55 protein-coding genes (2 of these 55 cut by a window edge) are annotated in these 55564 nt (G+C 67.7%); 27 read left to right on the forward strand and 28 right to left on the reverse strand.

Translation table 11 applies throughout. From position 1 onward, the window contains the following. Positions 1-16, reverse strand: the start of a protein-coding gene (locus CEK29_RS00565; protein WP_094857061.1) for a LysR family transcriptional regulator. 908 nt of this gene lie to the left of the window's left edge; 16 of the gene's 924 nt are visible here — the first part of the coding sequence; its start codon is at positions 14-16; its stop codon lies beyond the left edge, outside the window. Positions 17-125: 109 nt separating this feature from the next. On the opposite strand from CEK29_RS00565, the gene CEK29_RS00570 reads away from it, so the two are divergent. Next, positions 126-1010, forward strand: coding sequence for an aldo/keto reductase family oxidoreductase (locus CEK29_RS00570; RefSeq protein WP_094857062.1), 885 nt, complete (start codon positions 126-128; stop codon positions 1008-1010). A gap of 69 nt (positions 1011-1079) precedes the next feature. On the opposite strand, the gene CEK29_RS00575 is transcribed toward CEK29_RS00570, so the two are convergent. After that, positions 1080-1580 (reverse strand): hypothetical protein, encoded by a 501-nt coding sequence (locus tag CEK29_RS00575; protein WP_094798282.1) that lies wholly within the window; start codon positions 1578-1580, stop codon positions 1080-1082. 215 nt (positions 1581-1795) lie between these two features. Then, positions 1796-3259, reverse strand: coding sequence for an autotransporter outer membrane beta-barrel domain-containing protein (locus CEK29_RS00580; RefSeq protein ID WP_094857063.1), 1464 nt, complete (start codon positions 3257-3259; stop codon positions 1796-1798). Between the two features lie 8 nt (positions 3260-3267). On the opposite strand from CEK29_RS00580, the gene CEK29_RS00585 reads away from it, so the two are divergent. From CEK29_RS00585 to CEK29_RS00610, 6 genes are all read left to right on the forward strand, one after another. Beyond that, on the forward strand, positions 3268-3561 hold the full coding sequence (locus tag CEK29_RS00585) for a helix-turn-helix transcriptional regulator (protein WP_094857064.1): 294 nt from the start codon (positions 3268-3270) through the stop codon (positions 3559-3561). A gap of 56 nt (positions 3562-3617) precedes the next feature. Next, on the forward strand, positions 3618-3920 hold the full coding sequence (locus CEK29_RS00590; RefSeq protein ID WP_094798712.1) for an ArsR/SmtB family transcription factor: 303 nt from the start codon (positions 3618-3620) through the stop codon (positions 3918-3920). Positions 3921-4007: 87 nt separating this feature from the next. Continuing rightward, positions 4008-4982 (forward strand): zinc-dependent alcohol dehydrogenase family protein, encoded by a 975-nt coding sequence (locus CEK29_RS00595; RefSeq protein WP_094857311.1) that lies wholly within the window; start codon positions 4008-4010, stop codon positions 4980-4982. Between the two features lie 95 nt (positions 4983-5077). Beyond that, on the forward strand, positions 5078-5506 hold the full coding sequence (locus CEK29_RS00600) for a DUF2231 domain-containing protein (protein ID WP_094798285.1): 429 nt from the start codon (positions 5078-5080) through the stop codon (positions 5504-5506). Continuing rightward, positions 5503-6807, forward strand: a complete 1305-nt coding sequence (locus CEK29_RS00605; RefSeq protein ID WP_094857065.1) for a PQQ-dependent sugar dehydrogenase — start codon at positions 5503-5505, stop codon at positions 6805-6807. The genes CEK29_RS00600 and CEK29_RS00605 overlap by 4 nt, the downstream gene beginning before the upstream one ends. 115 nt (positions 6808-6922) lie before the next feature. Beyond that, positions 6923-7819: a LysR family transcriptional regulator gene (locus tag CEK29_RS00610; protein WP_094857066.1), complete on the forward strand. Its 897-nt coding sequence runs from the start codon at positions 6923-6925 to the stop codon at positions 7817-7819. On the opposite strand, the gene CEK29_RS00615 is transcribed toward CEK29_RS00610, so the two are convergent. Both CEK29_RS00615 and CEK29_RS00620 read right to left on the reverse strand, forming a co-directional pair. After that, entirely contained in the window at positions 7804-8844 is a 1041-nt protein-coding gene (locus tag CEK29_RS00615; RefSeq protein WP_094857067.1) for a Kelch repeat-containing protein, read from the reverse strand. The genes CEK29_RS00610 and CEK29_RS00615 overlap by 16 nt on opposite strands. A gap of 218 nt (positions 8845-9062) precedes the next feature. Beyond that, complete coding sequence (locus CEK29_RS00620; protein WP_094798290.1) at positions 9063-10076, reverse strand: alpha/beta hydrolase; 1014 nt, start codon at positions 10074-10076, stop codon at positions 9063-9065. Positions 10077-10177: 101 nt separating this feature from the next. Here CEK29_RS00620 and CEK29_RS00625 point away from each other — a divergent pair, with 101 nt between their 5' ends. Together CEK29_RS00625 and CEK29_RS00630 are read left to right on the forward strand one after the other, a co-directional pair. Then, positions 10178-11023, forward strand: a complete 846-nt coding sequence (locus CEK29_RS00625; RefSeq protein ID WP_094857068.1) for an AraC family transcriptional regulator — start codon at positions 10178-10180, stop codon at positions 11021-11023. 86 nt (positions 11024-11109) lie between these two features. Then, positions 11110-11805, forward strand: a complete 696-nt coding sequence (locus CEK29_RS00630) for a hypothetical protein (RefSeq protein ID WP_094857069.1) — start codon at positions 11110-11112, stop codon at positions 11803-11805. Between the two features lie 97 nt (positions 11806-11902). On the opposite strand, the gene CEK29_RS00635 is transcribed toward CEK29_RS00630, so the two are convergent. Beyond that, positions 11903-12724, reverse strand: a complete 822-nt coding sequence (locus tag CEK29_RS00635; protein ID WP_094857070.1) for a hypothetical protein — start codon at positions 12722-12724, stop codon at positions 11903-11905. Between the two features lie 126 nt (positions 12725-12850). Here CEK29_RS00635 and CEK29_RS00640 point away from each other — a divergent pair, with 126 nt between their 5' ends. Then, a complete protein-coding gene (locus CEK29_RS00640; protein ID WP_094857071.1) occupies positions 12851-13114 on the forward strand; it encodes a hypothetical protein in 264 nt (87 codons plus the stop codon). 5 nt (positions 13115-13119) lie between these two features. Continuing rightward, complete coding sequence (locus tag CEK29_RS00645; protein WP_094798296.1) at positions 13120-13590, forward strand: YaiI/YqxD family protein; 471 nt, start codon at positions 13120-13122, stop codon at positions 13588-13590. A gap of 3 nt (positions 13591-13593) precedes the next feature. Here CEK29_RS00645 and CEK29_RS00650 read toward each other — a convergent pair whose 3' ends face one another. Beyond that, entirely contained in the window at positions 13594-14322 is a 729-nt protein-coding gene (locus CEK29_RS00650; RefSeq protein WP_255176029.1) for a GntR family transcriptional regulator, read from the reverse strand. Between the two features lie 185 nt (positions 14323-14507). On the opposite strand from CEK29_RS00650, the gene CEK29_RS00655 reads away from it, so the two are divergent. Genes CEK29_RS00655 through CEK29_RS00675 form a run of 5 tightly spaced genes read left to right on the forward strand, consistent with a single transcriptional unit; the run spans position 14508 to position 19643 of the window. Further along, entirely contained in the window at positions 14508-15482 is a 975-nt protein-coding gene (locus CEK29_RS00655) for a Bug family tripartite tricarboxylate transporter substrate binding protein (protein ID WP_094798298.1), read from the forward strand. 18 nt (positions 15483-15500) lie between these two features. Beyond that, positions 15501-16643 carry a mandelate racemase/muconate lactonizing enzyme family protein gene (locus CEK29_RS00660; RefSeq protein ID WP_094798299.1) on the forward strand — a complete coding sequence of 381 codons (1143 nt, stop codon included), beginning with the start codon at positions 15501-15503 and terminating at the stop codon, positions 16641-16643. Between the two features lie 4 nt (positions 16644-16647). Then, the gene (locus tag CEK29_RS00665) at positions 16648-17532 is read left to right on the forward strand and encodes a fumarylacetoacetate hydrolase family protein (protein ID WP_094857073.1); all 885 of its coding nucleotides are present in this window, start codon (positions 16648-16650) and stop codon (positions 17530-17532) included. A 3-nt stretch (positions 17533-17535) separates the two neighbouring features. Next, entirely contained in the window at positions 17536-18483 is a 948-nt protein-coding gene (locus tag CEK29_RS00670) for an NAD(P)-dependent oxidoreductase (protein ID WP_094857074.1), read from the forward strand. Positions 18484-18500: 17 nt separating this feature from the next. Next, positions 18501-19643, forward strand: a complete 1143-nt coding sequence (locus CEK29_RS00675) for a mandelate racemase/muconate lactonizing enzyme family protein (RefSeq protein ID WP_094798302.1) — start codon at positions 18501-18503, stop codon at positions 19641-19643. Between the two features lie 78 nt (positions 19644-19721). On the opposite strand, the gene CEK29_RS00680 is transcribed toward CEK29_RS00675, so the two are convergent. The 4 genes from CEK29_RS00680 to CEK29_RS00695 all read right to left on the reverse strand — a co-directional run bounded on the left by CEK29_RS00680 (position 19722) and on the right by CEK29_RS00695 (position 24762). Further along, a complete protein-coding gene (locus CEK29_RS00680; protein WP_094857075.1) occupies positions 19722-20681 on the reverse strand; it encodes a Bug family tripartite tricarboxylate transporter substrate binding protein in 960 nt (319 codons plus the stop codon). Positions 20682-20737: 56 nt separating this feature from the next. Then, the gene (locus CEK29_RS00685; RefSeq protein WP_094798304.1) at positions 20738-21940 is read right to left on the reverse strand and encodes a CaiB/BaiF CoA transferase family protein; all 1203 of its coding nucleotides are present in this window, start codon (positions 21938-21940) and stop codon (positions 20738-20740) included. An 82-nt stretch (positions 21941-22022) separates the two neighbouring features. Then, positions 22023-23168 carry an FAS1-like dehydratase domain-containing protein gene (locus CEK29_RS00690; protein WP_094798305.1) on the reverse strand — a complete coding sequence of 382 codons (1146 nt, stop codon included), beginning with the start codon at positions 23166-23168 and terminating at the stop codon, positions 22023-22025. Between the two features lie 22 nt (positions 23169-23190). After that, complete coding sequence (locus CEK29_RS00695; protein WP_094857076.1) at positions 23191-24762, reverse strand: acyl-CoA synthetase; 1572 nt, start codon at positions 24760-24762, stop codon at positions 23191-23193. A 165-nt stretch (positions 24763-24927) separates the two neighbouring features. Between CEK29_RS00695 and CEK29_RS00700 the strand changes: the two genes are divergently transcribed. Continuing rightward, positions 24928-25722, forward strand: coding sequence for an IclR family transcriptional regulator (locus CEK29_RS00700; protein WP_094798307.1), 795 nt, complete (start codon positions 24928-24930; stop codon positions 25720-25722). Positions 25723-25724: 2 nt separating this feature from the next. Further along, the gene (locus tag CEK29_RS00705) at positions 25725-26180 is read left to right on the forward strand and encodes a PaaI family thioesterase (protein WP_094857077.1); all 456 of its coding nucleotides are present in this window, start codon (positions 25725-25727) and stop codon (positions 26178-26180) included. A 51-nt stretch (positions 26181-26231) separates the two neighbouring features. Here the strand turns inward: CEK29_RS00705 and CEK29_RS00710 are convergent, their stop codons facing one another. The 5 genes from CEK29_RS00710 to CEK29_RS00730 all read right to left on the reverse strand — a co-directional run bounded on the left by CEK29_RS00710 (position 26232) and on the right by CEK29_RS00730 (position 33715). Next, the gene (locus CEK29_RS00710) at positions 26232-26411 is read right to left on the reverse strand and encodes a DUF3606 domain-containing protein (RefSeq protein ID WP_094798309.1); all 180 of its coding nucleotides are present in this window, start codon (positions 26409-26411) and stop codon (positions 26232-26234) included. Positions 26412-26620: 209 nt separating this feature from the next. Then, entirely contained in the window at positions 26621-30370 is a 3750-nt protein-coding gene (gene putA, locus CEK29_RS00715) for a trifunctional transcriptional regulator/proline dehydrogenase/L-glutamate gamma-semialdehyde dehydrogenase (protein WP_255176030.1), read from the reverse strand. Between the two features lie 192 nt (positions 30371-30562). Continuing rightward, on the reverse strand, positions 30563-31102 hold the full coding sequence (locus tag CEK29_RS00720; RefSeq protein ID WP_094857079.1) for a GAF domain-containing protein: 540 nt from the start codon (positions 31100-31102) through the stop codon (positions 30563-30565). After that, positions 31099-32454, reverse strand: coding sequence for an MFS transporter (locus CEK29_RS00725; protein WP_094857080.1), 1356 nt, complete (start codon positions 32452-32454; stop codon positions 31099-31101). The genes CEK29_RS00720 and CEK29_RS00725 overlap by 4 nt, the downstream gene beginning before the upstream one ends. Before the next feature lie 31 nt (positions 32455-32485). Beyond that, positions 32486-33715 carry a metal-dependent hydrolase family protein gene (locus CEK29_RS00730; protein WP_094857081.1) on the reverse strand — a complete coding sequence of 410 codons (1230 nt, stop codon included), beginning with the start codon at positions 33713-33715 and terminating at the stop codon, positions 32486-32488. Positions 33716-33892: 177 nt separating this feature from the next. Between CEK29_RS00730 and CEK29_RS00735 the strand changes: the two genes are divergently transcribed. Further along, the gene (locus CEK29_RS00735; RefSeq protein ID WP_094798714.1) at positions 33893-34876 is read left to right on the forward strand and encodes a LysR substrate-binding domain-containing protein; all 984 of its coding nucleotides are present in this window, start codon (positions 33893-33895) and stop codon (positions 34874-34876) included. A gap of 25 nt (positions 34877-34901) precedes the next feature. Here the strand turns inward: CEK29_RS00735 and CEK29_RS00740 are convergent, their stop codons facing one another. Together CEK29_RS00740 and CEK29_RS00745 are read right to left on the reverse strand one after the other, a co-directional pair. Further along, complete coding sequence (locus tag CEK29_RS00740; protein WP_094798314.1) at positions 34902-35426, reverse strand: ferritin-like domain-containing protein; 525 nt, start codon at positions 35424-35426, stop codon at positions 34902-34904. Between the two features lie 58 nt (positions 35427-35484). Then, positions 35485-36378, reverse strand: coding sequence for a manganese catalase family protein (locus CEK29_RS00745; RefSeq protein ID WP_094798315.1), 894 nt, complete (start codon positions 36376-36378; stop codon positions 35485-35487). 448 nt (positions 36379-36826) lie between these two features. Between CEK29_RS00745 and CEK29_RS00750 the strand changes: the two genes are divergently transcribed. Further along, on the forward strand, positions 36827-37105 hold the full coding sequence (locus CEK29_RS00750) for a hypothetical protein (RefSeq protein ID WP_094857082.1): 279 nt from the start codon (positions 36827-36829) through the stop codon (positions 37103-37105). Here CEK29_RS00750 and CEK29_RS00755 read toward each other — a convergent pair. Continuing rightward, positions 37102-38025, reverse strand: a complete 924-nt coding sequence (locus tag CEK29_RS00755; protein ID WP_094798715.1) for a LysR family transcriptional regulator — start codon at positions 38023-38025, stop codon at positions 37102-37104. The two genes, CEK29_RS00750 and CEK29_RS00755, sit on opposite strands and share 4 nt — an antisense overlap. 115 nt (positions 38026-38140) lie before the next feature. On the opposite strand from CEK29_RS00755, the gene CEK29_RS00760 reads away from it, so the two are divergent. Together CEK29_RS00760 and CEK29_RS00765 are read left to right on the forward strand one after the other, a co-directional pair. Continuing rightward, positions 38141-38617, forward strand: a complete 477-nt coding sequence (locus tag CEK29_RS00760; protein WP_094857083.1) for a (R)-mandelonitrile lyase — start codon at positions 38141-38143, stop codon at positions 38615-38617. 1 nt (position 38618) lies between these two features. Continuing rightward, complete coding sequence (locus CEK29_RS00765) at positions 38619-39377, forward strand: carboxymuconolactone decarboxylase family protein (protein ID WP_255176031.1); 759 nt, start codon at positions 38619-38621, stop codon at positions 39375-39377. 55 nt (positions 39378-39432) lie between these two features. On the opposite strand, the gene CEK29_RS00770 is transcribed toward CEK29_RS00765, so the two are convergent. The 3 genes from CEK29_RS00770 to CEK29_RS00780 form a co-directional block, all read right to left on the reverse strand. Next, positions 39433-40461 carry a 3-hydroxybutyryl-CoA dehydrogenase gene (locus CEK29_RS00770; RefSeq protein ID WP_094798318.1) on the reverse strand — a complete coding sequence of 343 codons (1029 nt, stop codon included), beginning with the start codon at positions 40459-40461 and terminating at the stop codon, positions 39433-39435. Further along, entirely contained in the window at positions 40458-41561 is a 1104-nt protein-coding gene (locus CEK29_RS00775; protein ID WP_094857084.1) for an NAD/NADP octopine/nopaline dehydrogenase family protein, read from the reverse strand. The genes CEK29_RS00770 and CEK29_RS00775 overlap by 4 nt, the downstream gene beginning before the upstream one ends. A gap of 109 nt (positions 41562-41670) precedes the next feature. Continuing rightward, positions 41671-42651, reverse strand: coding sequence for an AraC family transcriptional regulator (locus CEK29_RS00780; protein WP_094857085.1), 981 nt, complete (start codon positions 42649-42651; stop codon positions 41671-41673). Positions 42652-42820: 169 nt separating this feature from the next. On the opposite strand from CEK29_RS00780, the gene CEK29_RS00785 reads away from it, so the two are divergent. Further along, positions 42821-44239 (forward strand): spinster family MFS transporter, encoded by a 1419-nt coding sequence (locus tag CEK29_RS00785; RefSeq protein ID WP_094798321.1) that lies wholly within the window; start codon positions 42821-42823, stop codon positions 44237-44239. On the opposite strand, the gene CEK29_RS00790 is transcribed toward CEK29_RS00785, so the two are convergent. Next, complete coding sequence (locus CEK29_RS00790; RefSeq protein ID WP_094857086.1) at positions 44198-45112, reverse strand: LysR family transcriptional regulator; 915 nt, start codon at positions 45110-45112, stop codon at positions 44198-44200. The two genes, CEK29_RS00785 and CEK29_RS00790, sit on opposite strands and share 42 nt — an antisense overlap. Positions 45113-45255: 143 nt before the next feature. Here CEK29_RS00790 and CEK29_RS00795 point away from each other — a divergent pair, with 143 nt between their 5' ends. After that, positions 45256-46380 carry a mandelate racemase/muconate lactonizing enzyme family protein gene (locus CEK29_RS00795; protein WP_094857087.1) on the forward strand — a complete coding sequence of 375 codons (1125 nt, stop codon included), beginning with the start codon at positions 45256-45258 and terminating at the stop codon, positions 46378-46380. A gap of 50 nt (positions 46381-46430) precedes the next feature. Here CEK29_RS00795 and CEK29_RS00800 read toward each other — a convergent pair whose 3' ends face one another. The 3 genes from CEK29_RS00800 to CEK29_RS00810 all read right to left on the reverse strand — a co-directional run bounded on the left by CEK29_RS00800 (position 46431) and on the right by CEK29_RS00810 (position 49313). Next, positions 46431-46856, reverse strand: coding sequence for a hypothetical protein (locus CEK29_RS00800; RefSeq protein WP_255176032.1), 426 nt, complete (start codon positions 46854-46856; stop codon positions 46431-46433). Between the two features lie 7 nt (positions 46857-46863). After that, positions 46864-48396 (reverse strand): glycine betaine/L-proline transporter ProP, encoded by a 1533-nt coding sequence (proP, locus tag CEK29_RS00805; protein ID WP_094798324.1) that lies wholly within the window; start codon positions 48394-48396, stop codon positions 46864-46866. 152 nt (positions 48397-48548) lie between these two features. Further along, a complete protein-coding gene (locus CEK29_RS00810) occupies positions 48549-49313 on the reverse strand; it encodes a sulfite exporter TauE/SafE family protein (protein WP_176456813.1) in 765 nt (254 codons plus the stop codon). A gap of 128 nt (positions 49314-49441) precedes the next feature. Between CEK29_RS00810 and CEK29_RS00815 the strand changes: the two genes are divergently transcribed. The 3 genes from CEK29_RS00815 to CEK29_RS00825 all read left to right on the forward strand — a co-directional run bounded on the left by CEK29_RS00815 (position 49442) and on the right by CEK29_RS00825 (position 53556). Then, positions 49442-50779, forward strand: a complete 1338-nt coding sequence (locus CEK29_RS00815) for a cytochrome P450 (RefSeq protein WP_094857088.1) — start codon at positions 49442-49444, stop codon at positions 50777-50779. Between the two features lie 189 nt (positions 50780-50968). After that, entirely contained in the window at positions 50969-51616 is a 648-nt protein-coding gene (locus tag CEK29_RS00820) for a fused MFS/spermidine synthase (RefSeq protein ID WP_255176033.1), read from the forward strand. Between the two features lie 323 nt (positions 51617-51939). Then, positions 51940-53556 carry a methyl-accepting chemotaxis protein gene (locus CEK29_RS00825; RefSeq protein ID WP_094857089.1) on the forward strand — a complete coding sequence of 539 codons (1617 nt, stop codon included), beginning with the start codon at positions 51940-51942 and terminating at the stop codon, positions 53554-53556. A gap of 133 nt (positions 53557-53689) precedes the next feature. Here the strand turns inward: CEK29_RS00825 and ttcA are convergent, their stop codons facing one another. Together ttcA and CEK29_RS00835 are read right to left on the reverse strand one after the other, a co-directional pair. After that, positions 53690-54598: a tRNA 2-thiocytidine(32) synthetase TtcA gene (gene ttcA / locus CEK29_RS00830; RefSeq protein WP_094798718.1), complete on the reverse strand. Its 909-nt coding sequence runs from the start codon at positions 54596-54598 to the stop codon at positions 53690-53692. Between the two features lie 117 nt (positions 54599-54715). Continuing rightward, positions 54716-55564 carry the 3' portion of a D-2-hydroxyacid dehydrogenase family protein gene (locus CEK29_RS00835; protein ID WP_094857090.1) on the reverse strand. The gene runs 114 nt beyond the window's last position, so only the last 849 of its 963 coding nucleotides appear in the window; its start codon lies off the right edge, out of view; its stop codon occupies positions 54716-54718.

Consider the following 55564-nt stretch of genomic DNA (forward strand, 5'->3'; position numbering starts at 1 on the left):
TCAGATCGATCTGCATTGTGCGATATCCCGTACACGCTGTGCAGATTGTACGGGCTTATCAACGGCCCCGCCGCAGGTCTATCTTGAGGTCTGTCGAATCCCTTGATCCTCTGACGGAGCCTCTCATGACCTTCTCGCAATCCTCTATCGACGCCAGCGCTGACTGGCAACTCGGTGACCGCCACGTGCGTCGCCTCGGCTACGGCGCCATGCAGCTGGCGGGCCCGGGCGTGTTCGGCCCGCCCAAGGACAAGGAGGCGGCGCTCGCCGTGCTGCGTCTGGCGGTGGAATTCGGCGTGAACCATATCGACACGAGCGATTTTTACGGGCCGCACATCACCAACCAGCTCATTCGAGAGGCGCTGGCGCCCTACCCCGAAGACCTGACGATCGTGACGAAGATCGGCGCGCGCCGCGGCGACGATGCCTCGTGGCTGCCCGCTTACACGCCCGAGGCGCTGACGCAGGCCGTGCACGACAACCTGCGCAACCTGGGCCGCGATGTGCTGGAGGTGGTGAATCTGCGCATCATGTTCGATGTGCACGGCCCGGCCGAAGGTTCGATCGAGGCGCCCCTGACGGCGCTGGCCGAGCTGCAGCGCCAGGGGCTCGTGCGCCACATCGGCCTGAGCAACGTCACGCCGAAGCAGGTGGCTCAGGGCCGGGAGATCGCCGAGATCGTGTGCGTGCAGAACCAGTACAACCTGGCGCACCGCGGCGACGACGCGCTGATCGATGCGCTTGCGCGCGACGGCATCGCCTACGTGCCGTTTTTCCCGCTGGGCGGCTTCAATCCGCTGCAGTCGCAGGCGCTGTCGGCGGTGGCGGACGAGCTCGGCCACACGCCCATGCAGGTGGCACTGGCCTGGCTGCTGCGACGCTCGCCCAACATCCTGTTGATTCCGGGCACGTCGTCGACCAGCCATCTGCGCGAGAACCTGGCGGCGGGCGCACTGGTGCTGCCCGAAGACGCAATGCGTACGCTGGACGGCATCGGTGGCGCGGGCTGACCGGCGCAGGCTGACCGGCGCGGCGGGAGCGCGGCATCGCGGCGGTGTCGCGCAAGCGCGCCCGCGGGGTCAGCCCTGCCGGCCGAAGCCGCCTGCCGCCCAGTCCGAGGCGCGTTGCACGGTGAGCTTGTAGTTGGGCGCCACCGTGATCTCGGCGAGCTGCTCGCCGGATTCGTCGTAGGCGCTGAGCAGGGCGTAGGGCTCGTCTTCGTCGGGCACGATGTCGAGCTTGATGGTCAGGCGGCCGGCGTCGGTGTCGATCTTCACGCTCTTGTGCAGCGTGGCGTGCAACTGCTGCTCGTGACGGCGCAGGACTTCGTTGGCGGTCTTGACCAGCGTAATGAAGGCGGGCGAGTCGAGCGGCTTGGGATTTTTCTTGTCGCGGCCCATGGTCCAGGGGCCGACCAGCGCGGGCTCGGCCTGGCCGTCGAGGGTCATTTCCACGGCCCAGCCGTCGTCGTCTTCGTTCTTGATGATGCGGGCGGTCCAGCCGTCGTCGCGCCAGAGGGTGGGCGTCTGTTCCTTGCGGTCTTCGGACGTATCGGCGTCCGACAGGGAGTCGTCATTCACGGGGGCACTGCTCCTGGATTCGTGCGCGGCACGGCCCGACCGCCGCGGGCGATCGCAGGCCGATGCCTTGGGATGACCGTCATTTTGGCACGTCCGGCCTGCTTCCCTGGCGGGGGTGTGACCAGGAGCGCCCGCCAGGGGAGTGACCGCGAGGCCGCGCCGGTACGCGGCCCGGGCGCCCGGACGCCCGGTGCCCGGCGCAGCGATTCCCGTCGTCAGAACCGCCAGGTGGCCTTGACCGACCCGCCGGAGCTGCGCGCGCGATCGGAGAGCAGGCCGTCGTACTGCAGGCGCAGGTCGAAGCCCGCTTTGCTCGCGAGCTCGACGCCCACGGTCGCGTGCCCGAATACGCGGCCGGTCTCCAGCGTGGTGCGGAAGTCGCCGCTGCCGCCGGGCGCCGCGCCCAGCTGCGCTTTGGTCGTCCAGTTGTCGGTGCTGGCCAGCGATACCCCGACGTTGACGAAGGGCCGTGCGGTGTAGCCGTTTTTCATGTCGAAGCGCGCGCCCACTTCGACGCCGGGTGTCAGCAGCGCGGTGAACTTGTCCGCGCTCTTGACGTCCAGGTTCAGCGGGCCCGCGCCGCGCTCGCTGTACGAAGGCATGCGGGTATAGATCAGATCCAGGTTGGTGTAGGGCTTGATGTAGGCCGTGTCCGTGGCGAGTGCCGCCGGCGCGGCCGACAGGCCGGGCGAAAGATCGCTCAGCGCCGAGGCGTGTCCCGAACGTCCGGCGCTCGCTGCGTGATCCAGTTGCGCGTACAACGATCCCAGTGCTTCGTTGCTGCCGCGGTCCCAGATGTTCTGCAGATGTTCGCTGACCTCGCGCAGGTTGTTGCCCACGCCGTGCAGGTCGGAAACGGCCTGGAAGTTTGCCTGGCCTGCCGACACCGCGGCGGTCTGCCCCGTGTAGCGGGTATTGAAGCTGAACAGCGACGATGCACCGCCGACGCTCGCACCCGAAGTGAGCGTTCCGGCCTGCAGGAACGGCAGTTCGCGGTTCGGCATCAGCGTGACGGCGTCGATCCGGACATGACCGCCGAGCGACGCGGCACCGTCGACGGTCAGGGTGTCCGCGCGCCGGCCGGAGAAGTCGGCGCTGACGTGCAGGGTGCCCGCACCGCGTTGCGTGTAGTCGTTGGTCACCCGCATGCTGTCGATCCGCGCTGCCGATCCGATGAGGACGTTGCCGTCGTTGAAGACCGACCCTCTGACGGTCTGCGCGTTGAGCAGGGTGCCGGTGTTGTTGATGGCGCCCACGGTGGCGGCGCCCTGCGCGGTCAAGAGCAGCGTTCCCGAGACTTGCCCCGCGTTGTTCACCGTGGTGGTGCCGAAGCGGGTCTGCTGCACGGCCGTGGTCGAGAGAATCTTGCCGGTATTACTGACGGTGACCACGTTCGCATAGGAACCGCCATCGAGCCAGAGGCCGACGCCGTTGGGATCGTCGGTGGTGGTCTGGAGCAGACCGCCTATGTTCAGCGAGATGGGAGACGCCATGGCGGTATTGCCGTCGCTCTGGGCGAACACGCCGACCGGGTCGGGGCCGTAGGAGAGGACTCTGCCATCGACGTCCTGGGTAAACGTGATGCTGCCCGCTTTGCCACCTCCGCCCGAGGCGTGGTCGAATACCGACCCCGCGAAGCTGCCTTGCGCCCGCGGCGCCCAAAAGTCTGCGACGCGCACAGGCCTACATGCTCGAGCATCTGGGCGATCGTGTGCCGGTCGCCATGGTGGCAAGTCACTGCGGTCTGTCGGTGCGGCGGCTGCAGGCCTTGTTCCAGGATGAGTGCGGGCAGTCCCCGCTGCAATGGTTGCGGCAGCAACGACTGGAGGCGGTTCGGCGCGCGCTGTCGCAGCCTTACCCCTCCGAGACGATCAGCGCCATCGCCACGCGCTTCGGCTTCAGCCACCTCGGCGAGTTTTCGCGCGCGTATCGCCAGGCCTTCGGCGAAACGCCGCAGGAAACACGCCGCAAGGCGGCATGAAGCAGAAAATCAGTGGGCATATTGACATATCGGGAAATCTCGATATGATGGAAGCCATGGAATTACTCGACATCTTCAAAGCGCTCTCGAATCGCACGCGCCTGGACATCCTCAAGGGCTTGAAAGATCCCGAGAACAGTTTCCCTCCGCAGGACGAGGGTGACGTTCACGAGGTGGGCGTTTGCGTGAGCAGCATCCAGGAAGGCATCGGGCTGTCGCAATCGACAGTGTCCGACTACCTGGCCACGCTGCACCGTGCCGGTCTGGTCGAGGTCCGGCGCATCGGCCCCTGGACGTATTACAAGCGCAACGAAGCCACCCTTCGCGCGCTGGCCGAGGTCATCGGCAAAGAGCTCTAAGCCCCTTTGTTTTATTGCCCGCAGTTTTTTTCATCTGTTGATATCGGAATTTCCCGATATCCCAATATACCGATATAAGGAATGAACATGAAAGCGATCGTACTGACTTCTTTTGGCGGCCCCGATGCCTTTGCGCTGCGCGACGTGCCCAAGCCGGTGCCGCAGGCCGGCGAGGTGCTGGTTCGCGTGCACGCCACCTCCATCAATCCGCTGGATTACCAGATCCGGCGTGGCGACTATCCGGAATCGGTACCCCTGCCCGCGATCACCGGCCATGATGTCTCTGGCGTGGTCGAGGCGGTGGGCCCTGGTGTGACCTCGTTCGTGCCGGGCGACGAGGTCTGGTACACGCCGCAGATCTTCCAGGGGTCCGGCAGCTATGCCGAGTACCACGTCGCATCCGAGACCATCATCGGCAAGAAGCCCGCCGCGCTGAGCCACCTCGAGGCGGCGAGCCTGACGCTCGTGGGTGGCACCGCCTGGGAAGCGCTGGTCGTGCGTGCGGGGCTGCGCGTGGGCGAAAGCATCCTGATCCACGGTGGCGCGGGCGGTGTCGGCCATGTGGCGATTCAGCTCGCCAAGGCCATCGGCGCGCGGGTCCTCACGACCGCACGGGCGTCCAACGCCGAGTTCGTGCGCCGCCTGGGCGCCGACGTGGTGATCGACTACGAACAGGAAGACTACGTGGTGGCGGTGCTGCGTGAAACCGGTGGCCGGGGCGTCGACGTCGTGTTCGACACCATCGGCGGCGACACGCTGTCGCGCAGCGCCGATGTGCTGAACCAATTGGGCCGCGTGGTCTCGATCGTGGACATCGCGAAGCCGCAGAACCTGCTGCAGGCCTGGGGCAAGAACGCCAGCTATCACTTCGTCTTCACCCGCCAGCATCGCGGCAAGCTGGACGAGCTGAGTGCGCTGATCGAACGCGGGCAGCTGCGCCCGCATGTGGGGGCCGTGTATTCGCTGGCTGACATCCCGGCCGCGCATGCCCGGCTGGAGAGCCCCAACAATGGTCTGGTCGGAAAAATCGCCATTGCGGTCGAACCCAGCCTGGCGCCTTGAGGCAGGGACTGCGGGGCGCCCACACCGGCCCGCGGGCACAGGACTTGCGGGCCTTCGCGCCGCAATCCTGTGCCCCCTGTCCAAGAGGCGTCGACGTGAATCAACTCATCGAATACCGGTATTCCCCGACCGTGGGGCCCCTCCACGCGGTACTGCTCGCGGGGGCGCTGCCCCTGTTTCTGGGCGCGGCCCTGTCCGATTGGGCCTACGCCAAGACCTTCGAGATTCAGTGGAACAACTTCGCGTCCTGGCTGCTGGTGGGCGGCCTGATGATCGGCGGCCTCGCGCTGATCTTCGCCATCGTCGATCTGTTCCGGGCGCGCCAACGCGCACGCGGCATCGTGCTTTATGCCGTGGTGCTGCTGGCGGCCTGGGTGGTGGGATTCTTCAACGCGTTGATCCATGCGCGTGATGCCTGGGCCAGCATGCCCACGGGCCTGATCCTGTCTGTCGTGGGAACGCTGTTGATGCTCGTGGCCGTCTGGCTCGGCTTTCGCACGCCCCGTATCCGGAGCGCCGTATGAAAACCCTCAGCCTGCTTGCCCTCATTCCCCTGACCGCGGCGCTGGCCGTCGCCCATGCGCAACAACCGCCCGCTTCGCAGGTCGGCCCGAACCCTGACCTGCCCAAACCCGAACGCGGGCTCTTGCCCGACATGGTGATCGCCAAGCCCGCGCAGTGGGGCGACAAGCTGCCCACGGTGCCCGAGGGCTACACCATCAAGGCGATCGCCACCGATCTGAAGATCCCCCGGCAGACGCTGCTGCTGCCCAACGGCGACATTCTGGTTGCCGAGGGCAGAGGCGGCAACGCAGGCAAGCTCAAGCCCAAGGACGTGATCGCCGGCATCATCAAGGCGCGCGGCACCAGCCCGGTCAAGGGTGGCAATCGCCTGACCTTGCTGCGCGATCCCGAGGGCGACGGCACATACGAAGCATCGGTGTTCGCCGACAACCTCAACGCGCCCTACGGTCTCGCATTGATCGACAACGCGATCTACGTGGCCAACCAGGACGCGCTGGTGCGCTTCACCTATCAACCGGGGCAGACGAAGGCCAGCGGGCCACCCGAGACCGTGACGCTGCTGCCGTCGGAGTTGAATCATCACTGGACCAAGGCCATGACGGCGAGCGCCGATGGCCAGTATCTGTACGTGGGCATCGGCTCCAACAGCAATATCACCGAGCGCGGCATGGCCGTGGAGGCCGATCGCGCCATGATCTGGCGCATCAACGCACAGACCGGCGAGCACAAGCCGTATGCCACGGGGCTGCGCAATCCCACGGCGCTGACCATCCAGCCCGGCACGGATCAGCTGTGGGCGGTCGTGAACGAGCGCGACGAGATCGGCCCGGATCTGGTGCCTGACTACCTGACCTCCGTGAAGGAAGGCGCCTTTTACGGCTGGCCCTATAGCTACTGGGGCCAGCACGTCGATGATCGCGTGCGGCCGCAGGATCCGGCCAAGGTCGCGGCCGCGATCGCGCCGGATTACAGCCTGGGCGCGCACGTCGCCGCGCTCGGTGTGGATTTCTCGACCGACACCATGGGCGCGAAGTTCGCCAACGGCGCGTTCGTCGGCGAGCACGGCAGCTGGAACCGCAAGGATCCGGTGGGCTACAAAGTCGTGTTCGTACCGTTCCAGGATGGCCGGCCGTCGGGCCCGCCGGTCGATTTCGTGAGCGGGTTTCGCGATGACGACGGCACCACGCGCGGCCGTCCGGTCGGCGTGACGGTCGACCCGAAGGGCGCGCTGATCGTTGCCGACGATCTGTCGAACACGATCTGGCGCATCACGCCGACGCAGGCCGCCGCGGCGCGATAGCCATGCGGGCAGGGTCGGGCTGAAGTGTCGTAAATTGAGGGCGACGGGCGGGGCAATTGCCCTCGCCCGGCGTCATGCAGGCCTCCTGCATCGGCCCACCTTCCCTCACTCAGCCATGTCATCCCTGCGTCTGGACAGCCTGGAAATCTTCGAAGATGTCGTACGGCACGGCGGCTTCCGTGCGGCGGCGGTGAAGCGCGGCGTATCGTCGTCGGCCATCAGTCAGTCGATCACCGCGCTCGAGGCCGCGCTGGGCATCCGGCTTCTGCACCGCACGACGCGCAGCGTGTCGCCCACCGAGGCGGGCGAGCGCCTGCTCGGGCGGCTGTCGCCCGCGCTGCTCGACATCCGCACCGCCATCGACGAGCTCAATCAGTTTCGCGAGAACCCCACCGGCACCCTACGCATCAACGCGCCCGGTCCGGCGGTGGACCACGTGCTGTGTCCGCTGGCGTTTCGTTTCATGGAGACCTATCCGGACGTGAAGGTCGAGATCGTGAGCGATGCGGCGATCGTGGACATCGTGGAGCAGGGCTTCGACGCGGGCGTGCGGTTCGGCGCGCAGCTCGCGCAGGACATGGTCGCCATGCCGCTCGGCCCCGCGCTGCGCTACGCGATCGTGGCCTCGCCCGGCTATCTGCAGAAGTATCCGCGCCCCGTGCTGCCCTCCGATCTCGCGGCGCACGACTGCATCCGGCGCCGCTTCCCGGGCGGCACGACCGTCACGTGGAAGTTCGGCAAGGATGGCGAGACCCCCGAAATCGTGCCGCAGGGCCGGCTCACGCTGAGCTCCGCGCAACAGGAGCTGCAGGCCGCGCTGGCCGGCGCGGGCGTGGCGCATCTCTTCGAGGATTACGTGCGCGAGCACATCGAACAGGGCAGTCTCGTGGAGCTGCTGGTCGACTGGAAGCAGACGCTGCCGAGCTGGTGTCTGTATTACCCCAGCCGGCGGCATCCGAGCGCGGCGATGCGCGCGTTCATCGATTACGTGCGCGATTACGACTGGGCCTGAGCGTCCGGCAACACGAGCACTTCATGCACCGCGCTGGCCTGATCGCCACCCACGCGCAGACCACCGCCCACCACATGAATGCGATTGCCGATGACGGCCGCGCCCAGGCCGTGCCGCGGCGTGGGCAGGGGCGGCAGCGCGCTCCAGCGATCGCTCGCGGGCTCGTAGACCCACGCATTGGCGAACACCTTCTGCTCGGGCACCCACTGCTCGCCACCAAACACATACAGGCGTCCGCCATGCGCGGCCGCGGCCAGTCCGCCTTGTGCCTGCGGCATCGGCGCGCGCTGCGACCAGCGATCCGTGCGCGGATCGTAGACCTCGAGCTGCGCCGCATTGACCTGGCGCAGCGAGCCATCGGCCTGCTTGATCGCCTGGCGCCCGCCGACGACGAACAGGCGGCCACCGATCACCGCCGCCGCCGCGCTGTTGCGGGCGGTGGGCGCGTCGGCGATGGCCGACCAGCGCCCATTCGCCGGGTTGAACACCAGGCTGCGCGCGGTGTCGGCGTGATCGTTGAAGTGGCGTGCGTCATCGTGCGCGCGCACCCGCCCGCCCACGAGATAGAGCCGTTCCGCAATCGCGGCGAACACGCCCTCGGCCGTCGGATAGGGAATGGGCGTGCTGTCGCGCCAGCGGTTGGCGCGCGGGTCGTACACATAGGCCGAGGCCTGCGCGCGCCAGTTGGGGAAGCCGCCGCTGAAGCCGCCCACGCCGTAGAGCAGGCCGCCCGTCGCGGCCAGGGCGATGTGATGTCGGGCCTCGGGCAGCGTTGCCAGCCGGGTCCAGGCGTCCGTGGCGGGGTCGTACGACTCGAAATGCGCGGAGTAGCCGGTGTTGGGCGTGAGCAGTCCGCCCGCGACATACAGCCGTCCGTCCAGCACTTCGGGATAGAGTTCCTGGCGGGCCACGGTCGGCGCGGCCGCCGTGGTCCAGCGCGGCGCGGGGGTTTGGGCGAAGGCGGGCCGAATGAAAGGCACGGCGGCCAGGGCAGCGCCCAGGCGCAGAATGTCGCGTCGTTGCATGGTCGGTCTCGTGCGTGGAAGGGTTCGACCATGGTAGGGAGACGCGGCGCGCGACACTAGACGCTCGGGCCTTAGCGGGCTGTTCAGCGTGGGTTAACAATCATGGCGCTCTGGCGCTCTGTGCGGAGATCAGGTCGTGCCGACTCATGCAAACGCCCGCTGCGACGGGCCCACTTCGCGTGGGCCCGTCGCAGCGGGCGTGGCTGCACCTGCCTCGATTACTTCAGACGCGCCTTAAGTTCCTCGGCGGCCTGGTGCAGTGCCGAGCGGGTGGCGGGCACGTCGGACAGCACGTTGAGCAGACCGAAGTCATGGATCATGCCGTTGTAGCGGGTCACGACCACGCTCACGCCGGCGGCGTCGAGCTTGCGGCCGTAGGCTTCGCCCTCGTCGCGCAGCACGTCCTTCTCCGCGGTCTGGATCAGCGTGGGCGGCAGGCCCTTGAGCTGGTCCGGGGTAGCGAGCAGCGGCGAGGCGTGGATGTCCTGGCGTTGCTTGGGATCGGTCGTGTACGCATCCCAGAACCACTTCATCATGTTGCGCGTAAGAAAGTGGCCTTCCGCGAACTCGTCGTACGAGGCGTTTTCGAAGTTGGCGTTGGTGACCGGCCAGAACAGCACCTGCGCGCGCAGTGCGGGCTTGCCCTTCTCCTTGGCCATCTGGGCCACGACCGTGGCCATGTTGCCGCCCACGCTGTTGCCGGCGATGGCGAGACGTTTGCCGTCGACGTTGATCTGCGCGCCGTTCTCGGACACCCACTTCGTGGCCGCGTAGATCTCGTTGATCGCGACCGGATAACGGGCTTCGGGCGACGGCGTGTAGTCGACGAAGATGGCGGCCGCGCCGGAGTCGGCCACGAGATCACGCACGAAGCGTTCGTGCGTGGGGAAGTCGCCCAGGATCCAGCCGCCGCCGTGCACGAAGATGAAGCCGGGCAGCACGCCCTTGGCGCCCGCGGGGCGCACGATGTGCAGCTTGATCTGCTTGCCGTCGACCGTGATGGTCTTTTCGCTGACGTCGGCGGCAGGCAGCTTGGCACCCTGCTGAGCGCCGACCAGCACCTGGCGTGCGGCGGCGGGCGTCAGCGTTTCGAGCGGCTGGCCCCCGCCCTTGGCGAGGGCTTCCAGGAAGGCTTGCGTGTTGTGCTCGACGCCGGCGCTGCCGGCGGCGAAGGTGGTCAGGGGAGCCAGAGCCAGCAGGGAGGCGGCGAGGAGCTTGCGGGGGAAGGCCATGATGTGTTGTTCCGTGTGGGGTTGCGATGGGTGTCACTTTAGGCCCGTTGGCAAAACTAAAAGTCACGTATAGTCTTGAAAACTTGATTAGGAGTATTTTCATGGCGGACGTGTGCTCGGACCGGCTGGACGCCCTGCTGAACCGTTTTCCGGTGCGCGCGCATCTGTTCCACGCCGGAACGCTGTGCGGCATCAACGGCCTGGCCGACTCGGAAGGGGGGCGCGGCCAGCTGCATCTCGTCAAGGCGGGCACGCTGGATGTCGTCCATCCCGGGCGCGACCCGCTGCGCGTCACGGAGCCCAGCCTGCTGATGTATCCGCGCCCCATGCCGAGGCAGTTCCACACCGACCCGGAGCGCGGCGCCGACATGGCCTGTGCCGATCTGGAGTTCGACGGCGGCGCGACCAATCCGCTCGCCGCGGCCCTGCCCGACGTGGTGTGCGTGCCGCTGCGTGAGATCGATGGCGCGGCGCCGATTCTGGGCGTGCTGTTCGACGAGGCCTTCGGTGAGAACTGCGGCCGCTATCCCTTGATCGACCGCCTGTTCGAGGTGGTGCTGATCCAGATGCTGCGCCACTTGATGGAGACGGGCCGCGTGGCGGGCGGCATGCTGGCCGGCATGTCGCATCCGCAGCTGCGCCGCGCGCTGGTCGCCATGCACGAGCAGCCCGCCCACGAATGGACGCTGGCCTCGCTGGCCGACGTCTCGGGCATGTCGCGCAGCGTGTTCGCGGGGGCGTTCCGGGACGCCGTGGGCTGTACGCCCGGGCATTACCTGCAGGGCTGGCGGGTGCGGCTCACGCAGCAGGCGCTGCTTTTGGGCAAGCCACTCAAGTCGATCGCGATGGACGTGGGGTATGGCAGCGAGGCGGCGCTGTCGCGCGCGTTCAAGGCCATCAGCGGGATGACGCCGCGGGAGTGGCGGCAGGGGCAGGAGCGGGCCTGACCGCGCGCACCTCTGAAGGGCAGGCGTGCAAAAAAGGGGCCGCATCTGAGGTACGCTTGCGCCTTTCTCTTATCCCCGGTATCCCCATGAAGTCGATTCCCTTCGCGCTGGCCGCGCTGTTCTTGCCCACCCTCGTGAGCGCGGCCTATACCCCGACGCCGCTCGAAAAGGCGTTGATCGAGCACGAAATCCGCGAAGAGCACAGTGAGTTGCTCAAGGGCGCGCGCCGCGTGATCGCGCAACGCATGGATCTTTCTCATGAGGAAGTGACCGATGTGGCCAAGGCGTATGCCAACGGCCCCTCGGAGCGCTTGCCCGCGGTCATCGAAACGCCGATCCTCTTGCGCGGCAAGGTGGACACCTCCGCCACGCAGGGCACGCGCGTCACGTACGTCACCGAAGCCGGCGCGCCGGTGCGCGCGGAGCTGCCGCAAGCCTTGGCATCGCAGACCGAGCCGGTGGTGCTGTGCGACAAGCTGACGTGGAGCGACGGCGCCGTGCTGTTCACCGGCTGCGCCGACTGGAAGACGGTCGTCGAACAGAAGATCGCGCAGTACCGTGCCGAGATCACTGACTTTTTGCAGGGCAAGCCCGCGCCGGCGGACGTGAAGCGAGTCGTGGTCCAGCTGTTCGTGGTGGCGGACGATATGCCCGGCATGAGCGGCTGCCCGGATGACTACGCCAGGTGCACGGCTGCCATCCGCAACACCGACATGACGCGCGAGGGCTACGCCGCCGTGCGCGCACGCCTGACGAAGGCCGGCGTCCAGGCGGAACGCTGATCGCGGGACAGGAGCCGCCGGGGTGCGGCCGGCCAGGCACGATGATCAGCGGCGCTGAGAAACGCCTGGGATCGTCGCTGCGCTGCCGGTCGCGCCCCTACTCGTTATCCATCGACACCAGCGCGATCGGAATCAGAAACTGGCCGTCTTCGTACGGCAGCGTGTAACGGTGGCGCGTGGTGGCGACGGTGGCTTCGACGCATTCGCCGTTTTTCTCGTCGGCGCGCGTGGTGGTGGCGACTTCGGTAGCCATCAGGTTGCGGCCGCTCATCGCGAGCGTGCGCCGGGTGCGGATGAATTCGCCTTTGCAGCGCGTGTCGTATTCGCCCTGAAGCCGCTCCATCGACACGCCGTCCAGCGCCATGCGCAGCGAGTCGCCCTCGGGCACGAACAGACGCAGACTGGTTTCCTGGAAGGGGTTCGGCTGTGAGCCGTTGGCGCGCGCGATGCGCACACCGAACGCACGCTTGCCGTCGACGCTGTAGCGCGCCGTATCGAGCGTCACGTCGAAGATGCGGACGGCGTCGTCCGTCATCAGGCCGGTGATGCGCAGCGACTGGCGCACCTGCAGGGTGTGGGCATCGAGCACGTACAGCCCCAGGTCGCCCGTGTTGCCGTCGTCGCTCTCCGGCACATCGGCCAGCACGGGCACCGCGGCGAGCATGAGATTGCTGTCCGCGGGCCAGACCTTGCAGGCCACGCGCGGCACGCTCTCGAACTCGCGCAGCGGAATGCGCGCCATGCTGTGGCTGTCACCCAGCGGCATACGCCCGTTGGCGTCGGGACCGCTCGCGCTCGGCCAGATCGCTCGCACGATGTCGGCGGCCTGGGGGCACGGCGTGGCGGCGTGCGCGGCGCTGGCGCACAGCGTGGCGGTCAGCGCGAGGGTGATGGAGCAGGCGGAGAAAAAACGGGGCATGACAATAGAGGCGGATGAGAGCCATGACATCTTAGGGGGAGTGGACTTGTCGCGAAACCCTCGCGATGTCGCGACAGGCGCTTGCCCGCATTGCGCTTATGATGGCGCACTCTGTCAGGAATTCTCATGAACAAATTCGAACTCGAAAAGAACAAGTCGCTCAAGGTCGTGGGCCAGCTCAAGCAATCCAGCACGCCGGGCCGTTTCGGTGGCGACGCCGTGCCGGATCGCCGCGAGCAGCGCAAGCTGGATCAGGCCGCGGGTCTGGTGCCGTTTCCGCTCAAGCTCACGCAGGCCCAGGCCGACCGCGTGCGTGCCATCGCGCAGGAGCGCGGCGTGTCCACCAACGAGGTGGTGGCCGAGCTGCTGCAGAAAGCGCTGGACGCCTGAGGCTCATGCATATCTGGGTCGACGCGGACGCCTGCCCCGCGGTCATCAAGGACATCCTGTTCCGCGCTTCGCAGCGCTGGCAGGTGCCGCTGACGCTGGTGGCCAACCAGATGCTGCGCACGCCGCCCTCGCCCCTGATCCGCGCCGTGCAGGTGCCGCGCGGGTTCGACGTGGCGGATGCGCACATCACGACCCATGCGCAGGCCGGGGATCTGGTCATCACGGGTGACATCCCGCTGGCCGCCGACGTCCTGGCCAAGGGGGCGATGGCGCTCAATCCGCGCGGCGAACGCTATTCGCCCGAGACCATCCGCGAGCGCCTGGCGTTGCGCGACATGATGGAAGAGCTGCGCTCGAGTGGCGTGGATACGGGCGGGCCCTCCGCCTTCAGTCAGTCCGACCGCAAGGCATTCGCCAACCAGCTCGACGCGCTGCTCGCGCGTCTGGCGCGCCAGCAGCCCAAACCGGCCGACTGAGCCTTAATGCCGGCCGGATTCCTGCATCAGCAATCCATGGATGTACCGGCCCGCTTCGAGAATGTCGTCGCGGATCGCCTGGGCCACGCCCTGCGCGTCGCGCGCGGCCAGGGCTTCGACGGCCGCCGCGTGGTGATCGGTGGCCTTCAGGTGCGGCACGTACTCCGGCAGCACCATGTTGAGCACCGGCCCGCAGCGCAGCCACAGCGTCTCGATGCTGTCCTGGATCACGTCCAGACCGCTCAGCCCGTAGAGATGGAAATGAAAGCGCCGGTGCACGTCGAGATAGCCCTGGCGCGGCTCGGCGTCGATCAGCTGCGCCATGCGCGCGTGCAGACCACGCATCGTCTGCACGTCGTCGTCGGTGGCATGGGCCACCGCGTCGTGCGCGGTGCGTGACTCGAGCTCGGCCCGCATGATCACCAGCTGCTGGAACACGCCCGCGTCGACGTGGGGCACGGTCGCGCCGCCGCCCTGGCCGCCGGTGCCGCGCTCGAGGATGCGCTCGGCGGTGAGGCGGTTCACGGCGTCGCGCACGGGTGTCAGGCTGATACCGAGCTCGGCGGCGACCTCGCGCAGCACGATGCGGTGCCCGGGCGCGTAGCGGCCGTTGAGCAGCGCTTCGCGCAGCGCCGCATAGGCGCGATCCCAGAGCGTCTCGCGCTCCAGCGGACGCAGGATCGCGGTCCGTTTGGGGGCTTGCACGCCAGGCTGACGGGAAAAATCGGGCACGGAAACTTCCTCTGCAGATAGGGGCCGCGGATGCGCACATTCTCGCATTACGTGCTGCGCCGCATGATCGATGGTGATTGTTGTTTGTTATAACGAATGATAGAGTAAGTCTCGAGTACCCACAAAAACAGCCCTGAGAGGCGGTTCACGAAGCGTCCTCATGGCGACTTTCGGAGGAGACTGAAATGTCGGTTCTGTCCAAGCTGATCCTGGGCGTGTCCGCCCTGGCGTGCTGCAGCATCCCGTTGGCAAATGCCGCGGACAAGACGTATCCGGCCCGGGAGATACGCTTCGTCGTTCCCTGGAATGCCGGCGGCTCCAACGACATCGCGGCGCGCATGCTGCAACAGCTGATCAGCGAGCAGGGCGTGACGGTCGTGGTCGAGAACGCGCCCGGCGCCACCGGCGCGATCGGCATGACCAAGGTCGCCAACGCGGATCGCGACGGCTACACGGTGGGCATGGGGACGAGTTCCACGCTGGCGCAGATCGCACAGAACCTCACGCCGCTGCGCAACGAGCAGTTCACCCACATCGCGCGGGTGTCCACCGATCCGCTGATGCTGCTGGTGCCGGCCGACGGGCCCGCCACGCTCGAGGCCTTCCTGGCCGAGATGAAGAAGAATCCCGGCAAGGTTTCGATCGGCACGCCCGGCAACAACAACCTCAATCACATCTTCGCCGAAATGACGGCGCGCGCCGCCGGCGTGCCTTACGTCAACGTGCCCTACCCCGGCGGCTCGCGCGTGATCGCCGATCTCTCGGGCAAGCAGATCAACGCGGCCGTGCTCAAGCCCTCGGAGAGCAAAGGCCAGATCGACGCCAAGCATGTGAAGCCGATCGCGGTGTTCGCCAACGAGCGGCTCGCGCTCTATCCCGACGTGCCGACCCTCAAGGAAAAAGGCTACGACGCATTCCCCTACGGGCCGCTGGTGCAGATGGCCTATGTGGTGGCGCCCGCGGGCATCCCCGATGACGTGCGCAAACGCCTGATCGAGATCTTCGACAAGGCCATCCAGAGCGAGAAATTCAAGACCTTCGCCACGCAGAACGGGTTCCTGGTCGACGACAAGACCGGGGCCGCGCTGGACAAGGAAGTGCAGGGGGTGCAAACCACCCTGAACGACGTCGCCAAGAAAGTATTCGTGTCCGCCAAATAAGCATCCTGGGAGCAAACAGTGAGTCAGATCAAGAAAGTCACCTGCCATGTCGTCAGCGCACCGGTCGAGCGGCCGTTCACGTCGTCGCGCGGCTGGCTCTACAAGCAGCGCGGCTCGTGCATCGTGGAGATCGAGACGGCCGACGGCATCGTGGGCTGGGGCGAGTGCTACGGGCCTTCTCAGGTGGCGCGCGCCTACATCGAGTCGCAGTATGCCGCCCGCATCATCGGGCGCGATGCGTTTGACGTGGAGGTCATCTGGGAAGACCTCTACAACCGCATCAAGGACTACGGCAACAAGGGCATGGCGATCTCGGCCCTGAGCGGCATCGACATCGCGCTGTGGGACATCATCGGCAAGAGCTGCGGCAAGCCGATCCACAAGCTGATCGGGGGCGCCTACCGCACCGAGGTGCAGTCGTATGCGACCGGGCTGTATTTCATCGATATGGACCGCCTCATCGAGGAAGCCGTGGAAGAGGCCCAGGGCTATGTGGCCGAAGGCTTCACCGCGATCAAGATGAAGATCGGCCTGGGCTCGCCCAAGCTGGACCTCGAACGTGTGCGTGCCGTGCGCGAAGCGGTGGGCGGCGATGTGCGCCTGATGGTGGATGCCAACCATTGCTTCACGGTGCCCGCCGCGATCCGTCTGGGCCGCGAACTCGAGAAGCTCGACGTGGAGTGGTTCGAGGAGCCGATCTCGCCCGAAGACCTCGACGGCTACGTGGAAGTGACGCGTGCGCTCGACATGGCGGTGGCCGGCGGCGAGAACGAATTCACGCGCTGGGGCTTCCGCGACATCGTGGCCCGCAAGGCCATGGATATCGTGCAGCCCGACGTGTGCGCCGCTGGCGGGATCAGCGAGTGCCGCAAGATCGCGACCCTGGCCGCCGCGCACGGCGTGGAATGCGTTCCGCACGCCTGGGGCTCGGCGATCGGCCTGGCCGCCACCCTGCACTTCATCGCCGCGCTGCCGGATCAGCCTCCGAGCTTCCGCCCGATGCCGCCGCTGCTGGAGTTCGAGCAATGCGAGAACCCCTTCCGCGACCTGCTCACCGAAGAGCCCATCGTGCAGCATCGCGGCGTGGTGCAGATCCCGACCGGCGCGGGGCTGGGCATCGAGGTCAAGCGCGAGATCATCGAACGCTACAAGGTGGCCTGATCCCATGAAGTTCGTGACGTTTGTCTGCGAGGACGGGCAGCCGCGTCCTGGGTTTCTGTCGGCCGGCGACAGCGAGGTGGTGGACGCGCGGCATGCCGACGGGCCGGCATGGGCCCGTGCCCTGCCGCCCGCGTTGATCGACTGGATCGACCTGGGCTTGTCGGCGCTGGCCGCGAAGCTGGCCGACAGCACCTATCCGCCGCAAGCCCGCCGGCCGGTGTCGAGTGTGCGGCTGCTGGCCCCGCTGCCGCGGCCGGGCAAGGTGGTGGGCGCGGCCTTCAACTTTCATGACGCCCTGCGCGAACGCGGCATGGCCCCGCCCGAGGCGCCGGTGCTGTTCGTCAAGTCCGGACGCACGGTGATCGGGCCCGGCGAGGCCGTGCGCCTCGCGCCGGACGTGGGCAACGTGACCTACGAAGCGGAACTGGGCGTGGTGATCGGCAAGACAGCGCTGCGGGTGAGCGCGGAGACGGCGATGGATCATGTCGCCGGTTATCTCATCGTGAACGATGTGAGCGCCACCGATATGGTGCGCGCCGACAAGGGCTTCGTACGGGGCAAGAATCAGCCCACGTTCTGCCCGGTCGGGCCCTGGCTGGTCACGCCCGACGAGATCGCGGATCCGCACGCGCAGCCCATCATGCTGGAGCTCGACGGCGTGGTGCGACAGCAGGGCACGACCGCCGATCTGGTGTTCGATATTCCCGCGCTGATTGCCCACGCATCGACGCAGATGCCGCTGGATCCGGGCGACATCATCGCCACCGGCACGCCGGCCGGCGTAGCCGCGAACCATGAACCTCCCGCGTGGCTGCGGCCGGGGGCGCGCATGCGCGTCGTCCTGCCGGGTCTGGGCACGCTGGATACCCCTGTCATCGAGGACCGCTAGCCGATGCCTGACCTGCCTGTCGTTGCCCTGACGTCTTCCATTCATCCCGATGCGCACGCGCGGCTGGCCGCCGAGTGCGAGGTGCGCGTGGCCGCGGGGCCCGATGCCGACGCATTGCGCGCGGTGGTGCGCGAGGCCGACGGACTTATCGTGCGCAACCCTCTGCCCGAGGATATCTTCGACCACGCCCCGCGGCTGCGTGCCGTGATGCGCCACGGCGTGGGCCTGGACATGATTCCGGTGGAACGCGCCACCGCGCGGGGCATCGCGGTCGGCAATCTGCCGGGCTCCAATACCGCCGCGGTGGTCGAGTACTGCCTGGGCGCGATGCTGCAATTGCGCCGTGGCCTGAGCACCATGGACGCCGCGTTGCGCGGTCAGGGCTGGGCGCCCGCCCGCGCCATGGCCGAGCGCGGCACCGAGCTGCGCGGCACCACCTGCGGCATCGTGGGGGTGGGCACCATCGGCGCGCAGCTCGCGGCGCTGTGCCAGGCGCTCGGCATGCGCACCCTGGGGCTCACGCGCCGTCCCGACACCCTGCCCGCCGGCGTGCAGGCCGCCGACCTCGCCACGCTGATGCGCGAGTCGGACGTGATCGTGCTGTGTTGTCCGCTCACGCCGCAGACGCGCGGCCTGATCGATGCCGACGCGCTTGCGCTTGCGCGGCCCGACGCGATCCTGATCAACGTGGCGCGCGGTCCCGTGGTGGTTACCGCGGCGCTGGCCGACGCGCTGGCGCGCGGTGCGCTGGGCGGCGCCGCGCTCGACGCGCACGACATTCAACCCCTGCCCGCGGACGCCGCGATCCTGCACGCGCCGCGCACGCTGCTGACGCCGCACGTGGCGGGCAGCACCGCCACCAGCATGCGCCGCATGAGCGATGGCGCGGTGGACGACATGCTGCGCATGCTGCGCGGCCAGGCGCCATCCCATCCCGTGAATACCCCCTGATTCCTTTCGGAGCTCTCATGAAGATCATCGATATCAAGGCCGTCCCGATCTCCTTTCCGGTGCCGGAGAACCGCTCGGTGCGGCTGGGCATCGGCCGCAGCGTGAAGCGCGACGCGGTGCTGGTGCGCGTGACGACCGACGAGGGCGTGTCGGGATGGGGCGAAGCGCATCACGGCCGTTGCCCGGGCGCGATCGCGCGCCTGATCGACACCACCTTGCGCGAGCTGGTGCTCGGCATGGATGCGCTCGACAACGTCGGAGTGACGGCGCGCGTGCTCAAGATGCAGTTCGCCAGCCATGGCATGGGCGCGGCGGCGGCGCTGGCGTTGAGCGGCCTGGATCTGGCGCTGTGGGATATCCGCTCGCAGGTCACGCAGTGGCCGCTGTACCGCCTGCTGGGCGGATCGGCCAAGCCGGTGAAGGCCTATGCCGGCGGCATCGCGCTCGGCTGGCAGCCCACGCAGCAGCTGGTGGACGAGGCCCGCGGACTGGTCGAGCTCGGCTATCGCGCGCTCAAACTGCGGGTGGGCGATTCGCCCAAACGCGACGTGGAGCGGGTGGAGGCCGTGCGCAAGGCCTTTGGCGACGACATCGAACTGCTGGTGGACGCGAACACCGGCTACAGCCTGGATGATGTGCGCCGCGTGATGCCCGCGTTCGAGGCGCTGGGCGTGGGCTGGCTCGAGGAGCCCTTCCCGGCGCACGATCACGATGCGTATGCGCGCGCCGCGAGGCTGGGCCGCGTGCCGCTGGCGGCGGGCGAGAACCACTACACGCGTTATGAGTTCGGGCCGCTGATGCAGGCGGGTCACGTAACCGCGATCCAGCCCGATCTGTCGAAGACGGGGGGCGTTACGGAGGCCATGCGCATTGCGGCCATGGCGGCGGCGCTCAAGCTCAGCATCAACCCGCATACCTCGGCCACGGCCATCAACATGGCCACCAGCATCCATTACCTTTGCGGCATCGACAACCCCGGCTACTTCGAGGCCGACGTCACGGTGCTGAATCCTTTCCGCGACGAACTTGCCGACCGCCTGCCGTACGAGCTCGATGCCGACGGCTGCGTGCGGCCGCTCGATGGCGTGGGCATCGGTCTGCGCATCGACGAAGACTTCATCGCCAGGCATCCGCTCATCGAAGGGCCCTGCTACGTGTAAGGCCACATCGAGCGAGCGCCGCGCCGTTGCGCGGCGGCCCGCGGCCCGCCCGGCCGACGCCCGGGCGGGCTTCGTCGCTCAGTCGGCCTTCAGTCCCGCTTCCTTGATGAGCGGCGCCCACTTCTTGCGTTCGCTCTGTGCGAACTGGCGCAGCTCGTCGGCGGAGCCGCCGGCGGGTTCGTGGCCCAGTTCGAGCAGGCGTTTGCGCACATCGGGTTGTTTGAGGATCTTCGCCAGCGCCTCGTTGAGCGTGGCGACGACGGCGGGCGGCGTGCCGCGTGGCACGTATACGCCATTCCATGCGATCACCTGAAAGCCGTCGACACCCTGGCCCGCCACCGACGGCACGCCGGGCAGCAGGGCCGATGGCTTGAGCGAGGTCACGCCGAGCGGGATGAGCTTGCCGCTATCGATGAAGGCGCGCGAGGCGCTCACGGTATCGACGGCCACGCCGACCCGGCCGCCGATGAGGTCGGTCATGGCGGTGCTCGAGCCCTTGTACGGAATACCGGCGATGCGCGTGGAGGTCTGCTTTTCGAGCAGCTCCAGCACCAGCCGCGCGGTGGTGCTCGGCAGCCCCACATCCACCGCGTCGGGCTTGGCGCGTGCCGCCGCCAGCAGGTCCTGCAGCGATTTGTAGGGCGAGCCCGGCGGCGTGAGCAACACCATCGGGAACGAGCTCACGAGGATCACCGGTTCGAAGTCCTTTTCGGGATCGAACGGCAGCGTGCTGTACAGATACTGGTTCAGGACATGGGTGCCGTTGGTGCCCATGAGAATGGTGTAGCCGTCGCCGTGGGCTCGGCCGACCTCGGCGGTGCCGATGTTGCCGCCCGCGCCGGGGCGGTTTTCGACGACGAAGGTCTGGCCCAATGCGCGGCCCAGATGTTCGGCCAGGAAGCGCGTCGCCACGTCCGTGCCCTGCCCGGCCTGATACGGCACGATGACACGCACGGGTTTGGCGGGATAGGTGTCGGCCCACGCGGGCCGCAGGCAGGCCACGGCGGCCAGCAGCGCCGCGCTCAACAGTGATTTCATGATTTGTCTCCGGGTGGATGGATCAGGCTTTTTTGTTGTGCTACCCGCCGCCACGTCTAGGTGGCGGACGGCAAGGCGCCGCACGCGCGCAATTGCGCGATGCGGTCCGGGTCGTACCCGGCCTCCTGCAGAATCTCCTCGGTGTGTTCGGCGTAACGCGGGGGCGCGCGGCCCGGGGCGCCCGGCGTGCGGCAGAGCTGATTCGGCAGGCCCACGCCGTGATAACCGTCGCCGTCGACGCGCATCGCGGCCGCATGCGGCTGCGCGAACGCCTCGGGCACGGTATTGACCGGACCCGCCGGCACGCCCAGCCCCATCAAGGCCTGACACAGCCCCTGGCGGTCCCGGTCGCGCAGCGCCGCTTCGATCGCCTCGCGCAGACTGTCGCGATGCGCCAGGCGGCCTGCGTTGTGGGCGTAGCGCTCGTCGGCCAGCACCTCGGCCAGGCCGAGGTAGTCGCAGAATCGCCGGAACTGCCGGTCGTTGAGGATGCCGAGAAACACCGGGCCGTCGCGGCACTGAAACTTGTCGTACGGCGCGATGTTGGGATGTGCGCTGCCCAGCAGACGCGGCGCCTGGCCCGATTCCATCCAGTTGGCCGCATGCGGCACCAGCAGGCTGAGTGCCGTGTTGAAGAGCGTGGCCTCCACGCGCTGGCCGCGCCCGCTGCGATGGCGTTCGACCAGCGCCATCAGAATGCCGGTCATGGCGGTGTAGCCCGTCAGGTGATCCACGATCGGGATGCCGATGCGGGTGGGCCCGCAGGATGGCTCGCCATTCACGCTCATGAGCCCGCACATGGCCTGCAGGATGGCGTCGTAGCCCGGCAGGCCGCCCAGCGGCCCGGTGTCGCCGAAGCCGGAGATGGCGCAATAGATGAGGCGCGGAAAGCGCTCGGCCAGCGCCTGCTCGTAATCGAGGCCCCAGCGCGCCATGGTGCCGGGCATGAAATTCTCGACCAGCACGTCGGCGTCGTCGAGCAGGCGCAGAAGCACCTCGCGGCCCTCGGGGTGGGCCAGATCTAGCGAGAGCGCGCGCTTGCCCCGGTTGACGGCGCCGAAGTAGGCGGCGTCGCCCGAGGCCGCGAACGGCGGGCCCAGCGTGCGGGTCTCGTCGCCCGACGGCGGTTCGATCTTGATGACGTCGGCGCCATTGTCGGCCAGCATCTGCGTGCATAGCGGCCCGGCCAGCACGCGCGACAGATCGACGATCTTCAGACCGGCCAACGCGCCGGTCTGCGGTACGGAAGCTTCGGACATGGTCGCCTCCAAGCGATGGGCCCCGGCGCGAGCCGGGGTGTCCGGGGCCCCGGCGATGCCGGGGCGTCCGCAAAGACGCGGGTCAGCCGCGCGAAGGCAGCTCCACCACGCCGGTGCCGAGTACCGAAAGCTCGTCATCCTGGTTGCGCGCCTCCTGCTCGATCTCGACCAGGTGCTTGCCGTCTTCGATGTACTTGCGCTTGACCCGGCCCTTGAAGAACAGCATATCGCCCTCGGGGTTGTGGCGGCGGATCTTGCAATGCGATTTGCGCAGGAACCCGTCGTCGCCCATCCAGTTGGTGAGGTGATGCGTCAGCCAGGAGTTGCGTTCGGGACCGTAGTCGTAGGCGCCCGGCGCGCCGACCTCGAGCGCGAAGTCTTCTTCCCAGTGGACGCGCTCGGGCACGTCCGGAATGCCGAAGCGGTTGGTGATGCCCACGCCGGGGTGCGCGTCGATCAACTGCCACGCGATCTTGTTGGCGCGGATGTACAGGCCGCCCCAGCCCTGCGCGAAGGCGATGAAGCCCGTGACGGTCATGGGGCCCTTGAACAGCACGGGCAGCTCCTCGCCTTCGGTCACGTCTTCCCAGTAACGCGTGTTGGCGCCGCGCACCTCTTCCTGCGCATAGAGCTTGTAGGCCTCGCGGATCTCTTCTTCGCTGTAACGGCGCGGCTCGCGCGCGCGCACTTCCTTGTATTTGCTGCCTTGCTCGCGGGCATGGTCGCGCTCGGTGCGGAAGCACCAGCTGTCGGCCTCGGCCACCTTGTCGCCCTCCTGGTTGAAGAAGTCGACGTGGTAGATCTGCTGCACGGCGCGGCCCGCGAAGCGGGTCTGGTGCTCGATCAGGTCTTTGAGATGGGCCTCGGTGGAGATCGTGTCGTTGCGGCGCACGGGCTTGTGCCAGGTCCAGTCGGCGCCCGACCACATCGCATGCACGCCGGGCAGGCCGCCCACATAACCCGACACGATGCGGCTGGTCGAGAAGAGAAAGCTCGGCAATGCCACGATGCCGCCGTAGCGCGTGCCCGCGGCGTATTCCGGATCGCACCACAGAGGGTTGTCGTCGCCGATGCCGTGCGCGTAATGACGGATGTTGTCGCGCGTGGCCTCGTAGCACCAGGGCTCGGCGGTGGCGCCGATCTTGACGCCGATGCGGTCGCGCAGCTCTTCGAGCCCGCGCTCGGTGATCTTGGGAAAACTTCTGGGCGTTTGCGTCTGGGTCAACATGATGTCTCCGTAGCGTTATTCGTCATTGCACGGCGGCGGCCGTGGCGGGGGATGCAACAACTTCCTGCTCACGCAATTTCTTGCGATGGATCTTGCCGGCCGGGGTCTTGGGCAGTTCGGCCACGAAGGCCACCTGACGCGGGTACTCGTGCTGGCTCAATTGGGTGCGGACGGCGTCCTGGATTTCCTGGATGAACTGCGCATCGCCGGGGCGACGTGCCACCACGAAGGCCTTTACGACCTGGCCGCGCAGCGCGTCGGGCACGCCGATCGCGGCGGCCTCGGTCACGTCGGGATGCTTGAGGATGGCGTCTTCGACCTCGACGGCGCTGATGGTCCAGCCCGCCGAGATGATCACGTCGTCGGCCCGCCCGCCATGCCAGAAGTAGCCGTCGTCGTCGACGCGGCCGAGGTCTTTGGTGGGGACCCAGGCGCCGCGACGCCACAGCTTGATTTCGCCGGTGACGCCCGGTGCGCAGGGCGCGCCGTGGGCGTCCTGCACTTCGACGCGCAGGCCCGGCACGGGCTTGCCCAGGGAGCCGGGCTTGACCGGAAAGTCGGGTGCGCCGGGGTAGTTCACCAGGCAAACGCCGATCTCGGTGGTGCCGTACATGCTGCAGGCCGGCCGGCCGAAGGTCTGCGCGACGAACTCGGCGGTTTCGCTGTCGATGGGCTCGCCGGTGAACGAGAGCTTTTGCAGGTGATAGCGGAACTGGGGCGCGGCGCCCGAGTTGCGCATCATGCGGTAGTGCGTGGCGGCCGCCGAGAGGTTGGTGAAGCGATGATCCTGCAGCGCGCGCAGCAGGCGCTCTGCCTGATATTTGCCGGCGTAGGCGCCGATCGTGACGCCGAGGGCGAGCGGCGCGAGCGTGCCGTGCCACAGGCCGTGACCCCAGGCGGGCGACGACGGACACATGAACCGATCGCCGGGCCGCACGCCGGTGCCGTAGAGCGTGGCGAGCATCAGCGTGACCAGCGCCCGATGCGTGTGCTTGACGGCATCGGGCAGCTCGCGCGTGGTGCCGGAGGTGTACTGAAAGATCGCCAGATCGTCGGCGCGCGTGGCGGGCGCGTAGTGATCGGGCAGGTGCGAAAGCCCCGGCAGAAAGCCGGCGTCGGCCACGATCACCTCGAGCCCGGGCAGGGCCGGTACCTGCGCCGCCTTCTCGGCGTTAGTGATGAGCAACCGGGGCCGGCAGTCTTCGATGCGCAGCCGGATGCCGTCGGGGCCGAACAGCGTGAAGAGCGGCACCGCGATGGCGCCGTGCTTGATGGCGCCGAACAGCGCGACGTAGAACTCGCGCGACGGCTCCAGCATGACGGCCACGCGGTCGCCGGGTTCGATGCCGCGTGCGGCGAGGGCATGCGCGAAGCGGGCGGAATCGCGTGCCAGTGCGTCGAAGCCGATCTCTTCGTCGGTGCCGTCGGCCTTCACCAGGATGATGGCGGGGCGATCGGCGCCGGCGTGGCGATCGATGCACTCGTGTGCGATGTTCATCTGCGCCTTGTCGCCGTCGAACAGCTCCCACAGTTTGTCGGGAGAGCAATGCGCCTGCGCATCTGCGTAACTGAGGTACTCCGTCAATCGGGTCATGACGTTATGGCTCCTCGTGCTGGTGAGGCTCACTTTGCGCGCCGGCCGGATAATTGTCAATAGCGTCCATGAATTGTATATATACAATTAACCGGAGTGCGTCGGGGTACGGTCGCGCCGGATTCCGGCGTATCCTGTGCCATCGACGAACGGAGATTCCTGCGCATGACTGAAGTGACCGAAGCCCGCGAGAAGCCCGGCCCGCGCATTCGAGAAGTGCCCGCGGTGACGCGCGCCATCGCCATCCTGCGTCTGCTCGGACGCGGCGGCGAGCCGCTCACCTTGAAAGCCATCTCGCAAGAGCTGGACATGGTCACCAGCACCTGCCTGCACATCCTGCGCGTGCTGGTGGACGAGGGGCTGGTCAAGGTCGATGCGGGTAGCAAGCGCTACAGCCTCGGCGTGGGCATGCTGACGCTGGCGCGCAGCGTGATCGAAAGCAGTCCGTTTCCGGCCTTGGCGCAGCCGGTGCTCGACCGCCTGTCGCGCGATGCCAACGTGACCGCGATCGGCGTGGAGATCGCGGGCCAGGATCACATGGTGGTGCTGGCGCTGTCGCGCTCGCATGCGCCCTTCCGCCTGCACGTGGATGTGGGCAGCCGGTTTCCAGCGCTCATCAGCGCCACCGGCCGGCTGGTGGCCGCCTACGGTGGCATGAGCGATGCCGAAGTCGAACGCCGCTTCAAGGCGCTGCGCTGGGATCAGGCGCCCGATATCGATAGCTGGCGCAAAGACGTGGAGCAGGCGCGCCGCAAGGGCTACAGCATCGACCGGGGCAACTATATCGATGGCGTGACCGTGCTGGCCGTACCGGTGCTCGACAGCCAGGGCCGTCTGTCGCATTCGCTGGTGGCCGCGGCGCTGTCGACCCAGCTCGGCGCGGCCAAGGCGCAGTCGCTGGCCAAAGAGATGCAGCACGAGGCGCAGAGCCTGTCGCACATGCTGGCGGCGCGGAGTTGACGATGAGCGAACACACGCAACAACACGATGACGCCTCGGCAGAGGCGCGCGACGCATTGCGCGCCGCCGGCTGGACGGAGCGCGAGGGAATCGGATTCTCGGCGCACGTGGGCCCGATCTGGTCGCGCCAGGAAGGCGACGCGTGGGCCTACGGACTGCTCACGGGTCCGCAGCATGCCAATCGCGCGGGACTCGTGCATGGCGGTCTGATTGCCACGCTGATGGATCAGGGGCTCAGTGCGATCGCCTGGGAAGCCGTACAACGCCAGCCCTGCGTGACCGTGCAGCTGGACACGCACTATTTGTCCGCGGCGCGGCCCGGGCAATTTCTCGAGGCGCGCGGACGCGTCACGCGGGTGACGGCGAGTCTGGTGTTCGTGCAGGGCGAGATCACGGCCGAGGGACAGGCCGTATCCAGCGGTTTGGCGATACTCAAGCGCATCCGCCAGCGCGGCTGAGCGGCGCGGGGGCCGGCAGGCATTGCGCCCACCGCCCAGCGGCTTGGCCGCTCAGCTGCGTTGCAGGTACGCCTTGACCTTCTCCACGGAGGTGCCGGCCTGGGTGACCGCGTCGCGCAGCGCGTCTGTCGATACGCCGAGCTCTTTGGTCCAGTAATCGACTTCCCATTGCTCGCGCACATTGATGCGGCTGCGGTCCTGCGGCCCGCGGTTTTGCAGATCGTCGCTCATGGCTCACTCCAGGGGTTGAGGAGCCGCCTTCATCGCAATCGCCGTGCCTGTTACATCGCCGTTGAAGTGGCTGCCGTGGAACGGACGCCGTGGAACGGACGCCGTGGAACGGACCCCCTGGAGCGGCCGCCATCGCTGAGACCACGCGGCGCGGCGGGCGGGAAGGCCCGACGAGCACGGCGCACCCCGCTCACCTCCGCCGCGCCGTCTCACGCCATCGTCATCAGGCTCGCGTTGCCGCCCGCCGCGGCGGTGTTCACGCTCAGGGCGCGCTCATGCACGAAGCGCTCCAGCGGCACCCGCGTTTCGCCCGGCGCGAGGCCGGTCAGCGTTACGATCGCGCCCGGCCGGCGCGCCAGCTCGGCAAGCGTCGCCTGCAGCGCCGCCGCATCGCCGTGTTGCACGGCGGCGTCGAACGCGGCCTGGCTCGGATCGTGCGCCAGCGTGACGCGGGCACGCACCTCCTGCGGCAGGCGAGCGTAGAGCTGGGCGGCCTGCGCGTCGGCGCCAGGCCAGACGGCGCGGCTGCCGGCGGCCAGCACCGCGGCAAGCTGCGTGAGACGGTCGGCATCGGTGGCGGCGAGGCACAGCACGGCGTCGCGCGGCGTCAGGCGGTAAGTGTTGCGCTCACCGGTGGGGCCGGCCAGCTCGAACACGGCACCCGTGAACAGGGGCTGGGGCCGCGCCAGCGCCACACCCTGCGCCTGGCACCATTGCGCGAGCGCGGCGCAAGCGGCGGCGTCAAGCGTCCGATCCGGTGCCGCGCTCTGTGCCTGCACCGCAAAAGGCCGCGCGAGCGCGCGCTCGGGGCGTTCGGACAGCAGACGATAGAGATACAGCGGACCGCCCGCCTTCGGGCCCGTACCGGAGAGCCCTTCGCCACCGAACGGCTGCACGCCCACCACCGCACCCACGATGTTGCGATTCACGTAGACGTTGCCGGCATGCGCGCCGTCGACCACGCGTTCGATGGTCTCGTCGATGCGCGTGTGCAGACCGAGGGTCAGGCCGTATCCGGTGTTGCGGATGCGTGCGAGCAGGACGTCGAGCTCGGCGCGGCGGTAGCGCACCACATGCAGCACGGGCCCGAACACCTCGCGCTCGAGCTCGGCGATGTCGTTCAGTTCGATCAGCGTCGGCGCGATGAAGGTGCCCTGGCGCGAGCTTGCATCGCGCTGGCACAGCTGATGCACCGTGCGGCCCTTGGCGCGCAGGGCATCGATGTGGCGTTGGATGCCCGCCTGCGCGTCGGTATCGATGACCGGGCCGACGTCGTTGGCGATTTGTTCGGGATTGCCCAGACGCAACTCGGTCATCGCGCCCTTGAGCATCGTGATCAGTCGGTCGGCCGCATCTTCCTGCACGCACAGCACTCGCAGCGCCGAGCAGCGCTGGCCGGCGCTGTCGAACGCCGAGCTGACGACGTCCACCACCACTTGTTCCGTGAGCGCCGACGAGTCGACGATCATGGCGTTCTGCCCGCCGGTTTCGGCGATGAGCGGCACCGGCTGGCCGGCCGGCGTGAGGCGCTGCGCCAGCGTCTTCTGCAGGATGCGCGCGACCTCGGTCGAGCCGGTGAACATCGCGCCCTGGACGCGGGCGTCGCCGATCAACTGCGCCCCGACGGTCTCGCCGCGCCCCGGCAGCAGCTGTACGGCCGCACGCGGAATGCCGGCTTCCCACAGCAGGCGCACGGCCTGCGCCGCGATGAGGGGCGTCTGCTCGGCGGGCTTGGCGAGCACGGTGTTGCCGGCCGCGAGTGCCGCGGCAACCTGACCGGTGAAAATGGCCAGCGGGAAATTCCACGGACTGATGCAGGTGACCGGACCGAGCGGCGTGTGCGTGGCGGCGTCGAACTCGCTGCCGGCCTGCGCGGCGTAATAGCGCAGGAAGTCCACCGCTTCGCGGACCTCGGCGATGGCGTTGGCGTAGGTTTTACCGGCCTCGCGCACCAGGATGCCCATCAGGGGCACCATGTCCGCTTCCATCGCGTCGGCGGCGCGCAGCAGCGCCGCAGCCCGCTCGCTCGTGGCCGTGGCTGCCCACACCGGCGCGTAGTCATGCGCGGCGCGCAGCGCGGCGTCGGCCTCGGCGGCCGACGCTTCGCGCACGGCCCCGACCACGTCGCCATGGTCGGCGGGATTGATGACGGGCGCGCTGGTACGCAGCTCGCCCGCGAGGTCGCCGGCGGTCGCCTGCGCCAGCATCGGGCCGGCCTCGTAGGAGGCGCGCGACGCCGTGCGCAGCGTGGCGCTCAGCTCGGCCAGCGTCTGGTCGTTGGCCAGATCCAGGCCGCGCGAGTTGGCACGATCGATGCCATAGAGTTCGCGCGGCATGGGAATGCCCGGGTGCGACTCGCCGAGCGTGCGTTCGGCCTGCGCCAGTTGCTCGATCTGCGCCACGGGGTCCTGTACCAGCGCGGCGATCGGATAGTCGTGGTCGGCCACCTGATTGACGAACGACGTGTTCGCGCCGTTTTCGAGCAGGCGGCGCACCAGGTAGGCCAACAGGGTTTCGTGCGTGCCGACCGGGGCGTAGATGCGGCAGGGGCGGCCGAGCTTGCCCTCGGCCACCGGGCCCACCACCTGTTCGTAGAGCGGTTCGCCCATGCCGTGCAGACACTGGAACTCGTATTGGCCCGCGTGATAGGTCTCGGGGTCGGCGAGCTCGTACACCGTGGCCAGCGTCAGGGCGTTGTGCGTGGCGAACTGCGGATACACCGCGTCGGGCGCCGCCAGCAGCTTGCGCGCGCAGGCGATGTACGACAGATCGGTGTAGGGCTTGCGGGTGTAGACAGGGTAGTCGTCCATGCCGTCGAGCTGGGCGCGCTTGATTTCGCTATCCCAGTAGGCGCCCTTCACCAGTCGCACCATCAGGCGCTGACCGCTGCGGCGCGCCAGATCGATGACGAAGTCGATCACGTAGGGGCAGCGCTTCTGGTAGGCCTGGATCACGAAGCCGATGCCCTTCCAGCCTTGCAGCTCGGGCTCGAAGCAGAGCATCTCGAGCAGGTCGAGCGAAAGCTCCAGGCGGTCGGTCTCCTCGGCATCGATGTTCAGGCCGATGTCGTATTGCCGCGCGAGACGGGCCAGCGCGAACACGCGCGGATAGAGCTCGGTCATCACGCGCTGCACCTGGGCGCGGCTGTAGCGCGGATGCAGTGCCGACAGCTTGATCGAGATGCCCGGACCTTCGTACACGCCGCGGCCCGCGGCGGCGCGGCCGATGGCGTGGATCGCCTGCTCGTAATCGTTGTAATAACGCTGGGCGTCGGCCGCCGTGAGCGCGGCCTCGCCCAACATGTCGTAGGAATAACGAAACCCCTGGGCTTCGAGCGACTGCGCATGCGACAGCGCCTCGGCCATGTTCTCGCCGGTGACGAACTGCTCGCCCATCATGCGCATCGCCATATCCACGCCCTTGCGGATGAGCGGCTCACCGCCGCGCGCGATCAGACGCGTGAGCGCGTTGCCCATGCCGCCCTCGCTGTGCGTGGCGACCAGCTTGCCGGTCAGCATCAGGCCCCAGGCGGCCGCGTTGACGAACATCGACGGGCTCTGGCCCACGTGTTCTTTCCAGTTGCCGCGGCTGATCTTGTCGCGGATCAGCAGATCGCGCGTCGCGGTGTCGGGAATGCGCAGCAGCGCTTCGGCCAGGCACATCAGGGCGATGCCTTCCTGCGACGACAGCGAGAACTCCTGCAGCAGGCCCTGGACCAGACCGGCCTTGCCGCCCGCGCTCTTGCGGGTCCGCAGGGCGGTGGCGATGCGTGTGGCGAGCGCCTGGCTGCGCTCGGCCTGCGTCGGGTGCAGCCGGGCACGCTCCAGCAGCCACGCGACGGCAACCGGCTCGGGACGGCGCCAGGCCAGCGTGATGGCCGCGCGCAGGGGCGTCTGCTCCGCCAGCGGCGTGATGTGGGTAAAGCGCTCGGCGCGGGGGGAGGACGATACGGTATTCATGGAGACAAACATCTGACAATGCGAGGGGCAGGATGGCGCGGCCGGGGCTTGGAGCGGCCGGGCGCGGGGATGCCACGAATGACGAAAGCGATTGCGGGACGGGGGTTCGGAACGGCGGGGTGCCAGACGCGGGAAAGCCGGACATCCCGAGGGATGGCCGGCGGTCTTGCTGGCGTGAAGCGCAACGCGGGATCAGACGCTGTCGAGCTGCGTCCGGTCCACGGCCAGGGCCTCGGCGCGGGCCGCTTCCACGGCCTGAAGAAACACCGGCGCGCACAGGCCGGCGATCACGGTCGCCAGGTCCAGGTCGGCCTGGTCATAGGCGTGGCGCCCCGCGAGCAGGTTGAGCGAACCGATGACCTTGCCCTGGTGGCGAACGGGAATGTTGAAGGCGGAGTGCAGACCGCGCTCGATCAGGAACTCGGCCTCGGAGAACACCGTGCGCACGTCGTCTTCGGTGCTGGCCACGCTGAACTCGCCCTGGTCGAGCACCTTGCGCGACCAGGGGCCGTTGCCGGTGGCCTTGAAGCCGCCCAGCGGGCTGATGGTCTCGTCGTTGGTGTAGAGCCGGCGCATCAGGCGCAGGTCTTCGAGGTAGACGAGGGCCGTGAGCAGCTGGTAGCCGAAGGCCTGTTCGAGCAGGGCCGAGATCGCGTCCCACTGGCCTTCGCGCGTTTGCGCCAGGGCCAGCGAGCGGGCGTGCGCGGCCCAGGGCTGGAAGGCGGCGCTCATCCGTTGATTTCCTCGAGCACCACGCCACGCGTGTTTTTGCCGTAGAACAGAATGCCCAGGCCGCCGATCAGCAGGATGCACGTCATCATGGCGAACACGCCGCCGAAGCCGAGTACCGGGTAGGCCACCCCCACGATGGTGGGCGACGCGATGGAGCCGATCCGGGCGAAGGCCGAGGCGGCGCCCATGCCGGTGGCGCGGATCGCGGTGGGATAGATCTCGGCGGTGTAGGTGTACTGACCCGCGATCACGCCGTTCATGCCGAAGGACAGCAGCATGCTGAGCAGGATGATCTGCGTTTCACCGGTGGCGAAGGCCAGACCCAGGGCGGCCAGGCACGACAGCAGCATGTACGCCAGGATGGTGTACTTGCGGCCGACCTTGTCGTTGAAATAGGCCGCCGAGAAGTAGCCCGGAATCTGCGCCAGGTAGATCAGGATGGTGTACGAGAAGCTCTTGGTGATCGTGAAACCGCGCTCGACCAGCAGGCTGGGAATCCACACCAGGAAGGCGTAGTAGCAGAACAGCACGGTGATCCAGAACACCCACACCAGCACGGTGGTGCCCAGGTAGCTCTTGGAGAACAGCGTGGCCAGCTTCTGCATGGCGGTCTGCTGCGGCTGCGCGGACACGGGCTGCTTGCGGGTCGAGACCGGCGGGGGCAGCGGGCGGCCGATGTGCTTCTGCACGTCGTTTTCGATCGCGGTGCAGATGCGGTCGGCCTCGGCGGTCTGGCCGGTGTGTTCGAGCCAGCGCGGCGATTCGAACAGCGACTTGCGCCACCACAACAGGAAGATCACCGGCACGGAGGCGATGATCATGATCCAGCGCCAGCCATCTTCGCTCATGGGCACGATGAAGTAGCCCAGCAGCGCCGACATCACGAAGCCGAACGAAAAGAAGCCGGCCAGCGCGCCGGTGAAGCGGCCGCGGTATTTGCTGCCTACGAACTCGGCGAGATACGGCGCAATGATGGCGCCTTCGGCGCCCATGCCGATACCGGCGATCATGCGCAGGATGTAGAACTCGTGATAGTTGCGTGCGAAGGCATTGATGAAGGTCGCCACGCAGAACAGCATCAGGGCGTACAGCATGACCCGCTTGCGGCCGTAGCGGTCGCCCAGAATGCCGGCGAACAGGGCGCCGACCAGGAAGCCGACGTAGGTGCTGCTGGCGATCCAGCCGATTTCACCGGTGGTGAGGCCCCACTGCGTGCGCAGCGACGGGATGATGAAGGCGATGATGCCGGCGTCCAGGGCCTCGAAGGCGAGACCCAGGCCGCCGATCAGCAGCAGCTTGAAGTGAAAGCGGCTGAAAGGTAGCCGCTCCAGGCGTTCCGAAACGGAAAACATGGGGTAAGTTCCGAGAAAAGTGAGGGAGACTTCAGCAGTCGTTCTTGTGCAGCAGGCCGCGGTTGACGATCAGCTTGATCGACTCGGGCTGCGTGAGCAGCGCGATGTCGTCCAGCGGATTGCCGTCGATCAGCAGCAGGTCGGCGTGGGCGCCCTCCACCACTTCGCCCAGCAGCCCTTCCTGGTTCAGGATTTCGGCGCCGATCAGGGTTGCCTGCTGGATCACCTTGGCGTTGCCCAGCACGCTGGCGCGCAGGGTGAGCTCTTCGGACTGCATGTAGTGCGTCTCGCCCAGCAGATCACTGCCGTAGCCCATCTTCACGCCCACTTCGTCGAGGATCTCGAGCGCGCGCAGGCCGTGCGTGCGCACCGTCGCGATCTTCTTCACCGAGTCCAGCGGCAGGCCGTAGCGCTCGCCGTCCTTGGCCAGGCCCTCGTAGGTGATGAGCGTGGGCACCATGTAGGCGTTGTGTTCCTTCATGACCTGCGCGGCGTCGTGGTCGACCAGATTGCCGTGCTCGATCGTGCGCACGCCGCAACGCACGGCGCGCGTGATGGCGCGCGGCGTGTAGGCGTGGGCCATGACATAGGTGTTCGCGTTGTTGGCTTCTTCGACGATGGCGACCAGCTCGGCCTCGGAGAAGCCGAGGTTCTGGATCGGATCGTTGGGCGAGGCCACGCCGCCGGAGGCCATCACCTTGATCTGCGTGGCGCCCTTCATGATTTCTTCGCGCACCGCGAGGCGGCAGTTGTCGACGCCGTCGACCACGCGGCCGATGTTGCCGATCTTGACCGAGCACGGGCAGGGATCGAGTTCGTCGTTGCGCTCACGGAAGTCGCCGTGGCCGCCTGTCTGCGACAGGGCCTTGCCCGAGCAGAACAGGCGCGGGCCATCGATGAGGCCGGAGGTCACGGCCTCGGCCAGTGCCCAGTCGGCGCCGCCCGCGTCGCGCACGGTCGTGAAGCCGCGGTCGAGCATGCCTTGCATGATGGGCAGGGCGCGCAGCAGCGCCAGCGCATTGGGCATGGCGGCCACGCGGCCGAGGTTGAACGACGATGCGACCACGTGGACGTGGCAGTCGATCATGCCGGGCATGAGGGTCTTGCCGCCGGCGTCGATCACGTCGGCGTCGGGGTGAGCCAGCTCGTCGGAACTGATGCGGGAAATCATCCCGTCTTCGAGCAGCACGTTCGATGGGCCATCGAGGACGAGTGTCCGGGTGTTGAGGATCCTGCAGTTTTTGACGATAACCGGCTTCATAAATCAACCACGTAAATGCGTTGCCAAGGCGTGAAAAAAATGGCAGTGCGAACTCTACCGGTACAATCCGGGGGTCCGATACCGGGTCTCCCCTTATGTGTTCGACACAATTAAGAAGGCCCCTATGACCTTTACTCATACCCTGCGATGAGACGTCGCTGCCCTACCATTTCCGAGCTGAACGCCTTTACGGCCGCCGCGCGCCATTTGTCGTTCTCGAAGGCCGCCAAAGAGCTGTTCGTGACCCAGAGCGCCATCAGCCGGCACATCGCCACCCTGGAAAATTATCTGGGTCATACCCTATTTCTTCGGACGACGACCGGCCTGCAGCTCACCCGCATGGGCGCCACCTATCTGAGCCTGATCCGTCCGGCGCTGCACACGCTGGAGAGCGCGACGTCGCAGGTGATGACCACGCAGCAATCGGCCAAGTCGCTCAACGTGTCGGCGGCGCCGACGTTCGCGGCGCAGTGGCTGTTTCCCCGGCTGCGCGTGTTTCGGGAGGTGCATCCGGACATCTCGGTGAACTTCGTGCGCTACAGCGTGGCCGATTACAAGAGCACCGAGTTCGATTTCGATGCCTCGATCCAGTACGGCTATGGCGATTGGCCGGACGGCACCGCCACGTACCTGACCGGCCGCGAGACCCGCGTGGTGTGCTCGCCCGACTATCTTGCGCAGCAAGGCATTCAGAGCCTGGAAGACCTGCGCCGCTGCACGCTGCTGCAGCACATCGAGATTCCGCTGTCCTGGGAATATTGGTTTTCGACCTATGCCGGCGAGTTCGACCGCTCGCGGTTCGGACCGGGCTTCAGCCTGTTTTCGATGATTATCCAGGCCGCGTCGTCCGGTTTCGGCGTGGCGCTGATCCCGGACTGCCTGATCGAGAAAGAGCTCGAAAACGGCATCCTGGTCGATGTATTCGGGCGTACCTTCGAGAGTCCGCTCGGCTATTACCTGTGCGCGCCCAACTGGCGCAGCAACATGGAAAGCTACGACCTCCTGAGCGAGTGGCTCTCGCACGAGTGTTCGCATCCGGCCGGCGCGCTCGCCTCCGCCGGCAAGACGCTCGCGGTCACGCCCGGGCCGGCCGGCCGGAACCCGCCCGCGAGCGCCCTCGATTGCATCTACTGCAAGGCGGGGAGCGCGCCGGCCGCCTGAAGCCGGCGCCCTGCCCCGCGACGCCTCAACGTTTGGCCTCGTCCGGCGCGCGGCGCGACATCTCCAGAAACTGGGCCACCACCTGATCGGCGTGCTGGTCGATCCAGGCCGACATGGCGAGCTCCTCCTGCAGGATGTCTTCGCAGACCCGCGCCGTTTCGGTGTCGCCCACGAAGCGGGCCCCCGCGATGATGTTCTTGTAGGCCGCGATCTCCATGTTCTCGAAGGCATAGCTGAACATGCTGCCCTTGACCACCTCGTCGGAGGCCATCGCACCCGCGAAACCCTGCATCGTGGCCATGGCCTTGGCGGCCATGTCCTTCATCATCGACGTGTCGCCGCCCAGCCGCTCGATGCAGCCGCGCACGCGCTCCGCCTGGTTGCGCGTTTCTTCGATGTGCTGGCGGATGCGCGCCTCCAGCTCCGGATAGTTCTTCAGCCGGCCGGCCATCGACGTCAGCATGGTCTCGGCCTGCTCTTCCATGGCGTGCGCGTCGCGCAGCCAGTCGAGCACGTGTTCACGCGCCCGGTCATATTCACGTTCCGTCATGAGGATCCCCTTGAAGATCGGGCGGCGGGCGGGATGCCCGGCCGCCCTGTTGCCCGCGTCAGGGCAGGTCCGGTTTGGCGGGCATGCCCGCGCCGAGGTCCACGCCCGTGGCCGGGTCCGAAGACTGATCGGACGCCGTCCGCGAGGCATAAGCCTGCATGGCGGCCAGCTCGTCGGGCTGCAATGTCACCGACGCCTGTCCGTCGCCGCCGTCGACCGCACGCTGGCGCTCGCGGTCTTCGACGAAGTCGAAATTCTCGTCGCTGTTCCACGGACCGCGCTGGTCTCCGGGGCCTTGCGACATGTCGAAGTACGTGCGGGCGAAGCGCGGGTCGCCCGGCAGCTTGCCCGGCGGGAAATTGGGCTGCATGGAGTACAGCGCCTTCTCGAACGACTTCTGATGCGCCACTTCGCGCGTCATCAGAAAGCCCAGCGCTTCCTTGACGCCCGGATCGTCCGTGACGTTGATCAGGCGCTCGTACACGATCTTGGCGCGTGCTTCGGCCGCGATGTTCGACCGCAGGTCGGCCGACGGATCGCCGATCGTGTCGATGTAGGCGGCAGTCCAGGGAACGCCGGCCGAATTGGTGAGCGGCGGGCCACCGCCATACAGAATCTGCGTCACGTGCGAGTCGTTGCCCGCGCCGTGGATCTTGCGGTAGAGCTCCGCTTCGCTGTCGATGGCTTCGGCCAGCTCGCCCTTCGCGCCCTTGTTGAGCATGGCCACGAGCGATCCGATGATCTCGAGATGGCTCAGCTCCTCGGTCGCGATATCGAAGAGCATGTCGCGGCGGCCCGGATCGTCTTCGGCCACCGCCTGAGTGAAGTATCGACACGCGGCTGCCAATTCTCCCTGCGGTCCGCCAAATTGCTCCAGCAGCAGATTGGCCAGACCCGGGTTGGTCTGCGAGACGCGCGCGGTGTATTGCAGGCGTTTGTTGTGCATGAACATGGAAGGCTCCTCGAATGGAAATGCCGGCCCGCGCCGGCGGGGAGCAAGTCGCACACGGCGTTCCCACGACGCACTTGTTGCCGGGATCGCAAATTGCGCCGAACCATGCAAGCCATGGGCGCCAATCCCTGATGGAGGACACAGCATGAGCCGCTATCGATCGATGCTTTTCCTATTGCCGGGAAGGGTGCTGGAGATCGCCGCGATGCCGATGTTCGCGCCCGGGTGAGTACAGCCCTTTTCACATGCATCGGCGGGCCAGCGCGCCCTCCAACGCATGGCGAGCGACACACTTACGGACAGCTACGCCATTAGATGCATGCCCATGCAACTAATCGAAAGCCGAGTCGGCCAGAGGCGGCGCGCCGCGCGCCCGGCGACTCAGGGCCGGGCGGGTGCTGTCCGCTCACTTCAGGAGAATGCCGTGAAGGAAGGACAAACCCTTATCTTGACCCTCGGACAGGCGCGTGGCATCGGTGCCGCCTTTGCCGACAACCTGTGCGTGCCCCCGCACCTGGGCGAAGAGATCGCCCGCCGCTGGTATGCCCGTACGCAGGGTCCGAATGCGAAAACCTGGAAAAGCCTCATTGCCACGCTGACCCGTGAGCTGACCGCGCTGCGCGATGCGCAGGCCCAGGGCGTGGACGATGGGTCCGGCGCGCCGTCGGCGCAGGGGCCGCCGGCGGGCACGGAGGGCGCAACGCGCACCGAGCCCGCGGGCGGTTAGCCGCGCCGCGCGCGGGGCTTGCGGCCGGGCGGCTGGTAGCGCAGCGCCTCGACGACCCGCGCCAGCGCCGGTGCGATGGGACTGCGGTTGGGGTAATAGAGGTGGTAGCCGCTGTGCTGGGGCCACCACTCCTGCAGCACGGGCGCGAGCGCGCCCGTGGCGACGTGCGGTTGTGCGAGGTCGGCGGGAACATAGGCCAGGCCGAGGCCGTCGAGCGCCGCCTGCATCATCAGGAATGTGTTGTTGAACACGGTCTGCCCGTCCACGCGCACGCGCACCTGGCGGCCGCCGCGTTCGAATTCCCACGCATACAAACCACCGTGGGTCGGCAGGCGCAGATTCACGCAACGGTGCTGGGTGAGGTCGCGCGGACGCGCTGGCGCGGCCTGTGCTCGCAGGTACGCGGGGGCGGCAAACACGCCCATGCGAAAGTCCGGGCCGATGCGTACGGCGATCATGTCCTTATCGATGATGTCGCCGACGCGCACGCCAGCGTCGAAGTTTTGCGCGACGATATTGGTGAGGCCGTAGTCCACGCTCAGTTCGACGTTGATGCCCGGCTGCTCGAGCAGGAGTCGGCTCAGGCGCGGCCATAGCACCGTCTGGATGGCGTGATCGTGAGCGGTGATGCGCACGGTGCCCGCGGGCTTATCCTGCAGTGCGCGCAGCGCGGCAAGCTCGTCGTCGATCTCGCTCAGCCGCGGTCCGGCCGTGGCGAGCAGCCGTTGGCCGGCCTCGGTGAGTGCGACGTTGCGGGTGGTGCGGGTGAGCAGCCGCACGCCCAGCCGCGCCTCCAGTGCCAGCATGGCATGGCTGAGCGCCGAGCGCGACACGCCCAGCCGTGCCGCCGCACGGGTGAAGCTGCGTTCGTGCGCCACCATGACGAAGCCGCGCAGGTCGTTGAGGTTCTCCATCGCGATATGAATCCGGATATTGGTGAGCAAAATTCACCAAAGCATGCGGATTTTACTGTCTTATCGGCAGACGGTTCGCTCTCTACACTCGATTCCAGGCTTACAAGAAGGGAATCGATCCATGAAATCCATCGCAGCAACCGCGCTCTCGCTCTCCATGGCGGCGGCGAGCGTCAGCGCCCAGGAGCGCGGCACCTCCCTGACCGTCACGTCTGCGGGCACGCAGGCGTCGGTCAAAGGTCAGGCCGACTTTTTCACCGGTGCCGTCCGCGTGGACAGCCTGTTCCAGGCTCCCCAGCCGGCCCGCGTCGGCGGCGGCACGGTCACGTTCGAGCCGGGCGCGCGCACCGTCTGGCATACCCATCCGCTCGGGCAGACGCTGATCGTCACGGCAGGCGTGGGCCGGATCCAGGAGTGGGGTCAGCCGGTGCGCGAGATCCGCGCCGGCGATACCGTATGGATCGCACCCGGGGTGAAGCATTGGCACGGCGCGGCGTCCACGACCGCCATGACGCATATCGCGATCAATGAAGCGCTCGACGGCAAGGCCGTGGACTGGCTCGAACCGGTGAGCGAGGTGCAATATGCTGGCAAGTAAATTGCGTTCCGCTTCGATGTTCGCGTCGTTCGTGATGGCCGCGGGCATGAGCGCCGCCTGCGCCGAATCCGCCGCGCCGAAGGCCGCGAGCGCGGGTGCGAATGGTGGTTCCACGGCGGCTTCCGCCGACAGCGCGACGCGGCTGTCGGCCGCGCAACTCGCCATTGCGCCGATCGGCGCGACGGCGGCGGTGGGCGATATCGCGGGGCTGGAGCGCGCGCTCGAGCGCGGCCTCGATGCCGGGCTCAGCATCAGTCAGACCCGCGAGATCCTCGTGCAGGTCTATGCCTATGCAGGCTTTCCTCGCAGTCTGAACGCGCTCAACACGCTGATGAAGGTGCTGCAGGCACGCAAGCAGCGCGGCATCACCGATACCGAGGGCACGCCGCCCACGGCCTTGCCGGCGGATGCCGACCTCACCGCGATGGGTACCGAGACGCAGACCAGGCTCTCGGGCGCGCCCGTGAAGGGGCCGTTGTTCGAGTTCGCACCCGCGATCGATCACTATCTCAAGGCGCATCTCTTCGGTGCGATCTTCGCGCGCGACAATCTGGATTGGCACGCACGCGAGCTGGCCACGGTCGGCATGCTGTCGGGGATGACCGGCGTGGAGCCGCAGTTGCAGGCACACATCCGCATCAGCCTGAACGCGGGCCTGACGGCGGCGCAGCTGCGGCAGTTACCCGCCGCGCTGCGGGAGCAAGGCGCGGCGCAGGCCGCCACGCGGCTGGAGGCGGCGCTGGCGCAGGGCGCCCGCTGATCGCGCAGCCCGCCGTAACGACGGCGGCGACCGGGCGGCCGGGCCGCCGCCGCCGTCATGTCGGTTGCCGCGTTGCCGTGCCCTCGCGCGGTACGTGTCCCATCACCTCGAGCCGCCGCACCAGTTCGCCCAGGCGCCGCAGCCGGTAGGCGGCCACATCCTGGTCCCGATAATCGTAGAAGCCCAGGCCGTCGCGCAGTCCGTTGCGGCCCTGCTCCATATTGCGTTCGATCACGGCCGGCGCCTGGAAGCGCGGCCCCAGCGCCACGTCGAGGTAGCGCGACGCGTAATAGAGGATGTCGTTACCGCCCCAATCGATGAACTCGAGCAGGCCCAGCACCGAGAAGCGCAGGCCGAAGCCCAGTCGTACCGCCGTGTCGATGTCCTCGGCGCTGGCCACGCCTTCCTCGACCATGCGGGCGGCTTCGTTCATCGCCAGCGCCTGAATGCGCGGCACGATGTAACCCGCCGAGGGCGAGCAACGGACGGGCACTTTATGCGCCTGGCGCAGCACCGCTTCCAGGCCATCCACGACCTCGGGTAGCGTGTCCGGACCGGGACTCACTTCGACGAGCGGGATCAGATGCGCGGGGTTGAGCCAGTGTGCGTTGAGAAAACGCGCGGGGTCCGGCGCGGCGTCGGCGAGCTGGGTGACGAGAAACGTGGACGTGGTGGAAGCGAGCACGCAGTCCGCGCCGATGCGTTCTCCGAGCCAGCCGAACACGTCACGCTTGGCGTCCAGCCGCTCGGGCACCGCCTCGAACACGACCGGCGTGGCACGCAACGGCGCCGCCGCGGCATCGCGCTCGTGCAACGTGATCCGGGCGAGCACCGCGTCGATGCGCTCTTGTGCGAGCAGGCCCAGCTGCGCCAGCGTGTCGAGTTCCGCGCGCAGCGCCTGGCGCACGCCGTCGAACACGGCGTCTTGCGCCGGCGCGTGGCGCGGCTTGGCATCGATCAGCGCCACCGGTAGCCCGGCGAAGGCATACGACACCGCGATGCCGATGCCCATGCGGCCCACGCCGACCACGGCGATGGCCGCGTCCTGCGGCCTTGCGGCCAGCGACCGCGGGTCTTGGCTCATGCCGGCACTCCGTCATGCAGCAGCGCGCGCAGCTGCGCCGGCGTCAGATCGTCCAGGCCCAGCGCGGTCAGGGTGCGGCCTTCGGCATAGAGATCGCGCCCGGTCACGGCGCTGGCAAGGCTCAGCAGGCCCTGCGCCACCGGTGTGGGTACGCCTGCCCACCGGCCGACCGATACCAGAAACGACAGACCCAGCCGCGTGTCTTCGAGCATGTAGCGGTGCGTGTGGAGGTCGATGTGTTCGCGCCAGTCGCCACTGTCGGTGAGCTTGCCGTGCGCGCCACGGCCGTACATCCACTCGTCGCCCGTTCTGGCGTAGTGATCCGCCAGCGGAAAATGCGGCGCGCCATACCCAAGCGCCTGCCGGACGGCGACGCGCTCCGCGTCGAGCGCATCGGTGACGCTGCGGATCGCGGCTTGTGTGCCCTCGTTGTGGATGTCCCAGGACTCGAAGTGTTGCAGCGGCCCGGCGTTCATCATGATGAGCGGCGGATGAATGATCGGTCCGGCGTTCATCAGCGCGCCGGATAGCGCGTCTTCGATGGGTTCGACGCTGGGGTAGGCGGCACGCAGGATATCGAATGCCGGTTCGGACAGGCGGCGGGGCAGGACGCCGGTCGGCAGTCGCGTGGCGTACGCGCTCACCACCACCCGTTCGCCGTGCTTGCGTGCCAGATAGGGCAAGGTGCCGGTTTCCGCGAAGGCCACGTCGGCCGTGTTGCCGGCCTCGCGCAGCGCCCGGGCAAACAGGTAGCTGCCGAAGGTGCCCGGCGGCAGGAACACAACCTGGCCGTCGCGCAGCAATGGCGCCAGCGCGGGCGCGAGCGATTCGTGTGTCGTGGCGGGGAGCGGGATGACGATGAGCGCCGCGCCGGTCACGGCCGCGGCGAGGGCGTCGGCGATCTGGATGCGGCCGGGGCCGGCGCCGAGCGGCACGGTGCGCGTGCCGCGGTAGTCGGTGACGCCGAGCGAGCCGGCCTGGCGCAGCGGCGCGAAGGCGGCGCCGTCGCGGCGCCACCAGGTCACCTCGTGGCCGTTGCCGGCGAGTTCCGCGGCCGCGGCGTAGCAGCCGTGCCCGCCGCCGATGATGGTGATGCGCATGATGCAGACCCTCGAACAGTTGCGTTGCGGGTCATGCTATCGGCGCGCCGGCGCGGATCATGGCCGGAATGCGCAGGCGCCGTTCCAAATCGGCAGCGCCGTGGCGGTGTCAGTGGCTCGCCGCCCGCAAGGTGTCGGAGGGCAGGCAGCCGTAGCGCTTGCGATAGTGCTGCGCAAAGTGGCCGAAGCTCGCCACACCGTGCCGCAGCAGGATGTCGGTGACGCTGGCGCCCACCGGCGCGTCGCGCAGTGCGGCATGCACCTGGGCGAGGCGTTGGCCGCGCATGTAGTCGCTGGGATTTTGCCCCAGGAAACGCACGAAGCCGTTTTGCAGCGTGCGCACCGACACGCCGCAGTGCGCGGCCAGGTCGGCGAGCGCGATGCTGGCGTCGGCATGCTCATCGATGTAGTCGCGCGCTTTGCGCACATGGGCCGGAAGCGGCTGGCGCCGGTCTTGGGCGAGCGCGTGGGTGTGGTTGTGCGGCAGTTGCGTGAGCAATAGCGAGGCAAGGTAGTCGTCGAACCCGGCGGCGAGCGTGCGGGACACGCTGGGCAAGGGCTGCGCGTAGAGCTGGCACAGATAATCGAGCGTGGCGCGCACGGCGGCCGCACCCGGGTGCGAGGCGGGCACGTCGACCTCGAACACGATGGGCTGGCGCAGCGGGCGTTGCAGAAGATCCTGCAGATGGCGCTCGAGCGTGGTGCGCTCCATCCGCAGAATGAGGCTGCGGCAATCCTGGTCGATGCTGATGGCGCTGTGCTCGGACGGCGACGAGAGCGTGAGTGATCCGGCGCGCAGGCCGGCACGCCGCGTGCCCTGGCGCAGCTCGCCGCTGCCCTGCAGCGTGGCCCGCACCAGATAGCAGCTTGCGATGTCACCGGCATCGATCTCGACGGCGGCGCCGTAATGCAGATCGTAGAGCGCGGCGCCGCCGAAGCGAACGCCATACAGGCGCGAGTGCAGATCGACGCCGGGCGCCACGCGCATGCGGTGCGACCACAGATGCTGACTCACCTGATCCTTGATCTCGGCGGCGTTGGCGGACTGAAGCAGACAATGGCGATGCAGCGGGGGAGGAGAGTCGAGCATGCTTTCCTGCGCAAGAAGAACAGTCGTTGCGCGCGCGGTATAGCTGCGGCGCCCGCAAGGGCCGTAAAACGGTGAGACTGAACAGAAGGACTGCAAACGGATCTGCGTGACGGCCGGTGACCGGATTCAGGCAACGCAAGCCGCGGGCAGCTTCATACAAGGGGAAACCATGAGTGCCGACACCCGCGGGGACACCCCGCCGCGTAGTCATGCCTATGAATGGTATGTCGTGCTGATCTGCATGCTAGCGTACATATTTTCGTTCGTCGACCGGCAGATCCTGGCCCTGATGATCGAGCCCATCAAACGCGATCTGCAGCTCTCCGACACCCAGTTCAGCCTGTTGCATGGCCTGGCATTCTCGCTCTTCTACGCGGTGATGGGCCTGCCCATCGCGGTGCTGGCCGACCGCTACTCGCGGCCACGCATCATCGCCATCGGCGTTGCGTTCTGGAGCCTGGCCACGGCGGCCTGCGGCCTGTCCCGCAGCTTCGCGCACATGTTCCTGGCGCGCATCGGCGTGGGCGTCGGCGAGGCCGCGCTGTCACCGGCCGCGTACTCGATGATGAGCGACATGTTTCCGCGCGACAAACTCGGGCGGGCGGTGGGCGTGTATTCGATCGGCGCCTTCGTGGGGGGCGGGCTCGCCTTTTTGATCGGCGGCTACGTCATCGATCTGCTCAAGACCGTCGATAGCGTAGCGGTCCCCTGGGGCACGATGAAGCCCTGGCAGCTGACGTTCTTCATCGTCGGGCTGCCGGGCGTGCTGGTGGCGCTGCTGATTCTGCTCACTGTGCGCGACCCCGTGCGCAAAGGGGTGAGCCGCGACGCGAACGGTCAGGCGGCCCGGCCCGGCATGGGCGTCACGATGCGCTTCCTCGGCCGCCACCGCGCCACGTTCACGTGTCACTACCTGGGCTTCTCGTTCTACGCCATGATTCTGTTCTGTCTGCTGGGATGGGCGCCGGCGTACTACATGCGCGCCCACGGCCTCACGCCCACGCAGGTCGGCTACATGCTCGGCGTGGTGGTGTTGATCACGAACACCGCGGGGGTGTTCTGCGGCGGCTGGCTGATGGACGCGCTGGCCCGCCGGGGACGGCGCGATGCGCCGTTGCGTGCCGGCGTGATCGGCGCATGTCTGATGGGCGTGCCGGCCGTGGCCTTCACGCAGGTCGACAATCTTTACGTCTCGGTCGCGCTGCTGGTGCCGGCGATGTTCTTTGCCTCGTTTCCGATGCCCACCTCGACCGCGGCCATGCAGATCCTGCCGCCCAATCAGTTGCGTGCGCAAATATCCGCGCTGTTTCTGCTGGTGTCGAATCTGATCGGTCTCGGACTCGGCACCACGCTGGTGGCGCTGCTCACGGATCGCGTGTTCGGCACGCCCGCTGCCGTGGGCGACTCGATGGCGGTGCTGATCGGATGCGCCACGCTGGCGTGCATCGTGTTGTTGGGCGCGGGGTGTGGCGCCTACCGGCGCAGCCTGGCGCGCGAAGAGGCGCACGAAGCCCAGCCTGCGCCCGATGGCGCGGGCGACGCCGGATCAACCGCCGGCGTTGCGCCCACGGCGGTGACCGTGCGCTGATGACGGCGCCGCCGCCATCAGCGTGTCCAGAAACGCCTGGGCCAGGGCGGCGCGCACGCCGTTGCGCGGCCACAGCATGCCGATCTGGCGCACCGGGCACGGCGCCGGCAGCGCCCAGCGGCGCAGTGCGGGATCGGGCGCGCCGATCACCGGCCAGTCGGGCAGCACCGATACGCCGAAGCCTTCGGCCACCAGGCGTGCGATGTGCTCGATGCCATCGAGCTCGAACTGCACCTTGGGCCGGATGCCATGGCTGCGCAGGTACTGGTCGGCCATCTTGCCCGCCACCACGTTGCGGTCATAGCGGATGAACGGTTCGCGGGCGGCCACCCGCAGCGGGTCGCGCACCCGCAGCCCGGCCGGGGTCAGCAGGATCAGCGCCTCTTCGCGCAGCGGATGCCACGCGTAGGTCTTGGTCAGCTCGAAGGCCGGATGCACGAGGATCGCCGCGTCGAGGTCGCCCACCGTGACGCGATCGAGCAGCCGCGCCGACGTGCCGGGCTCGATGTAGATCGGGATGCCGGGATGGGCCTGCTTCCAGGCGCGCAGCATCGGCGGCAGCATGCCCATCAGCGCCGATGGGGTGGCCCCCAGGCGCAGCGGGCCCGCGGGCAGGCCCGTGGCCGAAGCGGCCGAACGCAGATCGCTGGCGTCGCGCAGCAGGGCGCGAGCGCGATCGAGGATGCGCTGGCCCGCCGCGGTGGGCTGCACGGTGCGGCCGGCGCGTGCCAGCAGCGGCGTGCCGATGTCGGCTTCGAGCGCGCGCAGCTGCTGCGTGACCGTGGTGGGCGCGAGGTCGAGCCGCCGGGCCGCCTCGGCGATCGAACCGAACTCGGCGACGGCGACGAAGCTCTGCAGGAAACGGGTGTCCATGACCGCGTATTTTACGTGGTCTGAAACTGGAAATCGCCGATTCTTATGCGTTCTCGCACAGGGCAGACTGGCTGGGCTTTGTTTCTCGACACGCGCTGACCGGCTGCACCGGGGTGCGTGTACCGATCACTCAGGAGACCCTCTTGCCTATCATCGCCTCTATCGACGTCTGCGCGGCCCGTGTGCCGCTGGACAAAGTCACTTCGTTCTCCAACCGTACCGTCACGGAGCGCCACTACGGCCTGGTGAAGGTGCGCAGTGCCGACGGCATCGAGGGCGTCGGTTTTTGTTATGTGGGCAGCGCCGCCGGCGAGCTGTTCCGCGTGGCCGTGGAGCAATTGCTCGCCCCGGTGGTGCTGGGCCGCGATTCGCTGGCCGTCGAGGCGCTGTGGCAGGAGATGTACCAGGAAAGCCTGCTGCAGGGCCGGGCCGGGACGGTGATGCGCGCGATCAGCGCCATCGACATCGCGCTGTGGGATCTCAATGCCAAGAGCGCGGGGCTGCCCTTGCACAAGTATCTGGGCGCGGCCCAGACCGACAGCGTCGCGGCCTACGCCAGCGGCGGCTATTACGTGGAAGGCAAGACGGCCGAGATGCTGGGCGAGGAGATGGCCAGCTTCGTCGAGCTGGGCTTCTCCGCGGTGAAGATGAAGATGGGCCGCTGGTCGCCGCAGGGCGAAGAGTCGCGCGTGCGCGCGGCGCGCGAGGCGATCGGCCCCGACGTGGAGCTCATGCTCGATTGCAATAACGGCTGGGTCGACACCGTGCAGGCGATGCAGTACCTGCGCCGGATCGAGCAGTACGACCCGTACTTCATCGAAGAGCCGTTCAGCCCGGACGACATCGAGAGCCACGCGCGCCTCGCGCGGCTTACCAAAGTGCCGGTGGCCACGGCGGAAATCGGCTACGGCCGCTGGTATCACAAGCAACTGCTGGACGCGGGCGCGGCGGCCATTCTGCAGACCGACGCCGCCGTCTGCGGCGGCATCACCGAATGGAAGCGTATCGCCGCGATGGCGGCGGGCTACGGCGTGCAGGTGTGCCCGCACTGGTTCCACGACGTGCATGCGCCGCTTGCGGCCGCCACGCCGAACGCGCGCTATGTGGAATTCTTCTGGGACGACCAGGTGCTGAATTTCCGTCGGCTGATCGACCGGCAGCTGGAGCATCGCAAGGGCCGCGTCGTGCTGCACCAGGAACCCGGCCTGGGCTTTGGTTTCGACGAGAAGCAGGTCACGAAATACGGCACCTGGAACCGCGTGTCCTGAGCCGATAGCCGCGCGCTGACTGCCAGGTGCGCGGGGTGCCGCGCGCCGGCTCAGGCCGGGCGCTTGCGGGACCGGCCCGCGCCCGGCGCCACGCCGATGCGCGGGTCGCGCGCCCGCACCGCCGCGACGAGCCGCGCGGCCGTGCTTTCGAAATCTTCGTGGTCCTGCGGCACATACAGCCACTTGCCCAGCACCGGGTGTGGGCGCAGCGCGGGATACGCCGCGGCGAGCGAAGAATGGTGGGCATGCTCGGTACACACGAGCAGGCCGCTCCACGGCGGATCGCGGTCGGACACGGTCAGGCAGAGCTGGCCGTCGAGATAGGCCGCCTCGCTACCGAAGATCCGGCGCCGCGCGTAGCCAGGGTCGGACTCGAGCGGTTCGAGCACCCACAGCAGCGTATTGGCGACCGCCGCCCGCGTGCGCGCGGGCGGGGCGAAGGGGTCGGCGCGGCGGCTCACGCGCGAGTCTTCCACGAGCCTGTCATTCGAGATTCGGATGACGGTCGGCGAGCCGCTGACGGCGTTCGCGCAGGGCCTCGATTTCCTGCTCCAGCGTTTCGATCTCGGCGTCGATGTCCTGCACGCTCTGCTCGATATGCTCGTAAGCCTGCTGCAACAGCACCTTGGCCTCGCGCCGGCTCGACGCGGTGGGCGTGGCGCCGCGCATCGGCCGGTTGGCCGTCTCGGGCAGGAAGAACGAGGTGATCAGGCCGACCACCGAGGCCGCCATCAGGTAGAAGGCCGGCATCATGAGATTGTCGGTTTCTTCGACCAGCCACGCGGCCACGGTAGGCGTGAGACCGGCCACGATGATGGCGATGTTGAACGAGCTGGCCAGCGCGCTGTAGCGGATGCGCGTGGGGAACAGCGCGGGCAAGGTGGCGGCCATGATGCCGATCAGGCAGTTGAGGAACACCGCGATCAGCAGCAGGCCCAGAAAGATCAGGCCGGTGTTGTCGCTGCCGATCAGGTGGAAAGCCGGAATGGCCGACACCAGCAGGCCCAGACTCCCCACCAGCAGGAAGGGTTTGCGTCCGACCTTGTCGCTGATGAAGCCGACCACCGGTTGCACGAACAACATCCCGACCATCACCACCACGATGATGAGCACGCCGTGGCCTTCGGTGTAGCCCAGGCTGCCCGACAGATAGGTGGGCATGTAGGTGAGCAGCATGTAGTAGGTGATGTTGGTCACCAGCACCATGCCCACGCTCACCAGCAGGGCGCGGCGATACTTCGAGAAGATCTCGCCGAACGCGACCTTGGGTTTTTCCTGCACGGCATCGCGGTCTTCCTGCTCCATCTTCTCGAGCTGCTGCGTGAACGCCGGGGTTTCTTCGGCGGCGTGCCGCAGGTACAGGCCGAGCAGGCCGAGCGGGCCGGCCACGAAGAACGGAATGCGCCAGCCCCAGTCGAGGAAGGTCTGCTCGCCCAGCATGGTCTGCAACAGCACCACCATGCCGGCGCCGATCACGAAGCCCGCGATGGAGCCGAAATCCAGCCAGCTGCCCAGGAAGCCGCGCTGGCGGTCGGGCGCGTACTCGGCCACGAACACCGCCGCGCCGGTGTATTCGCCGCCGACCGAGAAGCCCTGCGCCAGCTTGCACAGCAGCAGCAGAATGGGCGCCCAGATGCCGATGGCGGCGTAGGAGGGAATGAGGCCGATACAGAACGTGCTGATGGCCATGATGATGATGGTGAGCGAGAGCACCTTCTGGCGCCCGAAGCGGTCACCCATCACGCCGAAGAAAATGCCGCCCAGCGGGCGCACCAGGAAGGGCACCGAAAACGTACCGAGGGCCGCGATCGTCTGCACGGCCGGCGAGGCGTCCGGAAAGAACACCTTGCCCAGCGCGAAGGCCACGAAGCCATACACGCCGAAATCGAACCATTCCATCGCATTGCCGAGCGCGGCCGCGGTCACGGCCTTCTTGAGCTTGGAATTGTCGATGACGGTGATGTCGCCGATCTCGAGCGGACGAACTTCTTGCTGCGCCGGGGTAGTCTCAGCCATGGCCTGTTCCAGAGAATGCACACCCACTGATTATGACCCCGAAATCGGCCTGCGGGTCGGTACCGATAATTCAGGAAATAGTCAGGATTGGCGCGGTGTTCGGCGGTGCCGCGGGCTGCTCCGCCGGCGCGTGATCGGTCGCCGGACCACGTTCAATGACGGGTGGCCATCCAGAAGAAGGTGATGCCCGACACGATCAACAGGCCGTCGAGCAGCCGGTCGTAGGTGGTCTTCGACAACGCGAGGACGAGCGGCTTGCTGAGCGCCGTGCCGAGCATGATGCCGGCGCCGGTGAGCAGGCCCTGGGCGAGCACCGGCCACGGCAACGCGCCCTGGCTCGCGAAGGTGATCACCTTGCCCACGTAGAGGAACAGCGAGCTCAACGCCTCGGTGCCGAGAAAAGCGCCGCCGCTCAGGCCATACGCCGTGAACGCCGGCACGCTCAGCGGGCCGGTGGAGAGCACCAGGCCGGTCAGAAAGCCGATGTCTGCGCCGCAGGCCGCAAGCTGGGCGAGCGAGAGGCGGCGCCGCCCGCGCGCCAGATGCCGCCGTACCCACACCATCGTCAGGAAGAACACGCCCAGGCCCGCGTCGATCGACCAGGCGGGCAAGCTCAGCATGGTGCGGGCGCCGAGCGCGGCCGCGGGCACGCCGGGCAGCGCGAACGCGAGCGCCGCGCGCCAGTCGGTGTCGCGCCACCAGACCAGGGCGCGCGCCAGATTGCCCATCACCGCGGCCACCGCCATGATCGGGATCGCGGCCTTCGGGCCGTACACGGACACGAGCACGGGCAGCAGGATCAACGAGGAGCCCGTGCCGATGACGCCGCTGATGCCGCCGGCGAGCAACGCGATCGCGAAAACGAGGAGATAGAGCAAGGTGCGGAGGGAGGAGACGCGCAGCGTGGTGGCAGGCATCTTAACCAACCGTAACGTCACCGGGGGCGGGCTTTAGTAAGATCGCTCGACTGCCCCGGCCGCGGAGGTGCAGGCGCGGCCGCCGCGCGCATCGCCTCCGGATTCTCTACTCTGCTCACTTGGCGCCCATGAACGATACCGTCATCGCCTGTCCGATCCGACGCCGCCTGAGTGCCTGGCGCAACGGCGATTGGTCCGGCGCCAGCGCGGGGCTCGATAAATGGCTGGCCATTCAACGCGATCCGCTGGCGTGGCTGGCCAGCGTGCATCAGGCCCAGCCCGATATCAGCAGCATGCGCATGGGACCGCGCCGGGTCTGGTGCGTGTTCCATCCCGAGGCGGTGCATGCGCTGATGGTCACGCATCGCAGCGACCTGCGCCGCTGGGAGCCCAGCCTGTGCATGATGCGCCAATGGAACGGCCGCAGCTTCATGATGCGCGAAGGCGCGCAGGCGCGCGAGCAACGGCAGAAGGTGCGGCCGCACATCCAGCCGCCGCCCGTCGACGACATCCTGCGCCTGGCGCAGCGCTGGTCCGACGGCATCCCGGCGGGCGCCCGGCGCGATCTCGATCTGGAGATGGCCTGCTACAGCATCACGCTGACCGGGCACGCGCTGTTCGGGCTGGACCTGAGCGAATCGGCCGAGCCGATCGCGCGCGCGGTGCGCATTCTGTCGCGCGTGGCCCTGCTCGAAACCAGCACCGGCCTGCCGCTGGGTCATTGGTTTCCGAGCAAGCTGTGCCCGCGCAAGCGTTGGGCGCTGCGTACGCTGCGCACGCAGATCGAAAGCGTGGCTGCGCGCTCGACCCGGCCGCTCACGGTGCATCGCGAGGACCTCGCCACCCTGCTGATGGCGGCGCATCAGTCCACCGGCGCCACGCTGGCCTGGACGCAATTGTTGCTCGCGCAACATCCCACGATCCGCGATGCGCTGCGCGCGGAGCTCGACGCGATCGACTGGCGCGATATCACCCGGCTGCAGGATCTGCAGCGCGCGCCCTTGCTGCGAGCCGTGATCCAGGAGTCGATGCGGCTCTACCCGCCGGCGTATGCACTCGTGCCGCGCCAGCTCTCGCGTGCGTTGCAGGTGCAAGGCCACACCTTGCATCGCGGTGACATCGTGATGGTGTCGAGCTGGATCACACAGCGCGATGCGCGCTGGTTTCCCGAGCCCACACGATTCATGCCCGAGCGCTTTCTGGGCGAGGACGACCGGCCGCAGGGCGCCTATTTTCCGTTCGGCCTCGGCGATCGGGCCTGCCCGGGCACCGGCATGGCGATGCTCGACCTCGCGGTCTCGCTGGCCTACTGGGTCACGCATTGGGATATCGAGCTGTTGCAGCCGGTTCAGCCACAGGGCTGGTTTTCGCTGCGGCCGCGCCAGGCCGAGGTGCGCTTCGTGCCACGCGCCGGCGCGTCGCTGCGCGGCATGCCCGATCGCGCGCCGATGACCGTGGCCGCCTGATTGCCGTCATCGGATCGCGCGTGTCTAATGCGGGATGCGCTCCTTCAGCGCCCTGCCGCCATGACACATCAGCCAGACACCGACCACGACGACGATTCTTCTCTGCCCGCCGCGCCGCATCGGCCTTTCGTGCAAAACGCAGGCAACCGCCGTTCGCTACATTTCACCGGCCAGGAAGTGCAGAGCAGCATGTCAGTGCTCAACCCCGACGCGCTCGAGATCGAATACACGCGGATGATGATGGGCTTCGTGCTGTGGCAGCCCGAGCCCGCGCGCATGTTGATGGTGGGTCTGGGAGGCGGTTCGTTGCCTAAATTCTGTCACCGCTATCTGCCCGCCGCCGATATCACGGTCGTGGAAATCGATCCCGCGGTGATCGCATTGCGCGAGGCCTTCATGGTGCCGCCGGAAAGCGAGCGCTTTCGGGTGGTGCAGGCCGACGCGGCCGACTATATGGCCACGCTCGACGGCGAGATCGACGTGCTCATGCTGGATGGTTTCGTGACCGGCGGCATTCCGCCTCAGCTCTGCTCGGAAGCGTTCTATGCCGATTGCCATCGCGCGCTGCGCGACGATGGCATCCTCGTCATCAACTTCCACGTCAATCATCGCGAGCATCACACCTATCTGGACCGGGTGCGCGCGGCCTTCGGCCCGGCGATGTTCGAGGTGGTGGACGACGACATGACCAACAGCATCGTGTTCGCCTGCAAAGGCGATCTGCTCGACGACCCCGCGGCGGCCGCGCTGGCTCGCCCCGCCTCGCTCTCCAAGGATGCCTGGCGTCAGCTCATGCCCACCATGCGCGTGATCGGCGCGACGCTCGAGCTGCGCTGAACGCCGCCGCCACGGGCAATGATCGGCAACGCAAGGAAATGCCGCGATATATGCGGATCCGCGCGAATTTGGCCCCGATTTTCATGACGACGCGTGGATCGGCCAAACCAGAAAGATTGGCCTAAAACGCGCCGCTCCTCGCCTGATCTGTCCGCCACCCCGATTGCTAGCATTCGGGCTCCATCGCGCGATATGCCGCTACGGGCGCGTCCGCGCTGGCCATTACATCTATCTAACAGCATCATTTTGGAGGCGGATCTCCAGGGCAGGCGGGTGCGTGGGTTGCCGCGTTGCCATACGCCTTGGCAGCATTCGGGGCAGTCATGAAGAATCTGAAGCTTGGGACCCGGCTCGCGGCCGGCTTTGCCGTTCTGTTGGCGATGATGATCGTCATGTGCGTGGTGGGCCTGTACAGCCTGGCCGACATCAATCGCGCCGTCGACAATGTGACGCATCAATCGCTGACCAAGGATCGCATGGTCAACGACTGGAGCCGATTCATCCATACGGGCGTGACCCGCACCACCGCGATCGCCAAGAGCAGCGATCCCAGCCTCGCCGGGTTCTTTACGCAGGATGCCGCCGCATCCACCGCCCAGGCCTCCAAACTGCAACAGCAGATCGAGCCGCTGATCCAGGGCGACGCCGAGAAGCAGGTATGGGCCGGCATCGGCAAGGCGCGCACCGAGTACCTCAGCTCGCGCGACCGCATCTTCAAGGCCAAGCAGGAAGGCAATGTCGAGCTGGCCGAGCGCATCTTCACGCAGGAGTATCTGTCGGCTTCGCGCCGCTTCATCGATCTGATCACGCAGCTCTCCGACATGCAGCGCGCGGACATCGACGCGCAGGCGGTCAGCATCGAGAGCTCGTATAACGTCGCCAATCTGTGGATGATCGTCCTGGGCGCCATCGCCGTCCTGAGCGGTCTGGCGCTGTCGATCCTGCTCACGCGCAGCATCACGCGGCCGCTGGCCGACGCGGTGCGCGTGGCGCGCACGGTGGCCGACAACGATCTGACGAGCCGCATCACCGCGACGTCCAAGGACGAGATCGGCGAACTGATGCACGCGCTCGAGTCGATGAACAACAACCTGGCCCTCACGGTCACCCGCATTCGCGCCGGCGTCGAGAACATCGCGTCGGCGTCGGGCCAGATCGCGGCGGGCAACACCGATTTGTCGTCGCGTACGGAGCAGCAGGCCGCGTCGCTCGAAGAGACCGCCGCGTCGATGGAAGAGCTGTCCTCCACCGTCAAGCAGAATGCCGAGAGCGCGCGTCAGGCCAACCAGCTGGCGGCTGCCGCGTCGGATACCGCCTCGCGCGGCGGCTCTACCGTGTCGGAAGTGGTCAGCACCATGAGCGCGATCTCGTCGAGCTCGGTGAAGATCGCCGACATCGTGTCGGTGATCGACGGCATCGCCTTCCAGACCAACATCCTGGCGCTGAACGCCGCCGTGGAAGCCGCGCGTGCCGGCGAGCAGGGCAAGGGCTTCGCGGTCGTGGCCGCCGAGGTGCGCACGCTGGCGCAGCGCAGCGCGCAGGCCGCCAAGGAGATCAAGACGCTCATCGAAGACACGGTGCAGAAGATCGGTCAGGGCTCGGACAGCGCGGCGCGCGCCGGCGCCACGATGCAGGAGATCGTGAGTTCGGTGCAGCGCGTGACGGACATCATGGGCGAGATCGCGGCCGCATCGGCCGAGCAGGCCGATGGCATCGAACAGGTCAACCGCGCCGTGGCGCAGATGGACGAAGTCACGCAGCAGAACGCCGCACTGGTCGAAGAGGCCGCGGCCGCCGCGGGCTCGATGCAGGACCAGGCCGCCGATCTGCGCGGCGCGGTCAGCGCGTTCAAGCTGCAGGCAGGACAGGGCCAGGCGCAGGATGCGCGCGCCGCCGCCCCGCGCCTGAGTGGCGCGCCGCTGCAGCTCGCAGCCTACTGAGCGCCGGCCGGCCCACCGCGCATGCCGGGCCCAGGCCCCGCGTGCGCGTGACGCGGCCCGGCTCGCGACGAATCCCGCAAGAAAACTGCCCGCACGCCGTAAGGCGATGCGGGCAGTTTTATGGGCGGGCGCGTCAGACGGGCAGGTCGAGTCGCTCGGGCCGCACGAAGGCGATGCGGTTCTCGCTGGACTGGCCGAATACCAGGGCGTCCTGTTCGTAAGAACTCTCGCCGAACAGCGAGGCCTCGTCGATCTTGGCGAGGCCGGTGGCCAGGCCCTTGAAGTCGAACAGGTTGGCGTCGACCAGATGCGAGGGCACCACATCGGTCAGGGCGCGGAAGACGTTCGCGACGCGGCCCGGGGTCTCGCGCTCCCAGGTTTGCAGCATTTCCTTCACGCGCACGCGCTGCAGGTTCTCCTGCGAGCCGCACAGGTTGCACGGGATGATCGGAAACTCCATCGCCTGCGCATACTTGGCGATGTCGCGCTCGCTGCAATACGCGAGCGGGCGGATCACGACGTGGGCGCCGTCGTTGGTGGCGAGCTTGGGCGGCATGGCCTTCATCTTGCCGCCGAAGAACAGGTTCAGGAAGAAGGTCTCGACGATGTCGTCGCGGTGATGACCCAGCGCGATCTTGTTGCAGCCGAGCTCTTTGGCGGTGCGATAGATCACGCCGCGGCGCAGGCGCGAGCACAGCGAACAGGTCGTCTTGCCCTCGGGCACCTTCTCTTTGACGATCGAGTAGGTGTCGGCCTCGACGATGCGGTACGGCACGCCGGTTGACGCGAGGTAGCGCGGCAGCACGTCTTCGGGAAACCCGGGCTGCTTCTGGTCGAGGTTCATCGCGACCAGCTCGAACTTGACGGGCGCGCGGCGCTGCAGCGCCATCAGCACCTGCAGCATGGTGTAGGAATCCTTGCCGCCGCTCATGCAGACCAGGATCTTGTCGCCGTCTTCGATCATGTTGAAATCGACGATGGCCTTGCCCGCTTCGGATTGGAGCCGATTCTCGAGCCGGTGGAAGTTGTTGGAGTCCTTCATGACCACGCAAAAATGCAGGAAAAACAGCATTTTAGCGCGGGCGCGCGGCGCCGGCCCGTGCCCCCGCCGGCGTTGCGGGCCGTGGGGCGCGATGCGCCCGGGCCCGCGTCTGGCCGCTCAGCTGGCGTTGAGCACGCGCACCGGCTGCCCGGCGGCGAAGCCGCGCACCGCCTCCAGCGCATTGCGATAGAACGCCTGGAAGTTTTCCTGGCTGACGTAGCCCAGGTGCGGAGTCAGGATCACGTTGTCGAGATTGCGCACGGAGTCGGTGGGCGGGAGCGGCTCGACCTCGTAGACGTCCAGGCCGGCGCCGGCGATCCGCCCCTTGGCCAGCGTGTCCATCAGGGCGTCCTGGTCGACCAGGCCCGCGCGCGAGGTGTTCACGAGGAACGCGGTGGGCTTCATGGCGGCCAGTGCGGCCGCGTCGACCACGTTGCGGCTGCGCTCGCTCAGGATGAGATGCAGGCTGACCACGTCGGCGGTGGAGAACAGCGCGTGCTTGTCGACCCGGGTCACGCCGGCCTCGGCGGCGCGTTCGTCGGTGAGGTTGGGGCTCCAGGCCACGACCTCCATGCCGAACGCGCGGCCCACCTGCGCCACGGCCTGGCCCAGCTTGCCCAGGCCGACCAGGCCCAGCCGCTTGCCCGCCAGCGGGATCGGCATGCCGGTCTGCCACATGCCACGGCGCATGGCGTCGTCTTCCTGGGGCAGGTGCTTGAACAGCGCGAGGATGTGCGCCCAGGCGAGCTCTGCCGTCGCCGTGTTGGCGTCGGCGCTGCCGGGCGCGCCGCTCACCACGATGCCGCGCGCCGACGCCGCGTTCATGTCGATCGCGTTGTTGCGCATGCCGGTCGTGACGAGCAGGCGCAGACGCGGCAGGGCGGCGATCAGCTCGGCCGGGAACGGAGTGCGCTCCCGCATGGCCACGATCACATCGAAGGGCGCGAGCGCGTCGGCCCGCGCCTG

Origin of the sequence: Bordetella genomosp. 5 (assembly GCF_002261475.1) — a bacterium.
Lineage (GTDB): Bacteria > Pseudomonadota > Gammaproteobacteria > Burkholderiales > Burkholderiaceae_B > Bordetella.

Coding starts and splice junctions, on each gene's coding strand:
- CEK29_RS00705 (WP_094857077.1), top strand. CDS start 25,725: ATGAGCGAACACACGCAACAACACGATGACGCCTCGGCAGAGGCGCGC.
- CEK29_RS00720 (WP_094857079.1), bottom strand. CDS start 31,102: ATGAGCGCCGCCTTCCAGCCCTGGGCCGCGCACGCCCGCTCGCTGGCC.
- CEK29_RS00690 (WP_094798305.1), bottom strand. CDS start 23,168: ATGTTGACCCAGACGCAAACGCCCAGAAGTTTTCCCAAGATCACCGAG.
- CEK29_RS00820 (WP_255176033.1), top strand. CDS start 50,969: ATGTCAGTGCTCAACCCCGACGCGCTCGAGATCGAATACACGCGGATG.
- CEK29_RS00700 (WP_094798307.1), top strand. CDS start 24,928: ATGACTGAAGTGACCGAAGCCCGCGAGAAGCCCGGCCCGCGCATTCGA.
- CEK29_RS00785 (WP_094798321.1), top strand. CDS start 42,821: ATGAGTGCCGACACCCGCGGGGACACCCCGCCGCGTAGTCATGCCTAT.
- CEK29_RS00610 (WP_094857066.1), top strand. CDS start 6,923: ATGTCATCCCTGCGTCTGGACAGCCTGGAAATCTTCGAAGATGTCGTA.
- CEK29_RS00640 (WP_094857071.1), top strand. CDS start 12,851: ATGAACAAATTCGAACTCGAAAAGAACAAGTCGCTCAAGGTCGTGGGC.
- CEK29_RS00680 (WP_094857075.1), bottom strand. CDS start 20,681: ATGAAATCACTGTTGAGCGCGGCGCTGCTGGCCGCCGTGGCCTGCCTG.
- CEK29_RS00760 (WP_094857083.1), top strand. CDS start 38,141: ATGAAATCCATCGCAGCAACCGCGCTCTCGCTCTCCATGGCGGCGGCG.
- ttcA (WP_094798718.1), bottom strand. CDS start 54,598: ATGAAGGACTCCAACAACTTCCACCGGCTCGAGAATCGGCTCCAATCC.
- CEK29_RS00665 (WP_094857073.1), top strand. CDS start 16,648: ATGAAGTTCGTGACGTTTGTCTGCGAGGACGGGCAGCCGCGTCCTGGG.
- CEK29_RS00675 (WP_094798302.1), top strand. CDS start 18,501: ATGAAGATCATCGATATCAAGGCCGTCCCGATCTCCTTTCCGGTGCCG.
- proP (WP_094798324.1), bottom strand. CDS start 48,396: ATGGCTGAGACTACCCCGGCGCAGCAAGAAGTTCGTCCGCTCGAGATC.
- CEK29_RS00605 (WP_094857065.1), top strand. CDS start 5,503: ATGAAAACCCTCAGCCTGCTTGCCCTCATTCCCCTGACCGCGGCGCTG.
- CEK29_RS00595 (WP_094857311.1), top strand. CDS start 4,008: ATGAAAGCGATCGTACTGACTTCTTTTGGCGGCCCCGATGCCTTTGCG.
- CEK29_RS00685 (WP_094798304.1), bottom strand. CDS start 21,940: ATGTCCGAAGCTTCCGTACCGCAGACCGGCGCGTTGGCCGGTCTGAAG.
- putA (WP_255176030.1), bottom strand. CDS start 30,370: ATGAATACCGTATCGTCCTCCCCCCGCGCCGAGCGCTTTACCCACATC.
- CEK29_RS00625 (WP_094857068.1), top strand. CDS start 10,178: ATGGCGGACGTGTGCTCGGACCGGCTGGACGCCCTGCTGAACCGTTTT.
- CEK29_RS00630 (WP_094857069.1), top strand. CDS start 11,110: ATGAAGTCGATTCCCTTCGCGCTGGCCGCGCTGTTCTTGCCCACCCTC.
- CEK29_RS00825 (WP_094857089.1), top strand. CDS start 51,940: ATGAAGAATCTGAAGCTTGGGACCCGGCTCGCGGCCGGCTTTGCCGTT.
- CEK29_RS00710 (WP_094798309.1), bottom strand. CDS start 26,411: ATGAGCGACGATCTGCAAAACCGCGGGCCGCAGGACCGCAGCCGCATC.
- CEK29_RS00645 (WP_094798296.1), top strand. CDS start 13,120: ATGCATATCTGGGTCGACGCGGACGCCTGCCCCGCGGTCATCAAGGAC.
- CEK29_RS00780 (WP_094857085.1), bottom strand. CDS start 42,651: ATGCTCGACTCTCCTCCCCCGCTGCATCGCCATTGTCTGCTTCAGTCC.
- CEK29_RS00655 (WP_094798298.1), top strand. CDS start 14,508: ATGTCGGTTCTGTCCAAGCTGATCCTGGGCGTGTCCGCCCTGGCGTGC.
- CEK29_RS00810 (WP_176456813.1), bottom strand. CDS start 49,313: ATGCCTGCCACCACGCTGCGCGTCTCCTCCCTCCGCACCTTGCTCTAT.
- CEK29_RS00790 (WP_094857086.1), bottom strand. CDS start 45,112: ATGGACACCCGTTTCCTGCAGAGCTTCGTCGCCGTCGCCGAGTTCGGT.
- CEK29_RS00590 (WP_094798712.1), top strand. CDS start 3,618: ATGGAATTACTCGACATCTTCAAAGCGCTCTCGAATCGCACGCGCCTG.
- CEK29_RS00570 (WP_094857062.1), top strand. CDS start 126: ATGACCTTCTCGCAATCCTCTATCGACGCCAGCGCTGACTGGCAACTC.
- CEK29_RS00740 (WP_094798314.1), bottom strand. CDS start 35,426: ATGACGGAACGTGAATATGACCGGGCGCGTGAACACGTGCTCGACTGG.
- CEK29_RS00745 (WP_094798315.1), bottom strand. CDS start 36,378: ATGTTCATGCACAACAAACGCCTGCAATACACCGCGCGCGTCTCGCAG.
- CEK29_RS00615 (WP_094857067.1), bottom strand. CDS start 8,844: ATGCAACGACGCGACATTCTGCGCCTGGGCGCTGCCCTGGCCGCCGTG.
- CEK29_RS00620 (WP_094798290.1), bottom strand. CDS start 10,076: ATGGCCTTCCCCCGCAAGCTCCTCGCCGCCTCCCTGCTGGCTCTGGCT.
- CEK29_RS00775 (WP_094857084.1), bottom strand. CDS start 41,561: ATGCGCATCACCATCATCGGCGGCGGGCACGGCTGCTACGCCGCGGCC.
- CEK29_RS00585 (WP_094857064.1), top strand. CDS start 3,268: ATGCTCGAGCATCTGGGCGATCGTGTGCCGGTCGCCATGGTGGCAAGT.
- CEK29_RS00635 (WP_094857070.1), bottom strand. CDS start 12,724: ATGCCCCGTTTTTTCTCCGCCTGCTCCATCACCCTCGCGCTGACCGCC.
- CEK29_RS00770 (WP_094798318.1), bottom strand. CDS start 40,461: ATGAGCCAAGACCCGCGGTCGCTGGCCGCAAGGCCGCAGGACGCGGCC.
- CEK29_RS00695 (WP_094857076.1), bottom strand. CDS start 24,762: ATGACCCGATTGACGGAGTACCTCAGTTACGCAGATGCGCAGGCGCAT.
- CEK29_RS00815 (WP_094857088.1), top strand. CDS start 49,442: ATGAACGATACCGTCATCGCCTGTCCGATCCGACGCCGCCTGAGTGCC.
- CEK29_RS00725 (WP_094857080.1), bottom strand. CDS start 32,454: ATGTTTTCCGTTTCGGAACGCCTGGAGCGGCTACCTTTCAGCCGCTTT.
- CEK29_RS00730 (WP_094857081.1), bottom strand. CDS start 33,715: ATGAAGCCGGTTATCGTCAAAAACTGCAGGATCCTCAACACCCGGACA.
- CEK29_RS00670 (WP_094857074.1), top strand. CDS start 17,536: ATGCCTGACCTGCCTGTCGTTGCCCTGACGTCTTCCATTCATCCCGAT.